This window comes from Streptomyces sp. NPDC005483, assembly GCF_040606035.1.
Lineage (GTDB): Bacteria > Actinomycetota > Actinomycetes > Streptomycetales > Streptomycetaceae > Streptomyces.
Genome location: NZ_JBEXEA010000034.1, coordinates 1 through 54544, shown reverse-complemented (window position 1 = coordinate 54544; position 54544 = coordinate 1). Strand labels below are relative to the sequence as shown.

59 protein-coding genes (1 of these 59 cut by a window edge) are annotated in these 54544 nt (G+C 71.4%); 31 read left to right on the top strand and 28 right to left on the bottom strand.

The features are described 5' to 3' along the window. From ABZT06_RS40790 to ABZT06_RS40780, 3 genes are all read left to right on the top strand, one after another. Positions 1-775, top strand: the 3' portion of a protein-coding gene (locus ABZT06_RS40790) for an FAD-dependent oxidoreductase (RefSeq protein WP_355752810.1). The gene continues 407 nt to the left of window position 1, outside the view; the window shows 775 of its 1182 coding nt (coding positions 408-1182); the start codon falls outside the window, past its left edge; its stop codon occupies positions 773-775. 31 nt (positions 776-806) lie between these two features. After that, positions 807-1721, top strand: a complete 915-nt coding sequence (locus tag ABZT06_RS40785; RefSeq protein WP_355752808.1) for an RNA polymerase sigma-70 factor — start codon at positions 807-809, stop codon at positions 1719-1721. A 144-nt stretch (positions 1722-1865) separates the two neighbouring features. Continuing rightward, positions 1866-2753, top strand: a complete 888-nt coding sequence (locus ABZT06_RS40780) for an alpha/beta hydrolase (protein WP_355752806.1) — start codon at positions 1866-1868, stop codon at positions 2751-2753. 46 nt (positions 2754-2799) lie between these two features. Here the strand turns inward: ABZT06_RS40780 and ABZT06_RS40775 are convergent, their stop codons facing one another. Further along, positions 2800-3459, bottom strand: a complete 660-nt coding sequence (locus tag ABZT06_RS40775) for a methyltransferase domain-containing protein (protein WP_355752804.1) — start codon at positions 3457-3459, stop codon at positions 2800-2802. Between the two features lie 834 nt (positions 3460-4293). On the opposite strand from ABZT06_RS40775, the gene ABZT06_RS40770 reads away from it, so the two are divergent. Continuing rightward, positions 4294-4917: a PadR family transcriptional regulator gene (locus ABZT06_RS40770; protein WP_078936149.1), complete on the top strand. Its 624-nt coding sequence runs from the start codon at positions 4294-4296 to the stop codon at positions 4915-4917. A gap of 69 nt (positions 4918-4986) precedes the next feature. Here ABZT06_RS40770 and ABZT06_RS40765 read toward each other — a convergent pair whose 3' ends face one another. Both ABZT06_RS40765 and ABZT06_RS40760 read right to left on the bottom strand, forming a co-directional pair. Beyond that, on the bottom strand, positions 4987-5415 hold the full coding sequence (locus ABZT06_RS40765; RefSeq protein ID WP_355752802.1) for an SRPBCC family protein: 429 nt from the start codon (positions 5413-5415) through the stop codon (positions 4987-4989). 99 nt (positions 5416-5514) lie between these two features. Next, complete coding sequence (locus ABZT06_RS40760; RefSeq protein ID WP_355752800.1) at positions 5515-5703, bottom strand: hypothetical protein; 189 nt, start codon at positions 5701-5703, stop codon at positions 5515-5517. A gap of 197 nt (positions 5704-5900) precedes the next feature. On the opposite strand from ABZT06_RS40760, the gene ABZT06_RS40755 reads away from it, so the two are divergent. From ABZT06_RS40755 to ABZT06_RS40745, 3 genes are all read left to right on the top strand, one after another. Continuing rightward, positions 5901-6467, top strand: a complete 567-nt coding sequence (locus ABZT06_RS40755) for a Clp protease N-terminal domain-containing protein (protein WP_355752798.1) — start codon at positions 5901-5903, stop codon at positions 6465-6467. Between the two features lie 52 nt (positions 6468-6519). After that, positions 6520-7542, top strand: a complete 1023-nt coding sequence (locus ABZT06_RS40750; protein ID WP_355752796.1) for a DMT family transporter — start codon at positions 6520-6522, stop codon at positions 7540-7542. 191 nt (positions 7543-7733) lie between these two features. Then, positions 7734-8645: a DMT family transporter gene (locus ABZT06_RS40745; RefSeq protein ID WP_355752794.1), complete on the top strand. Its 912-nt coding sequence runs from the start codon at positions 7734-7736 to the stop codon at positions 8643-8645. A 38-nt stretch (positions 8646-8683) separates the two neighbouring features. On the opposite strand, the gene ABZT06_RS40740 is transcribed toward ABZT06_RS40745, so the two are convergent. Together ABZT06_RS40740 and ABZT06_RS40735 are read right to left on the bottom strand one after the other, a co-directional pair. After that, the gene (locus ABZT06_RS40740; RefSeq protein WP_355752793.1) at positions 8684-9316 is read right to left on the bottom strand and encodes an FMN-binding negative transcriptional regulator; all 633 of its coding nucleotides are present in this window, start codon (positions 9314-9316) and stop codon (positions 8684-8686) included. Further along, entirely contained in the window at positions 9316-9999 is a 684-nt protein-coding gene (locus tag ABZT06_RS40735; protein ID WP_355752791.1) for a pyridoxamine 5'-phosphate oxidase family protein, read from the bottom strand. Before ABZT06_RS40735 ends, ABZT06_RS40740 begins: the two co-directional genes overlap by 1 nt. Before the next feature lie 35 nt (positions 10000-10034). Here ABZT06_RS40735 and ABZT06_RS40730 point away from each other — a divergent pair, with 35 nt between their 5' ends. Continuing rightward, positions 10035-11366, top strand: a complete 1332-nt coding sequence (locus ABZT06_RS40730; RefSeq protein WP_355752790.1) for an aminotransferase class I/II-fold pyridoxal phosphate-dependent enzyme — start codon at positions 10035-10037, stop codon at positions 11364-11366. 583 nt (positions 11367-11949) lie between these two features. Here the strand turns inward: ABZT06_RS40730 and ABZT06_RS40725 are convergent. Then, positions 11950-12909, bottom strand: a complete 960-nt coding sequence (locus ABZT06_RS40725) for a DMT family transporter (protein ID WP_355752789.1) — start codon at positions 12907-12909, stop codon at positions 11950-11952. 38 nt (positions 12910-12947) lie between these two features. On the opposite strand from ABZT06_RS40725, the gene ABZT06_RS40720 reads away from it, so the two are divergent. Next, positions 12948-13850 carry a LysR family transcriptional regulator gene (locus ABZT06_RS40720; protein WP_355752787.1) on the top strand — a complete coding sequence of 301 codons (903 nt, stop codon included), beginning with the start codon at positions 12948-12950 and terminating at the stop codon, positions 13848-13850. A gap of 175 nt (positions 13851-14025) precedes the next feature. Here ABZT06_RS40720 and ABZT06_RS40715 read toward each other — a convergent pair whose 3' ends face one another. Beyond that, positions 14026-14493: a pyridoxamine 5'-phosphate oxidase family protein gene (locus ABZT06_RS40715; RefSeq protein WP_355752785.1), complete on the bottom strand. Its 468-nt coding sequence runs from the start codon at positions 14491-14493 to the stop codon at positions 14026-14028. Between the two features lie 166 nt (positions 14494-14659). Between ABZT06_RS40715 and ABZT06_RS40710 the strand changes: the two genes are divergently transcribed. Beyond that, a complete protein-coding gene (locus tag ABZT06_RS40710; RefSeq protein ID WP_355752783.1) occupies positions 14660-15301 on the top strand; it encodes a cysteine hydrolase in 642 nt (213 codons plus the stop codon). Between the two features lie 4 nt (positions 15302-15305). On the opposite strand, the gene ABZT06_RS40705 is transcribed toward ABZT06_RS40710, so the two are convergent. Next, complete coding sequence (locus ABZT06_RS40705; protein WP_355752781.1) at positions 15306-15737, bottom strand: Rieske (2Fe-2S) protein; 432 nt, start codon at positions 15735-15737, stop codon at positions 15306-15308. Between the two features lie 91 nt (positions 15738-15828). On the opposite strand from ABZT06_RS40705, the gene ABZT06_RS40700 reads away from it, so the two are divergent. The 7 genes from ABZT06_RS40700 (at position 15829) to ABZT06_RS40670 (ending at position 22327) form a co-directional block, all read left to right on the top strand. Next, complete coding sequence (locus ABZT06_RS40700) at positions 15829-16593, top strand: HipA family kinase (RefSeq protein WP_355752780.1); 765 nt, start codon at positions 15829-15831, stop codon at positions 16591-16593. Further along, on the top strand, positions 16590-17039 hold the full coding sequence (locus ABZT06_RS40695; protein WP_355752778.1) for a DUF3037 domain-containing protein: 450 nt from the start codon (positions 16590-16592) through the stop codon (positions 17037-17039). Before ABZT06_RS40700 ends, ABZT06_RS40695 begins: the two co-directional genes overlap by 4 nt. Before the next feature lie 127 nt (positions 17040-17166). Beyond that, positions 17167-17928, top strand: coding sequence for a 3-oxoacyl-ACP reductase FabG (gene fabG / locus ABZT06_RS40690; protein ID WP_355752776.1), 762 nt, complete (start codon positions 17167-17169; stop codon positions 17926-17928). 12 nt (positions 17929-17940) lie between these two features. Next, a complete protein-coding gene (locus tag ABZT06_RS40685; protein ID WP_355752774.1) occupies positions 17941-18705 on the top strand; it encodes an SDR family oxidoreductase in 765 nt (254 codons plus the stop codon). A 191-nt stretch (positions 18706-18896) separates the two neighbouring features. Next, entirely contained in the window at positions 18897-20477 is a 1581-nt protein-coding gene (locus tag ABZT06_RS40680) for an ABC transporter substrate-binding protein (RefSeq protein WP_355752772.1), read from the top strand. A gap of 68 nt (positions 20478-20545) precedes the next feature. After that, positions 20546-21229, top strand: coding sequence for a uracil-DNA glycosylase (locus tag ABZT06_RS40675; protein WP_355752770.1), 684 nt, complete (start codon positions 20546-20548; stop codon positions 21227-21229). Positions 21230-21808: 579 nt separating this feature from the next. Beyond that, entirely contained in the window at positions 21809-22327 is a 519-nt protein-coding gene (locus ABZT06_RS40670) for a hypothetical protein (protein ID WP_355752768.1), read from the top strand. Positions 22328-22339: 12 nt separating this feature from the next. Here the strand turns inward: ABZT06_RS40670 and ABZT06_RS40665 are convergent, their stop codons facing one another. After that, on the bottom strand, positions 22340-22786 hold the full coding sequence (locus tag ABZT06_RS40665) for a hypothetical protein (RefSeq protein WP_355752766.1): 447 nt from the start codon (positions 22784-22786) through the stop codon (positions 22340-22342). A gap of 199 nt (positions 22787-22985) precedes the next feature. Further along, entirely contained in the window at positions 22986-23498 is a 513-nt protein-coding gene (locus ABZT06_RS40660; protein WP_355752764.1) for a DinB family protein, read from the bottom strand. A gap of 121 nt (positions 23499-23619) precedes the next feature. Between ABZT06_RS40660 and ABZT06_RS40655 the strand changes: the two genes are divergently transcribed. After that, on the top strand, positions 23620-24525 hold the full coding sequence (locus ABZT06_RS40655; protein WP_355752762.1) for a Gfo/Idh/MocA family oxidoreductase: 906 nt from the start codon (positions 23620-23622) through the stop codon (positions 24523-24525). On the opposite strand, the gene lnt is transcribed toward ABZT06_RS40655, so the two are convergent. From lnt to ABZT06_RS40625, 6 genes are all read right to left on the bottom strand, one after another. After that, positions 24449-26017, bottom strand: coding sequence for an apolipoprotein N-acyltransferase (gene lnt, locus ABZT06_RS40650; protein ID WP_355752760.1), 1569 nt, complete (start codon positions 26015-26017; stop codon positions 24449-24451). The genes ABZT06_RS40655 and lnt overlap by 77 nt on opposite strands. 64 nt (positions 26018-26081) lie before the next feature. Then, positions 26082-26564, bottom strand: a complete 483-nt coding sequence (locus tag ABZT06_RS40645) for a nuclear transport factor 2 family protein (protein ID WP_355752758.1) — start codon at positions 26562-26564, stop codon at positions 26082-26084. Positions 26565-26631: 67 nt separating this feature from the next. Next, the gene (locus tag ABZT06_RS40640) at positions 26632-27804 is read right to left on the bottom strand and encodes an FAD-dependent monooxygenase (RefSeq protein ID WP_355752757.1); all 1173 of its coding nucleotides are present in this window, start codon (positions 27802-27804) and stop codon (positions 26632-26634) included. Positions 27805-27847: 43 nt separating this feature from the next. Next, positions 27848-28027: a hypothetical protein gene (locus ABZT06_RS40635; RefSeq protein WP_355752755.1), complete on the bottom strand. Its 180-nt coding sequence runs from the start codon at positions 28025-28027 to the stop codon at positions 27848-27850. Positions 28028-28467: 440 nt separating this feature from the next. Beyond that, the gene (locus ABZT06_RS40630) at positions 28468-29343 is read right to left on the bottom strand and encodes an undecaprenyl-diphosphate phosphatase (RefSeq protein ID WP_355752753.1); all 876 of its coding nucleotides are present in this window, start codon (positions 29341-29343) and stop codon (positions 28468-28470) included. A gap of 123 nt (positions 29344-29466) precedes the next feature. Next, positions 29467-29937, bottom strand: coding sequence for a helix-turn-helix domain-containing protein (locus ABZT06_RS40625; RefSeq protein ID WP_355752751.1), 471 nt, complete (start codon positions 29935-29937; stop codon positions 29467-29469). A gap of 124 nt (positions 29938-30061) precedes the next feature. Between ABZT06_RS40625 and ABZT06_RS40620 the strand changes: the two genes are divergently transcribed. Continuing rightward, positions 30062-31231, top strand: coding sequence for a thiolase family protein (locus ABZT06_RS40620; RefSeq protein ID WP_355752749.1), 1170 nt, complete (start codon positions 30062-30064; stop codon positions 31229-31231). Between the two features lie 44 nt (positions 31232-31275). On the opposite strand, the gene ABZT06_RS40615 is transcribed toward ABZT06_RS40620, so the two are convergent. Beyond that, the gene (locus ABZT06_RS40615; protein WP_355752747.1) at positions 31276-32043 is read right to left on the bottom strand and encodes a TVP38/TMEM64 family protein; all 768 of its coding nucleotides are present in this window, start codon (positions 32041-32043) and stop codon (positions 31276-31278) included. A gap of 327 nt (positions 32044-32370) precedes the next feature. Here ABZT06_RS40615 and tuf point away from each other — a divergent pair, with 327 nt between their 5' ends. Beyond that, positions 32371-33540 carry an elongation factor Tu gene (tuf, locus tag ABZT06_RS40610; protein ID WP_355752745.1) on the top strand — a complete coding sequence of 390 codons (1170 nt, stop codon included), beginning with the start codon at positions 32371-32373 and terminating at the stop codon, positions 33538-33540. 99 nt (positions 33541-33639) lie between these two features. After that, entirely contained in the window at positions 33640-34485 is an 846-nt protein-coding gene (locus tag ABZT06_RS40605; protein WP_355752744.1) for a fused MFS/spermidine synthase, read from the top strand. Here ABZT06_RS40605 and ABZT06_RS40600 read toward each other — a convergent pair. Continuing rightward, positions 34447-35745 carry an MFS transporter gene (locus tag ABZT06_RS40600; protein ID WP_355752742.1) on the bottom strand — a complete coding sequence of 433 codons (1299 nt, stop codon included), beginning with the start codon at positions 35743-35745 and terminating at the stop codon, positions 34447-34449. The two genes, ABZT06_RS40605 and ABZT06_RS40600, sit on opposite strands and share 39 nt — an antisense overlap. A 195-nt stretch (positions 35746-35940) precedes the next feature. On the opposite strand from ABZT06_RS40600, the gene ABZT06_RS40595 reads away from it, so the two are divergent. Further along, a complete protein-coding gene (locus tag ABZT06_RS40595; RefSeq protein WP_355752858.1) occupies positions 35941-36378 on the top strand; it encodes a DUF4442 domain-containing protein in 438 nt (145 codons plus the stop codon). A 750-nt stretch (positions 36379-37128) separates the two neighbouring features. On the opposite strand, the gene galU is transcribed toward ABZT06_RS40595, so the two are convergent. Continuing rightward, entirely contained in the window at positions 37129-38085 is a 957-nt protein-coding gene (gene galU, locus ABZT06_RS40590) for a UTP--glucose-1-phosphate uridylyltransferase GalU (protein ID WP_355752740.1), read from the bottom strand. 439 nt (positions 38086-38524) lie between these two features. Between galU and ABZT06_RS40585 the strand changes: the two genes are divergently transcribed. Then, positions 38525-40285, top strand: a complete 1761-nt coding sequence (locus tag ABZT06_RS40585; RefSeq protein WP_355752856.1) for a ricin-type beta-trefoil lectin domain protein — start codon at positions 38525-38527, stop codon at positions 40283-40285. A gap of 99 nt (positions 40286-40384) precedes the next feature. Beyond that, on the top strand, positions 40385-41035 hold the full coding sequence (locus ABZT06_RS40580) for a DedA family protein (RefSeq protein ID WP_355752738.1): 651 nt from the start codon (positions 40385-40387) through the stop codon (positions 41033-41035). A gap of 11 nt (positions 41036-41046) precedes the next feature. On the opposite strand, the gene ABZT06_RS40575 is transcribed toward ABZT06_RS40580, so the two are convergent. After that, positions 41047-41580: a gamma carbonic anhydrase family protein gene (locus tag ABZT06_RS40575; protein ID WP_355752736.1), complete on the bottom strand. Its 534-nt coding sequence runs from the start codon at positions 41578-41580 to the stop codon at positions 41047-41049. Positions 41581-41685: 105 nt separating this feature from the next. Between ABZT06_RS40575 and ABZT06_RS40570 the strand changes: the two genes are divergently transcribed. Then, a complete protein-coding gene (locus ABZT06_RS40570; RefSeq protein ID WP_355752734.1) occupies positions 41686-42474 on the top strand; it encodes an acyltransferase in 789 nt (262 codons plus the stop codon). Between the two features lie 391 nt (positions 42475-42865). On the opposite strand, the gene ABZT06_RS40565 is transcribed toward ABZT06_RS40570, so the two are convergent. Further along, positions 42866-43723 (bottom strand): EamA family transporter, encoded by an 858-nt coding sequence (locus ABZT06_RS40565; RefSeq protein WP_355752732.1) that lies wholly within the window; start codon positions 43721-43723, stop codon positions 42866-42868. A 93-nt stretch (positions 43724-43816) separates the two neighbouring features. Here ABZT06_RS40565 and ABZT06_RS40560 point away from each other — a divergent pair, with 93 nt between their 5' ends. Continuing rightward, entirely contained in the window at positions 43817-44389 is a 573-nt protein-coding gene (locus tag ABZT06_RS40560) for an XRE family transcriptional regulator (protein WP_355752730.1), read from the top strand. A gap of 20 nt (positions 44390-44409) precedes the next feature. Beyond that, positions 44410-44967: a YbaK/EbsC family protein gene (locus ABZT06_RS40555; RefSeq protein WP_355752728.1), complete on the top strand. Its 558-nt coding sequence runs from the start codon at positions 44410-44412 to the stop codon at positions 44965-44967. Between the two features lie 42 nt (positions 44968-45009). Here the strand turns inward: ABZT06_RS40555 and ABZT06_RS40550 are convergent, their stop codons facing one another. After that, positions 45010-46098 carry a cation diffusion facilitator family transporter gene (locus tag ABZT06_RS40550; protein WP_355752726.1) on the bottom strand — a complete coding sequence of 363 codons (1089 nt, stop codon included), beginning with the start codon at positions 46096-46098 and terminating at the stop codon, positions 45010-45012. A gap of 9 nt (positions 46099-46107) precedes the next feature. Between ABZT06_RS40550 and ABZT06_RS40545 the strand changes: the two genes are divergently transcribed. Continuing rightward, positions 46108-46467 carry a metalloregulator ArsR/SmtB family transcription factor gene (locus ABZT06_RS40545; RefSeq protein ID WP_352387062.1) on the top strand — a complete coding sequence of 120 codons (360 nt, stop codon included), beginning with the start codon at positions 46108-46110 and terminating at the stop codon, positions 46465-46467. A 19-nt stretch (positions 46468-46486) separates the two neighbouring features. Here ABZT06_RS40545 and ABZT06_RS40540 read toward each other — a convergent pair whose 3' ends face one another. The 3 genes from ABZT06_RS40540 to ABZT06_RS40530 all read right to left on the bottom strand — a co-directional run bounded on the left by ABZT06_RS40540 (position 46487) and on the right by ABZT06_RS40530 (position 49980). Next, a complete protein-coding gene (locus tag ABZT06_RS40540) occupies positions 46487-47698 on the bottom strand; it encodes a 4-hydroxybenzoate 3-monooxygenase (protein ID WP_355752724.1) in 1212 nt (403 codons plus the stop codon). A gap of 82 nt (positions 47699-47780) precedes the next feature. After that, the gene (locus ABZT06_RS40535; protein ID WP_355752722.1) at positions 47781-49418 is read right to left on the bottom strand and encodes an APC family permease; all 1638 of its coding nucleotides are present in this window, start codon (positions 49416-49418) and stop codon (positions 47781-47783) included. 154 nt (positions 49419-49572) lie between these two features. After that, positions 49573-49980 (bottom strand): CoA-binding protein, encoded by a 408-nt coding sequence (locus ABZT06_RS40530; RefSeq protein WP_355752720.1) that lies wholly within the window; start codon positions 49978-49980, stop codon positions 49573-49575. 169 nt (positions 49981-50149) lie between these two features. Between ABZT06_RS40530 and ABZT06_RS40525 the strand changes: the two genes are divergently transcribed. The 3 genes from ABZT06_RS40525 to ABZT06_RS40515 are packed head-to-tail and all read left to right on the top strand — an operon-like array spanning position 50150 to position 52053. Further along, entirely contained in the window at positions 50150-50866 is a 717-nt protein-coding gene (locus ABZT06_RS40525; RefSeq protein ID WP_355752719.1) for a hypothetical protein, read from the top strand. Further along, positions 50863-51417: a histidine phosphatase family protein gene (locus ABZT06_RS40520; RefSeq protein ID WP_355752717.1), complete on the top strand. Its 555-nt coding sequence runs from the start codon at positions 50863-50865 to the stop codon at positions 51415-51417. Before ABZT06_RS40525 ends, ABZT06_RS40520 begins: the two co-directional genes overlap by 4 nt. Positions 51418-51426: 9 nt before the next feature. Next, the gene (locus ABZT06_RS40515; protein WP_355752716.1) at positions 51427-52053 is read left to right on the top strand and encodes a YigZ family protein; all 627 of its coding nucleotides are present in this window, start codon (positions 51427-51429) and stop codon (positions 52051-52053) included. Position 52054: 1 nt separating this feature from the next. On the opposite strand, the gene ABZT06_RS40510 is transcribed toward ABZT06_RS40515, so the two are convergent. From ABZT06_RS40510 to ABZT06_RS40500, 3 genes are all read right to left on the bottom strand, one after another. After that, the gene (locus ABZT06_RS40510) at positions 52055-53197 is read right to left on the bottom strand and encodes a hypothetical protein (RefSeq protein ID WP_355752714.1); all 1143 of its coding nucleotides are present in this window, start codon (positions 53195-53197) and stop codon (positions 52055-52057) included. 83 nt (positions 53198-53280) lie between these two features. Next, on the bottom strand, positions 53281-53742 hold the full coding sequence (locus tag ABZT06_RS40505; RefSeq protein ID WP_355752712.1) for a hypothetical protein: 462 nt from the start codon (positions 53740-53742) through the stop codon (positions 53281-53283). Beyond that, positions 53739-54443 (bottom strand): vWA domain-containing protein, encoded by a 705-nt coding sequence (locus ABZT06_RS40500; protein ID WP_355752710.1) that lies wholly within the window; start codon positions 54441-54443, stop codon positions 53739-53741. Before ABZT06_RS40500 ends, ABZT06_RS40505 begins: the two co-directional genes overlap by 4 nt. Between the last annotated feature and the right edge of the window lie 101 nt (positions 54444-54544).

Below are 54544 nucleotides of genomic sequence, written 5' to 3'. Positions count from 1 at the left end.
CTCGACGGCTCCGGTGACAGTCGTGGGAGCCGGTCCGGCCGGTATCGAGACCGCCGCCGAACTCGCGGAGGAGGGGCGCGCGGTGACCCTGGTCTGCGGTGGCGTGCTCGGCCCGTACCTGCACCCGCGGGGCCGGCGTTCGGTCGCGCGACGCCTCGCCGGGCTCGGGGTGACCGTGCTCGAAGGCCCGGGAACCAGGGTGACGGCCGTGGCCCGCGACGCCGTACGGCTCGACGACGGCCGTGAGCTGTCGAGCGAGGTGACCATCTGGACCGCCGGTTTCGGGGTGCCGGACCTGGCCGCGCGCAGCGGGCTGAGCACCGACGCCCTGGGCCGCCTGCGCACCGACGAGACCCTGACCAGCGTGGACGACGAGCACATCGTCGCCGCCGGCGACTCGGCGGCGCCGTCGGACCTGCCGTACCGGATGGGCTGCCAGTCCGCGGTACAGCTGGGCCCGCAGGCCGCGCAGACCGTGCTCAGCCGGATCGCGGGCGAGCGGCCCGCCCCGGTCGACGTCGGGTTCGCCGGCCAGTGCCTCAGCCTGGGCCGGCGCGTCGGGGTCTTCCAGTTCGCGCGCAAGGACGACAACGCGATCAGCCTCTACCTCGGGGGTTTCCTGGGGGCCAGGCTCAAGGAGATCATCTGCCGGAGCACTGTCTGGCAGCTGGGGTACGAGGCGCGCAAGCCCGGTGTCCGCACCTGGTGGTCGAAGGACGCCAAGCGCCGGCAGAAGCTGACCGAAGCGCGGGCCACCGCCACACAGGCGGCCTGAGCCACGCGCCCGACGGGGGAGGGAACCACACATGAGCGAGCACACCACCGATCCGGCGACCGAGACGTTCGTCGCCCACCGCAACCTGCTCTTCACGGTCGCCTACGAGATGCTGGGATCGGCGGCCGACGCGGAGGACGTCCTCCAGGAGACCTGGCTGCGGTGGGTCAGGGTCGACCTCGCGCAGGTGCAGGACCGCCGCGCCTACCTGGTCCGCATCACGACTCGCCAGGCACTCAACCGGCTGCGCACCATGACCCGCCGCAAGGAGGCGTACGTAGGACCCTGGCTGCCCGAGCCGCTGCTCACCGCGCCGGACGTGGCCGAGGACGTGGAGCTTTCGGAGAGCCTCTCGATGGCGCTGATGTGCGTCCTGGAGACCCTGTCACCGACCGAGCGAGCCGTGTTCGTGCTGCGGGAGGTCTTCGACGTCGACTACGACGAGATCGCGGCCGCCGTCGAGAAGACCCCCGAGGCGGTGCGCCAGATCGCCCACCGCGCCCGCCGCCACGTCGACGCCCGACGGCCCCGCAGGGCGGCCTCCGCCGGCGAGACGCGGGCGGCGGTGGAGTCGTTCCGCCGCGCGCTCGAGACCGGCGACCTCCAGGGACTGCTCGACGTGCTCGCCCCCGACGTCGTCCTGGTCAGCGACGGCGGTGGCGTCAAGCAGGCCGCGCCGCGTCCGATCGTCAGCGCCGACAAGGTGGCCCGCTTCATCAGGGGCGGTATCGCGAAGTTCACCGTCACGCTGACCGGCGAGACCACCGAGGTCAACGGCAGTCCGGCGCTCTTCCTGCGGGTGAACGGCGAGATCGACGGCGTCCTCGCGGTCCGTGTCGAGGACGGTCGTATCACCGGCCTGTACTACGTCCGCAACCCGGAGAAGCTGACCCGGGTCACCTCGGAGACTCCGCTGACCCTGCGTCCTGCGCCGACGGGGGAGTGACACTCCGCCGTTGAACGGCCGTCGAACGCCCCTTGCGCACACCCCTTGCGCATGCCCCTTGCGCACGCCCATTGCGCTCTCGACGTCGAGCATCCATTATCAGGATTCCTGTTAGTTTAACCTTGTAGCGATAGGTGCTCAGCCATGGCGTTCAGCCCCGGAATCCAGGCCAGGGGGGTCCAGCTCCTGCTCGGCCGCGTGATGTCCCGCGTCCACAAGGACCTGCGCTTCACCGACATCCCGGCGCGCACCGAGACCCTTCGGGTGGAGACCGGTGCCGGGCCCGTGACGTGCACCGTCTACCGCCCGCCGGCCACCGACGCGCCCGCCCCGGTGTACGTCAACTTCCACGGCGGCGGGTTCGTGGTCGCCCGCTCCGAGCAGGACGACCACATCTGCCGCTACATCGCCGCCAAGGCCGGCTGCGTCGTGATCAACGTCGACTACGCGGTCGCGCCGCAGCGACCGTATCCGGCACCCGTCACCCAGGCCTACGACGTCACCGCGTGGGTCGCCGAGAACGGCGCCGCCGGTGGCTGGGACGGTTCGCGACTCGCCGTCGGCGGACACAGCGCCGGGGCCAACCTGACCGCCGCGGTGTGCCGGCTGGCCAGGGAGCGCGGCACCTTCACGCCCCGGCTCCAGATCGTCGACTCGGCGCCGCTGGACCAGGTCGCCGACCCGGCCACCAAGCGGTCCCTGGTCGCCAAGCCGCTGCTCACCCCGCAGATCATGCGGATCTTCACCGCCGCCTACGTCCCCGACCCCGCCGACCGCTCCCACCCCCTCGTCTCGCCCGGACTCGCCGACGACCTCGCGGGCCTGCCGCCCGCCCTGGTCATCACCGCGGAGAACGACCGCCTGCGCGACGAGGGGGACGCCTACGCCAAGGCCTTGGAGGCGGCCGGGGTCCCGGTCACCCACCGCGTCTTCGAGGGTGTCGACCACTACTTCACCCACACGGGGCCGGTGGCGGCGGGAAGGGAGGCCATCGACCTGATGGCCACCACGCTGCGCGACGCCTTGAGCTGACGGCAGACAGGCGGCCAGGAGGTTGTTCCCCCAGGAGCGTGCGGTGTCACGGTCGTCGGGGCTTGTGCGCCAGGAACGTGGCGAACGACCTCTTGGCGCCTTCGGCAGGCTCCTGCAGCAGTCGCGCGGTGAGGACGAGTCCGGCTTGGTTCAGCAGAGTGACGATCCGGTCCGGTGGGAGTAGGTGAGACGCGTAGGACACCGGGTGGCCTCCGTAGGCATGCGTCGGGCGCAGGTGCATGTCGTCCCCCACGTGGCCGGCCACCATCAGATGGCCGCCGGGTGCGAGCGTGCGGTGGAATTCGGCGAACACGACAGGCAGCGACTCCGGCGGCGTGTGGTGGGTGGAGTAGTAGGCCAGGATGCCGCCGAGCTCGTTGTCCGGGATGGGCAGCGCGGTCATGGACCCTACGGAGAAGCTCAGGCCGGGGTGGGCTTGGCGGGCCAGCTCGATCATCTTCGGAGACAGATCGACGCCGAGTGCGGACACCCCCAGGTCCGCCAGATGCGCCGTGACTTTGCCGGGCCCGCATCCCAGGTCTGCGACCGGTCCGAGGCCGGCAGTCCGCACGACTTCGGCGAAGGAGGCCAGCATGGCGCGTGACAAGGGGTCCAGTTCCGCAGGGGCCTTGACGAGTTCCGCGTAGTCGGCGGCGACGGTGTCGTAGGACTCCCGGACCGCGGCAAGGTAGGAGGGCTCGTTCACGCGGGCGACTCTAGGGGAGGGCACCGACAGCCGGGCGGAGGGTCGCGTTGACCGATGCGTTCTCGGTAGCGGGGCCGCCTTGCGCAGGACCCTGGCGGGTTTCGCCCGCCGCGCGGACGGCCCCTGCGCCGGGCGGGCTTGAAACGAGTAAGGACGCCGGACGCGGCTGCTCGCGAACGTCTGGTCGATGTCGCGCTGCCGGCAGACCCCGGCGGCTGCTGACGGGTGACCGGGACGAGGGGTGCCGCCGACCTCCCGGATCGCGGTCTTCCCGCAGCTTGCCGCTGCGCACGCCCGTCGGTGGCAGAACCACGTCCTGGAGGAGCGTGATGCCACGCGGTGGAGTCCCTCGATCCCGACTACCGGACCTCCGCCGGAGACGCCCCGGCCATGTGAGTCGGCGGGCCGATTTCGCCGCCCACTGCAAACCTCGTGGCGATCGAGGCCGGGCCGAGGTGCCCGCATGCGGCCTTTTCGCACTCATGGTTGTGGCAGCGACGGCCGGACCGTGCTGGTCATCAGTCCGAAGCGGCGGCACGTGGCGACGGGGGAAACCATATGTACGGCCCGCTCGATGCTGACTGAGCCTGGTCCGGCGGGTGCCGACGTTCCCGTTCGCCGTGATGCCGGCCCACGACTCGAAGCGGACGTGCCGCCCGGTCGCCGCCACCCGGTGCCAGTCCAGGAAGGACGCTCGCCGCGCGAACGGCGGAACGGCGTACCGGATCGAGTGCGAGAGGGCAGCTGGGCAGGTCATGGGGCCTTGCCATGCGATCAGTTCCGATATATCGTTGAAGCATCGCGACAGATCAACGATGGAATGGAGTGATTGCGATGCGTTCCCACGGATTCGAGCGTGGACATGGTGGAGCCGGTCGTCGGGGCCGTGGTGGTCCCGAGAGCCTGCGCGGTGCCTTCGGGCCCTTCGGGCCGGGCGGTCCCGGTGGCCCCGGTTTCGGAGGGCCGGGCTTCGGCCCCGGGCCCTGGGGGCCGAGGGGGCGGGGTGGACCCAGGGGGAGGGCGCGGCGCGGCGACGTGCGCGCCTCGATCCTGGCCCTGCTCAAGGACCGGCCCATGCATGGTTACGAGATGATCCAGGAGATCGCCGAGCGCAGCGGCGGGGCGTGGAAGCCCAGTCCCGGCTCGGTGTACCCCACCCTCCAGCTGCTGGAGGACGAGGGGCTGATCGCCAGTGAGACCGAGGGCGGCAAGAAGCTGTTCGCGCTCACCGAGGCCGGCCGTACCGCGGCCGACGAGGGCCCCGACGCGCCCTGGGAGGAAGCCTCCCGCGGCATCGACTTCGAGGCACTCGGCGAGATCCGGCAGGCCGGCTTCGGTCTGATGGAGGCCTTCGGCCAGGTCTGGAAGACCGGCAGCAAGGAACAGCGCGAGAAGGCGGTGGCCGTCATCAACGAGGCCCGCAAGAAGCTGTACCTCATCCTCGCCGACGAGGACTGATCACCGGCGTACTGCGGCGAAAGGCGCCCCGGGAGGAGACTCCCGGGGCGCCTTCGTGTGCCTCGGGAGTCAGGACACCAGCCCGGCCAGCTTCCGCAGCGATTCGTTGAGGGCGGCGGTCCCCGAGTCCTTCAGCTTGCCCGCCATCAGGGAGACGGCGGCGCCCGTGAACTCGCCGTCGATACGGACCGTGGTGGCGTCGCCGTCGGGTGTCAGGGTGTAGCGCGTGGCCACGTTCACCGCCATCGGGCCCTTGCCCCGGATGGCGAACAGCCGGGCCGGCTCCACCTGGTCGATGGTCCACTCGACCTCGGCGGGGAAGCCCATGAGCTTCATGTTCTCCTGGAAGGTCCCGCCCGGTTCGAGGACCGTCGGGCCGCCCTTGGGGAAGCTGGTGTGGGTCGCGTTCCACTCCCCGTACGCGGACCAGTCGGTGAGCTGGGCCCAGACCTTCTCCGCGGGTGCCGGGATGCGTGCCTCCGCGCTGATTTCCGCCATGCGGCCACCTCTTCGTGTCGGGCTGTGGTGTCGCGGAAAGTAGCCGCAGGGGGCGCAACATTCAATACTGATGAACCGTCAGGAAGTGGGGAGAGGCGTTCAGCTCACCCCTCGTGTCTCCGCCGCGTCGATCAGGTCCCACGCGCCCGGGAACGGGCTCTCGTCGTGGCGGTGCCATGCCTCCCGGAACAGGTCGGCGAGCAGTGCCCCCTCCGGGGCGTACACCCGGTACACGTACCGCCTGCCGTCCACGGCCGGGAGTGTCACCAGCCAGCTCCAGCTCTCCACGCCTGTGTGGGACGACCGACGTCGCGTGGCGGTTGCGCTAGGGGCGCACGGCAAGGCGGCGCGCGCCCACCGGGACACCAGGGCGTGATGTCATCCGCAAGGAGGAGATTCCGGCCCCGGGCTCCGCTCTCCGTGGGACGCGAAGATGCTTCCTTTCGGGGATGTCCGGATTCGGCGGGGCTGATGAGGTGGGGGATGTGCACCCCCGTATCCCCCGGCAGTCGGCCCGCGAACAGAGCGGCCTGCCGCCGGTCGGTCAGGACGACGATGTCAGGCTCAGCGCGGAACTGACAGCGGTGGTGTCCGGTGCCCGCAGGCGCGCGCTGAGGGACGGGGACCGGCAGATCGACACCGCCCATCTGCTGCACTCGCTGCTGGACTCCGACGCCGAGGCGTACGCCGTCCTCGACGTGGAACCCCAGCTGCCGCGGCTCCTCGGGTACCTCGTGCAGCGCAGCATCGGCTACGGACTGCGCTGGCAGGGCACCGTCGAGGACTCCGGCGCGGTCCCCGTGGTGACGACGGCCGAGGGCTTCTCACCGCTCGCCGCGGGCGCGATGGAATACGCCTGCGCCCGGGCCGGGCACCGCGCCGACGGGCCCGCCCGCGGGATCGACCTGCTCGCGGCGATTTTGGTGGATCCCGGATCCCGGGCCGTCGAGGTGCTGACCCGGGCGGGGATCGACGCCCGGGCCGTCTTCGCGCGGATCGACGACCGCCTGCCCGGAGGGCTGTGGGGCGGCCCGCCCCGGTCCAGTCGCTGAGACAGGAGTCAACGAGGGTGACGCTCATGTCGTCCCCTGTCATCATGGGCCCGTGCACACGTCTGAGAGCAGCAGGGCAGCCGGTGACGGCAAGGGAGTCGGTCCCGGTGACGGCAAGGGTGTCGGGCTCGGTCTCGCGCTGGTGTCGGCGCTCGCCTTCGGCGGATCCGGGGTCGCGGCCAAGCCGTTGATCGAGGCGGGCCTCGATCCGCTCCACGTGGTGTGGCTGCGGGTGGCCGGCGCCGCCCTGGTGATGCTGCCGCTCGCCGTCCGGCACCGGGCGCTGCTGCGCAGCCGTCCCGCCCTGCTGGCCGGCTTCGGGCTGCTCGGCGTGGCGGGTGTACAGGCCTTCTACTTCGCCTCGATCTCCCGTATCCCGGTCGGCGTCGCCCTGCTCGTCGAGTACCTCGCCCCGGCCCTGGTGCTCGGCTGGGTGCGGTTCGTGCAGCGACGGCCGGTCACCCGCGCCGCCGCGTTCGGTGTGGTCCTCGCGGTGGGCGGGCTCGCCTGTGTCGTCGAGGTGTGGTCGGGACTGAGCTTCGACGCCCTCGGACTGCTCCTCGCGCTCGGCGCCGCCTGCTGCCAGGTCGGCTACTTCGTCCTGTCCGACCAGGGCAGCGACTCCGGCGCGGCCCCCGACCCGCTCGGCGTGATCGCGTACGGCCTGCTCGTGGGCACCGCCGTGCTGACCGCCGTGGCCCACCCCTGGACGATGGACTTCTCCGTCCTCACCCAGCGCGCCGACATGAACGGCACCCCGGTCGCCGCCGGACTGCTGCTCGGCTGGATCGTGCTGATCGCCACCGTCCTTGCCTACGTCACCGGAGTGGTCTCGGTACGCAGGCTCTCACCGGCGATAGCCGGGGTCGTGGCCTGCCTGGAAGCCGTCGTCGCGACCGTCCTCGCCTGGGTGTTGCTGGGCGAGCACCTTTCGGCACCGCAGATCGTGGGCGGCGCGGTCGTCCTGCTGGGCGCCTTCATCGCGCAGTCCTCGACGCCGGCCAAGGGCTCCCTGGAGCCGGTCGCCGCCGGTGGCACCGAAAGTCGGTTGTCCGCCCGGGAGAACGCCGCCTAGGCTCCCGGATCATGCACACGCGCATCCTCGTCATCGCTCCGCCGGCCGCCTGAGGCGGGCCCTCCGGAGACCACGCCCGGTCTGTCGCCGGGCTGAACGGTGCTGCCCGCAGACGAAGTCCGCGGACCCCGCCGGTGAGCGGGCGTCCTCTTCCGAACTTCCGCGCCTCGGCGCGACTGCGGAGAGAACACGTGTCGCATGCTTCCTCCGGCCTGCCCGTAGGGCGAGGCCTCATCTACCTGATCGTCGCCGGTACCACCTGGGGCACCGCCGGAGCGGTCGCCTCCCTGGTCTACCGGACCAGTGATCTGGGCCCGGTGGCCCTGTCCTTCTGGCGCTGCGCGGCCGGGCTGGCGGTGCTGCTCGCCGTCCGTCCCCTACGGCCACGCGCGCGTACGGCCGTCTCGGAACCGCTCGGCCGCAGGGCCCTGCGGGTCGGCGCGTCGGGTGTCGGCCTCGCGGTGTTCCAGACCGCCTACTTCGCCGCCGTACGATCCACCGGACTCGCCGTGGCCACCGTCGTCACCCTCGGCGCCGGGCCCGTGCTCATCGCGCTCGGGGCACGCCTCACCCTCGGGGAGCGGCTCGGGCGCGGCGGAGCCGTCGCCGTCGCCGGAGCACTGGCCGGACTCGGCGTGCTGATGCTCGGCGGTGGCGGCGCGTCGGTACGCCCCCTGGGCGTGCTGCTCGGGCTGCTCTCGGCGGCCGGCTGCTGCGTGATGACCCTGATCACCCGCGCCGCCCGGGCGGAGTCCGCCGGGACGTCCGTGGCGGTGTTCGCGGTCACCAGCCTCTGCCTGCTGCCCCTCGCACTGGCCGAGGGCCCGCTCCCGCACACGGCCCGACCTGCCCTGCTCCTGGTTCTGCTGGCCTACCTGGCGACCGTCCCGACGGCACTCGCCTACGGCCTCTACTTCGCGGCCGCCGCGGTCGTCCGCTCCACCACCGTCTCCGTGATCATGCTGCTCGAACCGGTGAGCGCGGCGGTGCTGGCCGTCGTGCTGTTCGGTGAGCGACTCACTCCGGCCGTCGTCCTCGGCACCCTGCTGATGCTGGGCGCGGTCGCGGGGCTCGCGGTGACGGAGGCACGCGTGCCCGCCTGACGGACCGAGGGGCCCTCCTCTGTGGAGGGCCCCTCGGCTCAGGAGCGTTGTCGCCGCAGCAGATGCTCGCGTGCTGCCGCGTCCCCGGGGCCGGCCCGGTCCGCCAACCTGTCCGCGATCCGGTCCCGCACCTCCGTGGTCCGGGTGCCGGCGTACTTGAACTTCGCCCGCACAGCGGTCACTTCGAGCCGCAGCCCGCGAATCCCCGACAGCATCCGCCCGTACGGCACCTCGCCCACCGCCACCCGCGCGGAGCCGCCCTCCGGCTGGAAGTGGCCGACCTGCCGGTTCAGCAGCACGGCCTTCTCGGCCGGGTCGTCCACCACGTGGGCCCGGCAGCGCAGTTGGACCGCCGCGTAGAAACTCGTGGGCGTGCCGTGCTCGGACGGGCCGTCCGGGTCTGCCTGCCAGGGGCCGGGGACGTACGCGTAGTCGTCGACGACGCTCAGCAGACAGTCCGGACTCGCCTCCAGCGCACCCCACAGCGGGTTGGGCCGCGCGAGGTGGGTGAGGACCTCGCCCCGGGCGGGGTCGTGGACGAAGTGCAGAGGCTGGACGAACGGAGGCTCGCCGGCGGGGCCGTTGACGGCGAGCTGTCCGAAGTCGTGGTCGGCGAGCCACTGTTGCCACTCGGCGTCGTCGCCGGCCGCGTCCCAGGGGTGGATCAGCATCACAGGACCGCCAGATAGTCCGGGACCTCGGTGCCGGGGACCAGGTCGGCGTCGGCGACCGGTGTGCCGTAGCCCTTGCGCAGCGGGACCACGCCGGCCCAGTGGGGGAGGGCGAGGTCCTCGGGTTCGTCGTTGACCCCGCCGGTGCGGAGCTTGGCGGAGACCTCGTCGAGGTCCAGGCGGATGACGGCGGTGGCGGCCAGTTCCTTCTTGTTCGCGGGACGGGAGTCGCCGGCCCGTCCCGGGACCACATGGTCGACCAGCGCGTCGAGGGCGAGGCGCTTCTCCTCGGGGTCCGTGACGTCGTACGCCAGTCCGTGCACCACCACGGACCGGTAGTTGATCGAGTGGTGGAAGGCCGAGCGGGCCAGGATCAGCGCGTCGACATGCGTGACCGTCAGGCACACCGGCAGCCCGGGGTCGGCCTTGCCGGTCATCCGCAGCGGGCGCGAACCGGTCGAGCCGTGGACGTAGAGCCGCTCGCCCACCCGCCCGTACAGCGTGGGCAGCACCACCGGGGCGCCGTCCCGGACGAAGCCGAGGTGGCAGACGTAGCCCTCGTCGAGTATCGAGTGGACCAGTTCCCTGTCGTACGAGGCACGGTCGGGGGAGCGCGTCGGGACGGTGCGGTCGGTCGGCGCGTAGCCGGTCGGCTCCGGCGTGGTCGCGGTGGTCCCCTGCATTGCGTTCTCCATTGCACTAGTGCATAGTCTGCTTTGTGCTAGGAGAATATCGGATCGAAGGGCGGCGCGCAGCGGAGATTGCGGCGAGCGTCGAGCGCGCGGTGGGTGCCGGGGAGCTGGAGCCAGGTCAACTTCTCCCTCCTATGAGGGAGTTGGCGACCGAGCTGGGCGTGAATCCCAATACGGTCGCGGCGGCGTACCGCACCCTGCGTGAGCGGGGGGTCATCGAGACCGCTGGGCGAAGGGGCAGCCGGGTCCGGTCGAAGCCGGCGACCACGGGGCGCGAGCACATCGGGGTGGAAGTCCCCGAGGGCGTGCGGAACGTGGCGAACGGCAACCCGGACCCCGCACTGCTGCCCCCGCTGGCGCCCGCCTTCGCGGCGGCCGCCGCACAGGGCGACCGGGAGCCGGTCCTGTACGGAGAGCCGACCGTGGACCCGGACCTGGCGCGTTCGGCGCGGAAGGCACTCGACGCGGACGGCGTCCCGGACGGCCCTCTGGCCCTGGCCTCCGGATCCCTCGACGTGATCGAGCGCATTCTGGCCGCCCACCTCAAGCCGGGCGACACCGTCGCCGTGGAGGACCCCGGCTGGGGAAGCCTCCTGGACCTGGTCCCGGCGCTGGGCCTGCGCATCGCTCCGGTGGGTGTCGACGACGAGGGGCCCCGCGCCGAAGACGTACGCCGGGCCCTGGAGGCCGGCGCTCGCGCCCTGATCGTCACCGACCGGGCCCAGAACCCGACCGGAGCCTCGGTGTCCGCCACGCGCGCGCGTGCCCTCCGTGCGGTCCTCGCGGACCACCCGGACATCCTCCTCGTCGAGGACGATCACGGCCACGGCATCGTCGACCTCCCCCTGCACCCCCTGGCCGGGGTCACCCGCCACTGGGCCTTCGTCCGCTCGGTGGCCAAGGCCTACGGCCCCGATCTGCGCCTTGCCGTTCTCACCGGCGACGAGGTCACCGTCGACCGCGTCCACGGCCGCCACCGTCTGGGCCCCGGCTGGGTCAGCCGCATCACGCAGCGGGCGGTGGTGCACCTGTGGGCGGATGGCGTCCTGGACACGGCTCAGGTGGCGGCGGCGTACCGCGAGCGCCGCGACCGGCTGATCGGCGCACTGGCGGAACGCGGGGTCGAGGCCCACGGCCGCAGTGGCCTGAACGTATGGATCCCGGTCCCGGACGAGACGGGTGCGGTGTCCCGTCTCCTGCACGCGGGCTGGGCGGTGGCCCCGGGCGCCCGCTTCAGGATGGGCGCCCCGCAGGGAATCAGGGTGACGGTGGCGACCTTGGCGGCCGAAGAGGCGTCGCTCCTGGCGGACGCGATCGCCAAGGCGCTGGGTGCGGGGTCGACCCGCAACTATGTGTGAGGGCGAGGTGAGTGTCTTCAGGCGGGCGGGGTGCGTGGGGGTTGCGGCTACGACTGCGTGGGCGTGGCCAGTGGCATCCGATCCGAAGTCGCTGGTAGCGAGGCGGCTACGGCCCTGTGACGGTGGCCAGTCGCGTCCGATCCGTAGCCGCCGCCAGCGAGTGGTTACGGCCGCGTGCGCGTGATCAGTCGGATCCGGCCCGCAGTCGCTGGTAGCGAGGTGGTTACGGCCCTGTGAGGGCGACCGGTCGCGTCCGATCCGTCGCCGCCGGCAGCGAGTCCTTAAGGCCGCGTGGGCGTGATCAGTCGGATCCGGCCCGCAGTCGCTGGTAGCGAGACGGCTACGACCGCGTGGGCGTCGCTAGTCGCATCCGGCCCGCAGTCGCTGGGAGCAGGTGGCCACGGCTCTGTGAGGGTGATCAGTCGCGTCCGATCCGTAGCCGCTGGTGGCGAGGCGGCTACGGCCCTGTGGGCATGGCCAGTGGCATCCGATCCGCAGCCGCCCACAGCGAGGCTGCTGTGGCCCACTGGGCGCGACCAGCCGCATCCGGCCCGCTGCCGCCGACCATGAGTGCCCCACCCCATCAGGCGCCCCGCCGGACCTGAGTGAGCGCAGCCCCCGCGAGGACGATCACCGCTCCCACCGGCGTCGACCAGCGCAAGGACTCCCCGAGCACCATCACCCCCGCCCCCGTGGCGATCACCGGAATGAAGTAGGTGACCATCTGCGCGGTCGTCGGACCCACCTCGGCGACGAGGCCGTACTGAAGGAGAAAGGCCACCCCGGTGCCGAGCGCGCCCAGCGCCGCGACGGCCAGCAGGGGCAGCGCGACGACATGCGTCGGCATCCCGCCGAACAGCCAGGTGACGACCGCCAGTTGCACCGTGGCCACCAGCAACTGCGCCCCCGTCAGGGATATGTGGGAGTACTCGACCCCCGCCAGCGTCCGGCGCACGTAGATCCAGCCGATCGGATAGCTGAGCGAGGCCAGCAGGGCCATCGCGGTGCCGGTGAAGTCCATCCCGCTGAACCCCTGCCACGCGCCGAGAACCGTCAGCACCCCCAGAAACCCGAGCCCGAGCCCCGCGACACGCACGCGCGTGGGCCGGTCCTCGGACAGCGCGACGAGGGACAGCAGCATCCCCCACAACGGCGACGTCGCGTTGCAGATCCCCGCCAGCGTGGACGGGATCGTCAGCTCCGCGTAGGCGAAGAGCGAGAACGGCAGCGCGTTCAACAGGAACGCGGCGACGGCCAGATGCCCCCATGTCCGTACCCCGCGAGGGAGCCGCGCCCGCTTCACGACCATCGCCGCCGCGAGCACCAGGGTCCCGCACAGCAGCCGCCCGAACGTCACCTGAAAAGGCGTGTACCCGTCGGTGCCCACCTTGATGAGCAGAAAGCTGAATCCCCAGATCAGCGAGAGCACGCCGAAGCGCAGGCGCCAGTCGAGGGCGGGGCGCGGAGAAGCCTGCACGGGCGCTGCGGTGACGGTCGCGGTGGTCATGCCGACCACGATCCAGCACATCACTTCGTAGCACAAGCGAGTATTTCAGTGCGATATCTCGTAGTATTGCTTACATGTTGAACCTGGAGCGCCTGCGCACCCTCGACGCCCTCGCCCGGCACGGCTCGGTCAGTGGCGCCGCCGAGGGCCTGCACATCACGACCTCGGCCGTCTCGCAGCAGATGTCCAAGCTGGAGCGCGAGGTCGGCCAGCAGCTCCTCGCCAAGAACGGCCGGGGGGTGCGGCTCACCGACGCCGGCCGGCTCCTCGCCGACCACGCGGCCCGCATCCTGTCCCAGGTGGAACTCGCCCAGTCCGACCTGGAGGCGCAACGCGGCCAGGTGGTCGGGGAGTTGAGGCTCGCCGCGTTCCCGACCGCCGCGCGCGGACTGTTCCCGGCCGCCATCACCGGACTGCGCTCGGCCCATCCCGGCCTGCGGATCAGCTCGCGCGAGATGGAGCCGGAACCCGCGGTTCTCGCCGTGATCCGCGGCGACCACGATCTCGCGGTCGTCCTGGACTGGTACAACAAGCCGCTGCCCATGCCCGAAGGGCTGGTGAAGGCATCGATCGTCGACGACACGGCCGACGTGGCGATGCCCGCGACACACCGCCACGCGCACCGGAGCGAGGTCGACCTGGAGGACTTCGCCGACGACGACTGGATCACCTGGGGCGAGGGCGAGTTCTGCGACGAGTGGCTGATGCACACCCTGCGCTCCAAGGGCATCGAACCGCGCGTCGCACACCGCGCGGAGGAGCACCCGACCCAACTCGCCCTGGTCGGCGCCGGACTCGGTGTGTGCGTGGCGCCCCGGCTCGGGCGCGGACCGGTCCCGGAGGGCGTGCGGACCGTGCCCGTGCGGCAGTCGGTCAGCCGGCACATCTACGCCGTGTGGCGCGCGGACGCCGACCGCCGCCCGTCGATCCGGGCGGCGGTCGAGGCACTGAAGTCGGCGGCGGAGAAGGCCGTTTGAGCCAGGGTCCGTGCGCTGCGCGGAACGCGCCCGCGTCCGCGCGGCGGACTAGGCGCTCAGCCGGCGGCGGAGAAGGCCGTTCGAGCCAGGGCCCGTGCGCTGCGGCGGAACGCGCCCGCGTCAGGGCGTCCGGCGGGCGCCGGCCCGAGCGGTCGGCGTCGTCCGCCGGACAGGCCTACGCCGAACCCAGCTTGCGGAAGTCCCAGGAGACGATCTTCTCCGGGGTCAGCCGTATCCACGCGTGCCGTCCGTCGTGCGGCATCTCCTCCAGGCGGAAGTTCTTGCGGGCGAACAGCGTCTCCGGGACGTCGAGTTCTGCGCACAGCTCGCCGGTGCGCGGAGCCTCGCCCACGAAGTCAACGGCGCCGGACAGCTCCACGCCCTGCAGTTCGTCGTACTCCTCACCCGTGTCGACCACGATCGCGACCCGCGGGTCGCGGCGCAGGTCGGTCCAGCGCTTGCTGCGCACGACCGAGTACAGCCACATCGAGGTGCCGTCCCAGGCGAACCAGAGCGTGCTCACATGCGGGGCGCCGTCGGCGGAGACCGTGGCGACCCGGCAGGTGCGCTGGCTGGTGAGGAACTCGTCCAGCTCCCCCGGCGTCATCATGATCTTCCGGCCCCTGCGCTGAGTGACGGTCATGCATCCCCCTCTGTCTCTCACGTCGTGTCAGAGGAGAGATCCTCTGACATCACGTCAGAAAAGGATGGGTCGTCTTCCGTCTCCACGCAATGGTGGCTAATGTCACCGGCTCCGGACCACCGGCTCCAGCCCACCGGCTCCGGAGCACCGGCGACGAGGGGGAACCGTGCCGTCGTACGACCGACTCAGCGAACTGCTCGATCCCGGGGCCACCGTCCTGCTCACCGTCGAGTGCCAGCAGGGCGTCGTCGGACCGGAGAGCGCCCTGCCCGAACTCGCCCGCGCGGCACGGACCTCGGGCGCTCTCGCCAACGTCGCCCGACTGGTCGCCGCCGCGCACGACAGCGGGGTCCAGGTGATCCACGCGATCGCCGAACGCCGTCCGGACGGGCGCGGCGCGAACCGCAACGCCCGCCTCTTCGGCGCCGCCGAACGCCTGCCCGTCCAACAGCTCGCCGGGACCACCGCGGTGCGGGTGGCGGCCCCGATCGAGGTGAGCGAGGAGGACTTCGTCGTACGACGGCTGCACGGCCTGTCGCCGATCCAGGGCACCGAGGTCGACGCGCTGCTGCGCAACCTCGGCTGCCGCACCCTGGTCGTGACCGGGGTCTCCGCCAACGTGGCGGTGCCCAACGCCGTCTTCGACGCGGTGAACCGCGGCTACCACGCCGTGGTGGTGACGGACGCCGTCGCCGGGGTGCCCTCCGACTACACCGCGGCGATGATCCGTCACACGCTCGCCCTCGTCGCCACCCTCGCGACCACGGACGAGGTGCTGTCCTGTCTCCAGCGCTCCCGCCGTGCCTGACCTCTCATGCGAGCGTGATGGAGTCGCCGCTGACGGTGATCTTCTCCTCGGGCAGCGGCTGGGTCGCCGGCCCCTTCTTCACGCTGCCGTCGGCCACCGAGAACTCGCTCTTGTGGCACGGACAGGTGATGACCCCGTCGGTGATGCCCGACACCGCGCATCCCTGGTGGGTGCACTTCGACGAGAACGCCTTGAACTGACCCGCCGTGGGCTGGGTGACCACCACGCCCGAGTCCTTGAAGATCTTGCCGCCGCCCTCGGGGATGTCCGAGGTCTTCGCCAGAACGCTGCCGCCGGCGGCCGTGTCCGACGACGAGGAGGGCTCGTCCTCCGACCCGCACGCGTTCAGGGTGAGGGCGAGCCCCGCCGCGCCGACCGCCGCCACGACGACCCGGCGACTGGGGGCCGATGCGGGATGAATCGATTCGCTGGCCATGCTGACGTCCCTTTCCACGGAATATTTCAAGTGCCCTGAGGTACGGCCCCGGAGTGCCTGTTGTTCAGACACCCCCCAGTAACCTGGGGCGATGCTCAAGGAAGCCATCGCGACCCGCTACATCACGCCCCTGCGTGAGGGTGGCTCGCTGCCGGGGCTCGTCGAGGCCGACGACCACGGGACGTACGTCATCAAGTTCACCGGCGCAGGTCAGGGCCGCAAGACGCTGGTCGCCGAGGTGGTGGCCGGAGAGCTCGCCCGCCGGCTCGGCTTCCGGGTGCCGCGGCTCCTGACGCTCGACCTCGACCCGGACCTGGGACTCGGCGAGCCCGACGAGCGAGTGCAGGAGCTTCTCAGGTCCAGCGGCGGCACGAACCTCGGCATGGACTTCCTCTCCGGAGCGCTCGGCTTCGACCCCCTCGCCTTCCCGGTGAGCCCCGAGGAGGCCGGCCGGATCGTCTGGTTCGACGCGCTGGTCAACAACGTCGACCGCTCCTGGCGCAACCCCAACCTGCTGTGGTGGCGGCGCGAGGTGTGGCTCATCGACCACGGCGCGACCATGATCTGGCACCACAACTGGCCCGGCGCCGAGAAGTCCGCCGCCCGTCCCTACGACGCCTCGGACCACGTCCTGAGGCCCTTCGCGCCGAATGTCGCCGCGGCCGCCGCCGAACTCGCCCCCCAGATCACCGAGGGCCTGCTGGCCGAGGTCACCGCCGAGATCCCGGACGCCTGGCTGGCGGACGAGCCCGGCTTCGACACCCCGGACGAGCTGAGAAGGGCGTATGCCCGGCCCCTGCTTCTGCGGGCCGCCGCAGTTCACGACCGCATCACGGGAATCGAGGGGGACAGGTGAGCGAGCGCCACATCCACATGGCGGGCAGCGTCGTCGAACGCCACGTCATCAGGGGTGGACGGAGCAGTGAGCGGGACGTCTTCGAGTACGTCCTGCTGCGGGTCGTCCCCCGGATCGAACGCGGCGAGGGCATCAACGCCGGCGTGCTCGTGTACTGCCGCGCCAAGGCGTACGTCGGTGTGCGCACCCACCTCGACGAGGCCCGGCTGCGGGCGCTCGACCCGGACGCGGACGTGGCCGGCGTGCGGGCGGCGCTCCAGGCCGTCGAGGTGATCTGCGCCGGGGGTGAGGGGGCCGGACCGGCTGCGCGGGACGACGCCGGCCGCCGCTTCCGGTGGCTCGTCGCCCCCCGCTCCACGGTCGTCCAGCCGGGCCCCGTGCACACCGGACTCACCCTGGATCCGGCGGCCGAACCGGAGCGCCTGCTCGACCTGCTGGTGAGGTAATGGATCACACCGGTCCCGTGGGACGTTGACACCGCGTGCCAGGGCTTCTAGCGTCACGTCTGCCGAAGGTACTAAGCGGTCGCTCACCAACCCGGCCGAACATTCTCAAGGGCGAGGAGAACCAGCAATGTCCACCACTGAGCAGCGGGTAGCCGTGGTCACGGGTGCCGCACGCGGCATCGGCGCCGCCACCGCCGTACGACTGGCGGCCGAGGGCCGCGCGGTCGCCGTGATCGACCTCGACGAGGCGGCCTGCAAGGACACCGTGGAGAAGATCACCGCGGCCGGCGGCCGGGCGATCGCGGTCGGCGCGGACGTCTCCGACGAGGCCCAGGTGCAGGCCGCCATCGCGCGCGTGGCCGAGGAGCTGGGCGCGCCGACGATCCTCGTGAACAACGCGGGCGTGCTCCGCGACAACCTGCTGTTCAAGATGAGCGTCGCCGACTGGGACACCGTCCTGAACGTGCACCTCAAGGGCTCGTTCCTGGTGACCAAGGCCGTTCAGAAGCACATGGTCGACGCGGGCTTCGGCCGAATCGTCAACCTGTCCTCCTCCTCGGCGCTCGGCAACCGCGGCCAGGCCAACTACTCCGCCGCCAAGGCCGGTCTCCAGGGCTTCACCAAGACCCTCGCCATCGAGCTCGGCAAGTTCGGCATCACCGCCAACGCCGTCGCCCCCGGCTTCATCGCCACCGATATGACCGCCGCCACCGCCGAGCGCGTCGGCATGGGCTTCGAGGAGTTCAAGGCCGCGGCCGCCACCCAGATCCCGGTCGCGCGCGTGGGCGAGGCCGAGGACATCGCCAACGCCATCGCCTTCTTCACGGGCGAGGCGGCCGGTTTTGTCTCCGGCCAGGTGCTGTACGTCGCCGGCGGACCGCTCGACTAGGGAAACGGGACCATGACTTCGCAACTCCCCGAGCCTTCGGGCAAGGTCGCGCTCATCACGGGCGCCAGCCGCGGTATCGGCTACGGCGTCGCAGAGGCGCTCGTCGCGCGCGGCGACCGGGTGGTCATCACCGGCCGCACCGAGGACGCGCTCAAGGAGGCCGTCGAGCAGCTCGGCTCCGAACGCGCCGTCTATGTCGCCGGCAAGGCGCACGACGAGGAGCACCAGCGGGTCGCCGTCGAGCGCGCCATGGACGCCTTCGGCCGTGTCGACTACCTGATCAACAACGCCGGTACCAACCCGGTGTTCGGGCCCATCGCCGACCTGGACCTGAACGTGGCCCGCAAGGTCTTCGAGACCAACGTGATCTCCGCGCTCGGCTTCGCGCAGAGGACCTGGCACGCCTGGCAGAAGGACAACGGCGGCGCCATCGTCAACATCGCCTCCGTCGCGGGCATCGCGCCCTCGCCCTTCATCGCCGCCTACGGGGTCAGCAAGGCCGCGATGATCAACCTCACCCAGCAACTCGCGCACGAGTTCGCGCCCAAGGTGCGGGTCAACGCGATCGCGCCTGCCGTCGTGAAGACCAAGTTCGCGCAGGCCCTGTACGAGGGCCGGGAGGAGGAGGCGGCCGCGTCCTACCCGCTGGCCCGGCTCGGGGTGCCCTCCGACATCGGCGGCGCCGCGGCCTTCCTCACCTCGGCGCAGTCCGACTGGGTCACCGGCCAGACGCTCGTCGTCGACGGCGGCATCTTCCTCAACGCCGGCGTGGGCTGACCTGCGTCGCCTCGGCACGGGCGCCCGTTGACACCGACGGCGCCCGTGTCGATGCACAAAAGCCTCACAGGGGCTATACAGGGTCATCACCGATGTGACGATCAAAGCGCCTGTGACGGAACCGGTTGAGTGTGCGGGGCACTGCGGTATGTTTTGCCGACTCTCGGCACGGCATCTCGAGGAGCAAGCGCGTGTTCAAGCGGAACCGATACCTGCCGCCTCTCGCGGCACTCGTGTCCATATCCACGGTGGCCGGATGTGGCGTGTTCTCCTCGGACTCCTCCGACAGCGGGAAGCCGATCGTCGTGGGGACCACCAGCGCCCCGGCCACGCTGGACCCGGCCGCCTCCTGGGACAACTCCTGGGAGCTGTTCCGCAACGTCTATCAGACGCTCCTGAACTATTCCCCCGGTGTGTCCGACCCCGAACCCGACGCCGCCGAGCACTGTGAGTTCACGGACTCGTCGAGCACCGTGTACAGCTGCACGCTGCGGGAGGGGCTGAAGTTCTCCAACGGCCACACCCTGGACGCCAAGGCCGTCAAGTACTCGTTCGACCGGATCAAGAAGATCAACGTCAACGGCGGCCCCGCGGGCCTGCTGGGAACGCTCTCCCGGGTGCAGGCGAAGGGCGATCGCGAGGTCGTCTTCCACCTCAGCCAGCCCGACGCCACCTTCCCCCTGGTGCTCACCACGCCGGCCATGTCGATCGTGGACCCCGAGGAGTACTCCGCGACCGCGATCCGCAAGGACGGGAAGATCAGTGGCTCGGGGCCCTACAGCCTCGACTCCTACCAGGAAGGCGAGAAGGCCGAGCTCGTCCGCAACGACAACTACAAGGGCATCGCGGACCGCAAGAACAAGGCCGTCACCATCCGCTACTTCAAGCAGTCCGACGAGCTGGTCAAGGCCCTCAAGGACAAGGAGATCTCGGTCGTCTACCGCGGACTGGGCGCCTCCGACACCGTGGACATCGAGGTCAACCAGCAGAAGGAGGGGCTCCAGCTCATCGAGAACCCCACCACCGAGATCAGCTACCTGGTGTTCAACCCCCGCGACCCGTGGTCCGCGAAGCCCGCGGTCCGCAAGGCCGTCGCCCAGATCGTCGACCGCCCGGCGCTCGTGCACTACGTCTACAAGGACACCGTCGAGCCGCTGTACTCCATGGTCCCCGCCGGACTCACCGGCCACACCACGAGCTTCTTCGACGACTTCGGGGACCCCAGCGTCGCCAAGGCCAAGAAGCTCCTCACGGAAGCGGGCATCACCGAGCGGGTCCCGCTGACCCTCTGGTACACCAGCGACCGCTACGGCTCGACGACCAAGCCCGCCTTCCAGGAGCTGAAGAAGCAGCTGGAGGCCTCCGGTCTGTTCACGATCACCCTCAAGAGCCGCCCGTGGAAGACCTACGTCGAGGGTTACCAGAAGGGCGAGTACCCGGTGTTCGGGCGCGGCTGGTTCCCCGACTTCCACGACGCCGACAACTTCATCGCTCCCTTCGTGGGCAAGCAGAACGCCCTCGGCACCCCGTACGACGCCCCCGAGATCACCGGCAAACTGCTGCCGGAGTCGCGCGCGGAGAGCGACCGCGGAGCCGTGGGGCCCCAGATCGAGGAGGCCCAGCAGGTCTTCGTGGACGACGCGCGGCTGGTGCCGCTGTGGCAGGGCAAGCAGTACGTGGCCGCGAGCGAGGAGATCGCCGGCCTCGAGAAGGTCATCGACCCGGCGACCATGATGACCATGTGGGAGCTGTACTGGAAGACCAGCTGGTAGCGGCGACTGTCAGTGCGCGCCTGTAGGTTCTGGAGTCTGCAAGTGACCGCACATCGTGAGGAATTGACGTGACCGACACCGCCATGCTGCCCGAGTCCTGGCGCGGGGTTCTGGGCGACGAACTGCAGCAGCCGTACTTCAAGGAGCTGACGGAGTTCGTCGAGGACGAGCGGGCGCAGGGTCCGGTCTACCCGCCCCGCGAGGAGGTCTTCGCCGCCCTCGACGCGACGCCGTACGACAAGGTGAAGGTCCTGATCCTCGGCCAGGACCCGTACCACGGCGAGGGCCAGGGACACGGCCTGTGCTTCTCGGTCCGCCCGGGTGTCAGGACCCCGCCCTCCCTCCGGAACATCTACAAGGAGATGAAGGAGGAGCTCGGTCTGGAGATCCCGGACAACGGCTACCTCATGCCGTGGGCCCAGCAGGGCGTCCTGCTGCTCAACGCGGTGCTCACGGTCCGCTCCGGGGAGGCCAACTCGCACAAGGGCAAGGGCTGGGAGAAGTTCACCGACGCGGTGATCCGCGCGGTGGCCGAGCGGCCCGACCCGGCGGTCTTCGTTCTGTGGGGCAACTACGCGCAGAAGAAGCTCCCCCTGATCGACGAGAGCCGGCACGTGGTGGTCAAGGGCGCGCACCCCTCCCCCCTGTCGGCGAAGAAGTTCTTCGGCTCCCACCCGTTCACGCAGATCAACGAGGCGGTCGCCCAGCAAGGCCACGACCCCATCGACTGGACCATCCCGAACCTCGGCTGAGCCTTCCACCGGGCCGATGCCATGCCGGGCATCGGCCCAGTCTCACGCTGATCCGCGACGGAGACCCGTCGGCGAGCGCCAGGACCGGTTCCGGGAGTGGTTTCCCGCTAGCGGAGTGAATGTGGTCCGACGGTGACGCGGACCCGTCGGGACGGGGAGCGTCATGGGGAGGGGCTGGTCGGCTCGGGTGGCGCGTGCCGATTCCGGGATTGGTTTCCGGTCCGGGAGGTTGAGTGTGGCCTGGTGGGGGAGTCGCTGGGCGGAGATGGTGGTGACGCGGACCTGTCGGGACGGGGGGTGTCTTGGGGAGGGGCTGGTCGGCTCGGGTGGCGCGTGCCGATTCCGGGAGCGGTTTCCGGTCCGGGAGGCCGAGGAGGACCCGGTGGGGCAGCCGCAGGAGGGAGAACGCGGTGACGTGGGCGGAGCCGCCCCGTGAACACCCACAGCGTGCTGGAGGCGGCACCCGACGACGGCGCCGCAGATGGGCGTACCCCGCCACGCGCCGCCGACATGATCCGCCGGACAGGCCCTAGCGTCGGGGGGACAGCGACGACAGCCGACCAAGGCCCGGAGGACGATTTGACGGAGCGACAGGAGCAGACGGCGCCGGATGCCGTGATGACACGCATCGGGCAGGTCGTCATGCTGTGTCACGCGGGGGACCGCGAGGAGGCCCGCCACCGCTTCCTGGCCCTGTGGGCGGAGATCGGCGAGGACGGCGACCCCTTGCACCGCTGCACCCTGGCGCACTACATGGCCGACGCCCAGGACGACCCCTGCGACGAACTCGCCTGGGACCTCAGGGCGTTGACAGCCGCCGAAGAACTCACCGAGGACCGGCCGGCCCGACACGAGCACGCCCTCGCCGTGCGCGCCCTGTATCCCTCGCTGCACCTCAATCTGGCCGCCGACTACGCACGGCTGGCCCGCGCGGATGCCGCCCGCACCCACCTGCGCCGGGCCCGCAGGGCGGCAAACGCCCTGGGGGAGGACAGCTACAGCGACGGTGTGCGGGCGGCGATCAGCAGACTGGAGCTGCGGCTCGGCGAGGGGGGATCCGGTGACGGACGGTGGGGGCCGCCGCCGCAGCGGCCCTGAGACCCGGGCGCCTCAACGCCCGTAGGTCTGGTCGCAGATGACCGACTGAGGGCTGCCCTCCTGCCAGCGGCCGTACTTCCTGCCCAGCGCGCACACGTCCTTCGGGCCCTTGGGAACCGACTTGGGGACCGATTTGGCCACGTCCGGGATCTCGACCCGCGGCTGCCGGTGGTGCGGCGCGTCCGGATGCCACGGTCGCGGATGCGCCGGGTGCGCGGGGCGCTCCGGGTGCGCCGGATGCGCGGGTGCCGGCTGTCGGTCTTGCGGCTGCGGGGAGCCCGCCGCCGTCCCCCGGTCACGGGGCGAAGTTCCGCCCGGCTTCGAGGACGGGGACGGGTCGATCATGGACAGGGCCTCCTGGGCCGGGGCCTGCACGATCTGCGGCTTCGCCTGACCGTCCGGACGGGCGTCCCCCGGTCCCGGAAGCTGCGACGGTGCCGTCGCCGGCGGCCCGGACACGGGTGGACGCTGGACCGTCACACATCCGGTGAGGGCCGAGACAGCCACGGTGACCAGGAGCGTTGCGGTAGTCGTGGTTCGATGCACCCGCGTCACTCTGCTGGGTCGGGCGGCCTCGGCGACAGCGGACGAGCGGAGGTTGCCCCGCACGGGTGATCTCCGTCCCCGTACGGCGTGCTCATGCCTCCCGGTGCTGACGTCAGTCGCCGGTGGCCCCGTCGATGCGCTCGCGGATCAAGTCCGCGTGGCCGTTGTGACGGGCGTACTCCTCGATCATGTGGGTGTAGAGCCAGCGCAGGTTGAACCGCTCTCCGGTGCGGCGGTGCTTGCCCACGGTGACGTCGTCCAGGCCGAAGCGGGCGGCGTTCTCCCGGCTCTTCTCGATCTCGGCCTGCCAGGTGCCGTACGCCTCCTGCCAGGTGTCGGCCTCGGTGAGGCGGAACTCGCCGTCCGGGTCGGCCTCGCTGTAGTAGATCGGCCCCGCGTCCTCGTCGGCCAGGACCCGGCGGAACCAACTGCGCTCCACCTCCGCCATGTGCCGCACCAGACCCATCAAGGAGAGCGTGGACGGCTCCACCGAGGCGGTCCTGAGCTGGGCGTCGGTCAGGCCCTCGCATTTCAGGGCCAGGGTCTGCCGGTGGTAGTCCAGCCAGCCCTCCAGCATGCTGCGTTCGTCGGCGGTGGTCGCGGGTTCGGCGCGCTGAGTCGTCATGCTCGCATCCTGACCCACCCCACCCCTCACCACCAGCGGTTTCCCGGTCACCGGCCGGGGTCCGTCGCGGCCGCCGTATGCTTCCGGCAGGGCCCTGCCCCGACAACCCTGAGGAGTCCACGTGAAGGTCGGCTGCATCGGACTCGGTGACATCGCGCAGAAGGCGTATCTGCCGGTGCTCGGCGGCCTGCCCGACGTGGAACTGCACGTGCAGACGCGGACGCCCGCCACGCTGGCCCGGGTCGCCGACGGGCTCCGCCTGCCCGAGGGACAACGGCACCGGGACCTCGACTCGCTGCTCGCCCAGGACCTCGACGCCGCCTTCGTGCACGCGCCCACGGTCGTGCACCCCGAGATCGTCGCGCGGCTCCTGGAGGCGGGCGTACCGACGTACGTCGACAAGCCGCTCGCCTACGAACTCGCCGACTCCGAACGGCTGGTGGCGCTCGCCGAGCAGCGGAACGTGAGTCTGGCCGTCGGCTTCAACCGGCGGTTCGCCCCCGGGTACGCGCAGTGCGCCGAGCACCCGCGCGAGCTGATCATCATGCAGAAGAACCGGATCGGGCTCCCGGAGGAGCCGCGCGCGATGATCCTCGACGACTTCATCCACGTCGTCGACACCCTGCGGTTCCTGGTGCCGGGGCCGGTCGACGACGTGACCGTACGCGCGCGCGTGGAGGACGGCCTGATCCACCACGTCGTGCTCCAGCTCGCCGGGGACGGCTTCACCGCGCTCGGGGTGATGAACCGGCTCAGCGGTTCGGCCGAGGAGATCCTGGAGGTGTCCGGGCAGGACACCAAGCGGCAGGTGCTCAACCTCGCCGAGGTGATCGACCACAAGGGCCAGCCGACCGTGCGGAGGCGCGGGGACTGGGTGCCGGTGGCCCGGCAGCGCGGCATCGAGCAGGCGGTGCTCTCCTTCCTCGACGCCGTGCGCGCGGGGAAGGTGCTCAGCGCCCGGGACGCGTTGGCGACCCATGAGCTGTGCGAGCGGGTGGTACGAGCGGTCCAGGAGCGGTCCGCCTGAACCGCCGGCCCAGCCGGCCGGCGCACCACACGGCGAGGACCAGCAGGGCCGCGTGCAGCGGCCAGTCGCCGAAGCGGACGTACGGCGTCGTCCCGGTCGCCAGCGGTACGTCGTACACGCGGGAGGTGCTGGCGTCGGTGCCGACCCACTCGCCGACGCGCTGTCCGCTCGCGTCGTAGACGGCGGAGACGCCGGTCAGGGTCGAGTGCACCATCGGACGGCCCGACTCGGCCGCGCGCAGGGCGGCGAGCGAGGCGTGCTGTTCGGGGGCCCAGCTGTTCTGGAAGGACGAGGTCGCCGACTGGGCGATCAGCACCTGGGCGCCGTCCTGGGCGAGATGGCGGCTCATGTCGGGGAAGGCCGACTCGAAGCACACCATCGGGCCGACCTTCAGCCCGTGGCCGACGTTCATCACGACCTGCTCGGAGCCGTGCCTGCGGTTCTCGGCCGCCGCCTTGCCGACCGAGGTGGCCCAGCCGAGCAGCGAGCGGGCCGGGATGTACTCGCCGAAGGGGACGAGGCGCATCTTGTCGTAGCGGTCGCCGGTGAGTCCGTCGGGGCCGACCAGGACCGAGCTCTTGTAGATGCCGGGCTTGTCGGAGCGGCGGGCGTCCACGTTGACGAGGATGTCGGCGCCGGTCTCCGCGGAGAGCGCCGTGATCCGCTTCGCCAGGTCGGGCCGGTCGTCGAGGTCGAAGCCGACACTGCTCTCGCCCCAGACGATCAGGTCGACGTCCTGCCCGGCGAGATCGCGGGTCAGCTGCTCCTCGCGCGCGAAACGCCGGTCGGGGCCGTCGATGACCCCGGGCTGGACGACGGCGATCCGGGTGCTGCCCCCGGACTCGGGGCGCGGTGACCACATCCAGGCCGCCGAGGTCACGGCGGCCGTGGCGACGAGGCCCGCCACCGCGGGGACCCGGGACTCGCGGACCGTCACCAGCACGGCGACGGCCACGTTGACCGCCACGATCAGGAAGCTGATCAGCCACACCCCGCCGACCGAGGCCAGCCGCAGCGCCGGTTCGACCTCCCACTGGCTGGAGCCGAGCACGCCCCACGGGCCGCCGAGCCCCTGCCAGGAACGGACGAGCTCGATGCCGAGCCAGCCCGAGGGCAGTACGGCGAGGGCGGCGGCGATCCGGCCGCGCGAGGGTGTGCCGGCCGTTCCGGCCAGGAAGTGCCGTACCAGCGCGCCCCACGGGGCCCACAGCGCGCCGAGCAGGGCGCCGATGACGAAGATGAACACGCTCAGGCTCGGTAGCAGCCAGTGGTGCATCCCCACCATGAAACCGAAGCCGCCCGCCCAGCCGTCGTACGCCGCCCGTTTCGCCGTGGGAGCCGAGCGGATCAGCGCGATCCAGGGGACGAGGGCGACATAGGCGAACCACCACAGGGACGGTGCGGGGAACGCGAGGACGGGGAGGGCGCCTGCCAGCACCGCGACGGTCGAGCGCCGCCACGGGGAGGCAAGCCAGTGGCCGAACGTGTTCATACGGCGCCTCCTACCCCGTGTGGGTCTCCGGTGTGCGTGTGGTTGACCACCCGAGGACGTCGGCTCAGTTGATCACAGGTGCGGGCCGGGGGTCCGGCAGACGCCGCCACTTCTCCCGCACGACGACCGCGCGCAGCCGCCAGCCGTCTTCCGTGCGCCGCAGGGTGAACGCGTAGCGGCCGCCGCAGACGAAGTCGGGGGCGGTGGAGGGGGAGTCGTCGGTGAGGCGCATGGGGTTGATGTAGTCGGCCTGGACGCGGGCCGTGTCGCCGGTGTCCTGGGCCAGGGTGTCGAACCGGACGCGGCGGTTGACGATGAGGTGTTGCCGCATGGAGAACAGCGTCAGGCTCTCCGCGAGCCATGCGGCGACCTGCCGCGCGTCCCCCTCGATCCCGCCCGCCGAGCGGTAGTCGGCTCGCCCGTCCGAGGTGAACAGTCCTCGGTACGCCTCCCAGTCGCCGTCGTCCACGGCCACGGCGTAGTCGGTGACGAGTGCGTCCACGGACAGCCGGTCCATCACGGTCGCGAGCTCCACACGCTGCGTCATCGGCTCAGTGTTGGGCATGGGGCGGGCCGAGCCAAGAGGCGTGCGGTGACATTCGGAGGGCGGGAGGTCAGCCGTCGGCCAGGACGTCGACCGGCCAGGCGGCCGAGTGCGGGCCGAACCTGTTCCGGGCTGCGAGGGCGACAAGGCGGGCGTTGCGCTCCTCGGCCTCCGGGCCGTCGGGCAGGTGGTAGTCGTGGCCCGCGCGCGCGGAACCGGCCTGCACGGCCGTGGCGGCGGGGGCCCGCCTGCGGACGTACCGGTCCAGTGCGTCGGGCACCTCGTCCGGTGCCGTGCCGGTGAGGCAGTCGCCGAGGACGGCCGCGTCCATGATGGCCTGGGCCGCGCCCTGGGCCTGGAAGGGCACCATCGCGTGGGCGCTGTCCCCGAGCAGCGTGACCCGGCCGACGTTCCAGCGGGGGAGCGGGGCGCGCGTGTGGATGCCGTAGCGGAAGACCTGGCCCGCGCGGTCGAGGACGGTCCGCAGCCGGGGGTCCCAGCCGGCGAAGGTGCGCAGCTGCTCGCCGGGTTCCGCCTGCGCCGTCCACGACTCCTGGGCCGCGTGGTCCGTCACGAACACGGCCACGACGTTGAGGAGTTCACCCCGGCGCAGCCAGTAGTGGACGACGTGGCGGCCCGGGCCGAGCCAGCCGGCGTACTCCGGGAGGTCCAGGTCGGCGACCTCGGCGGCGGGGAGCAGGGCCCGGTAGGCGGCGGTGCGCGAGAACACCGCGTCGTCCGCGCCGAAGAGCCACTGGCGGGCGGCGGAGCGGATACCGTCGGCGGCCACGACGAGGTCTGCGGCCAGGCGTTCACCGCTCGCCGTGGTCACGTGGGCCGCCTTGTCGTCCTGGTCGATCCCCACGACGGGGGTGGCCAGGCGCAGCGCATCGCGCGGTACGGCGGCGGCCAGGGCCTGTTGGAGATCGGCCCGGTGGAGCTGGAGGTACGGCGCCCCGAACTCCTTCTCGGCCTCACGGCCGATGACATAGCGACAGATCTCGGAGCCGTCGGACCAGGTGCGGAAGGTGATGTGGGCCGGGCGTGTGGCCTGTTCCGCGACGGCGTCGAGCAGATCCAGACGGCCCAGTACGCGGGTGGCGTTGGGGGCGAGCTGGATGCCGGCGCCGATCTCGGTGAGCCGCCGGGACCGCTCGACGAGGGTCACGTCATGGCCGGCTCGGAGCAGGCTCAGCGTCGCGGTCAGTCCTCCGATGCCCGCGCCCACGACGATCGCTCTCATGGCATGACCTCACTTCGAGGGGCGCGCCGTTTCGGGGCCGGGCTCAGGCCGCCTCGATGACGGCACTGCGGATCGCGGCCGCCCATTCGACCACCAGCAGTTCGTACTCCGCGCGCTCCTGTGACGACAGCGTGCCGCCGGTGCGCATCCAGAGCGCCCGGATCTGCTCGTTCACCTCGGCAGCAGACCGCACGGAACCAGGGGTCACGGAATCGGGGGACATGCGGACAAGCGTAGGCGCAAGCACTGACAGTCCGCTACCGGACGGCTACGCACAACGTATGTGATTGGTCACGGGTTTCGGGGTGAGCGACCTGTGAAGGCGGTGCGGTCGGTCGATCCAGACGACTACGGACTGGGTTTCACCAGGTGGACGCGCACGGCACTGTCAAAACCCGCTCCGAAGCTGCAGGTGACGTCGGCGACGGCGTCGGGAGCGAGCAGTCGCGGCGGGTTCCCGAACCCGTCCTAGACCTCGTCGTGGTCGAGGAAGCCGAGATCACCGTCCGGGTGGCCGGCAGGGCCGCCGTGCCGGGGTCGGTGGTTTTCGGCCGGCGGGTTCCAGTCCGGTGCCACGCCCGGCGAGTCCAGGGTCGCCGTGCGGCGGCGTTCCAGGTACCCCGGCGCGACCCGCGCGAAGTGCGGGTCAGGGGCATGCGGGTGTCAGCCCGCCGACTCCGCCGCGTGCGGGCTCAGGGCGCCCATCGAGACCAGGGCGATGATGACGATGCCCAGGGCGATGCGGTACCAGACGAAGGGCATGAAGCTCTTGGTCGAGATGAACTTCATGAACCATGCGATGACGGCGTAACCGACGACGAAGGCGATCACCGTGGCGAAGATCGTGGGTCCCCACGACACGTGGTCGCTCTCCAGGGCGTCCTTCAACTCGAAGAGACCGGAGGCCAGTACGGCCGGGACGGCGAGGAGGAAGGAGTAGCGGGCCGCCGACTCGCGCTTGTAGCCCATGAAGAGGCCGCCGCTGATGGTGGCGCCGGAGCGGGAGACGCCGGGGACGAGGGCCATGGACTGGCACAGGCCGAAGATCAGACCGTCCTTGACGCCGAGGTCCTCAAGTCCCTTGCGCTGCTTGGGCGCGCGATGACGCCCGCCGGTCTCGTCGCGTGCCGCGAGACGGTCGGCGACGCCGATGACGATGCCGACGACGATCAACATCGTGGCGGTGACGCGCAGATCGCGGAACGGCCCCTCGATCTGGTCCTTGAACAGCAGCCCCAGCACACCGATCGGGATGGACCCGACGATCACCAGCCAGCCCATCTGGGCGTCGTGATCGCGGCGCAGTTCCTTGTTGCCGAGAGAACGGCTCCACGTCGATACGATCCGCCCGATGTCCTTGCGGAAGTAGATCAGCACGGCGGCCTCGGTGCCGATCTGGGTGATCGCGGTGAAGGCCGCCCCAGGGTCCTTCCAGCCCGAGAAGGCCGCCGTCAGGCGCAGATGCGCGCTGGAGGAGACGGGAAGGAACTCGGTCAGCCCCTGGACGAGTCCGAGGATGAGTGATTCGAACCAAGACATGAAGTTACGGCGTCCAAGTGCTGGTCGTGTGACGGGAGTCGGGCGCGCCGCATCACCGGGCGCGGTGATCGGGGTGCGAGGGCAGCGTAACGCCCCGCGGTGACGGCGCGGCCACAGGGGCGGTCAGGCCGCCGTCGGTCCGGTCACCGTCCACCCGGGGGCCTGGGGGTGAGCCCTCAGGTCCTCGTGGCGGAGCGTGCCCCCACAGGCGGCGCAGGCGACCACGGGCAGCAGCTCGTTGCCGCAGCTGTGCTCGACGACCATGGGCCGGTCGTCGTCCTCGCGCAGGTGCCGGTCGCCCCACGCCATGAGCGTCATCAGCACCGGCTCCAGTTCGAGGCCTGCCTGTGTGGGCCGGTACTCGAAGCGCTGCGGCCGCTCGCTGTAGACCCGCTTGGTCAGGATCCCGGCGTCGACGAGCCGGCGCAGCCGGGTGGCCAGGATGTCCCGCGGGGCGCCGATGTTGCGCACGAGCTGGTCGAACCGGCCGTTCCCCATGCAGACCTCCCGCAGCACGAGCAGGGAGTACTTCTCGCCGACGAGCGCCAGGGCGTCGGCGATGGAGCAGGGGCGCGGGTCTCGGGTGGCGGCCATGATCCCCAGTCTAGGTGAGGGTTTGATTCTCCAACTTGAGGGTTTGATTTTCCAACCCGCAAGGCTATGGTGAGTTTGGATTTCCTACTCACCAGTAGTCGCCGCATTGATGGAGGCCCGGACCATGCGTGACGCAGTCATCGTCGAAGCCGTACGCACCCCCATAGGCAAGGGCAAGCCGAACGGCGCCCTCGCGCATGTGCACCCCGTCGAACTCCTCGCCCACACCCTGCGCACCCTCGTGGAGCGCTCGGGTGTCGATCCGGCGCTCATCGACGACGTCATCGGCGGCACCGTCGACCAGGTCGGCGAGCAGGCCATGAACACCACCCGCTACGCGGCCCTGTCGGCCGGCTTCCCGGAGACGGTCCCGGCGACCACGGTGGACCGCCAGTGCGGTTCGTCCCAGCAGGCCGTGCACTTCGCCGCGCAGGGCGTGATCGCGGGCGCGTACGACATCGTCGTAGCGTGCGGGGTCGAGTCGATGAGCCGTGTGCCGATGTGGTCCAACGTCCCCGAGGGCAAGGACCCCTTCGGCCCCGGGGTCGCCGCCCGCTACAAGGAGGGCCTGGTCCCGCAGGGCATCAGCGCCGAGCTCATCGCCGCCAAGTGGTCGGTCGGCCGCGAGCAGATGGACGCGTTCGCCGTCTCCTCGCACCAGAAGGCGGCGGCGGCCTGGGAGAAGGGCCTCTTCGACGCCGAGGTCGCGCCCCTGGAGGGGGTCTCCCGCGACGAGTGCGTACGCCCGGGCAGCACCGTCGAGACCCTCGCCGGCCTCAAGCCCGCCTACTACGACCCGAACTTCGCCGAACGCTTCCCGCAGGTGGAGTGGAACGTCACGGCGGGCAACGCCAGCCCGATCAACGACGGCGCCTCGGCCGTCCTCATCATGTCGAGCGAGACAGCGGAACGCCTGGGCCTGCGCCCCCTGGCCCGCCTGCACAGCTTCGCCGTCACCGGCTCCGACCCCGTCCTCATGCTCACCGGAGTCATCCCGGCCACGGAACAGGTCCTGCGCCGGGCCCGTCTCACCCTCGACGACATCGACCTCTTCGAGGTCAACGAGGCGTTCTCCAGCGTGGTCCTGGCCTGGCAGCAGGAGACGGGCGCGGACCTGTCCAAGGTCAACGTCCACGGCGGCGCGATAGCGATAGGGCACCCCCTGGGCGCGAGCGGCACCCGCCTGACGACGACCTTGGTGCACGCGATGAGGGAACGCGGGGCCCGGTACGCCCTGCAGACCATGTGCGAGGCGGGAGGACTGGCCAACGCGATGATCCTGGAAAGGGTGTGACGAGTGGGCGTCCGGGGCGCGCCCGGCCCCACCCGATCAGGCGCTCAACGGCCTCGCAGGTGATGCCGCTTGCGCCATGCCACCACCGCTCCGGCCAGTCCCGGCAGGGCGATCGCGGCCATGGCGATCAGGAACGCCGGCGACGTGGGCGCTGAAGCGCGCGCCCCTGCGACCACGTACGCGGCGGTGTTCGGGATCGAACCGAGCGCCGTCGCGACGAGGAACGGCACATATCCCATACGGGAGACCGCGGCGCAGTAGTTCGCCGCCCAGAACGGCACCCCGGGGAACAAGCGGGCCGCCAGCATCGAGCGGAACCCGTGCCGGCTCAACTGCCCGTCAGCCGCCTTCAGCCACCGGCCCCGCAGCAACGGCCGCAGCGCTTCCTGCCCGAGCACCCGGCCCAGGCCGAAGGCGATCCCCGCCCCGAGCACCGTGCCGGCGAGGGCGGAGGCGAGCCCGAGCTGCGACCCGAAGAGCGCGCCGGCGGCGAGATTCAGCAGCGGCCGGGGCACGAAGGCCACCGTGCACAGCCCGTACGCCACCCCGAACACGACCGCGGCCGCGAACCCGCCGAGCTGGGGCGGCCAGCCGTCCGAGAGCAGTCTCTGTGGCTCGAAGAGCAGAACCGTGGACGCGGCGCCCGCGAGCAGCGCGACGAGCAGGGCGAGCCGGGACCACGGCGACAGCAGCACTCTCGTGCAACGGGCGGTGAGGCGCACCGGAGCGGGGACGGGGAGAGCGAACTCCGTGGCGATGGCCGGGGGAGTGGCCGTGGCGGTGCCCCCAGAGCGGGTGGTGGCATCGAGCATCCAGTGACGGTAACCGACATGAAGGTGTGATCGCCGTATGGATGCCGTCGGTCGTGCGGACGGGCGGCTGCGGGCGGCCACAAAAACCGTTCGACGTGGGACGACACGTCGGACATGATCTGCGTCATGTTCCGGTACGCCTTCGCTCTCGCAGCATCCGCAGTCGCGGATGCGCCGAAGGCTGCCGTTCCCGTGTTCCTGGCCGCCGCAGACGGCGCCCGAAGCTGACCCTTCCCGGATCGTCCGGCGGACCCCGCAGGGGGAGGGTCGGCGAGTCCTCGGGGTCCCCGTACTTCCACGAACACGAAGAAGCTTCGAGGTTCAGCCATGTCCAAGACCGCTTACGTGCGCACCAAGCCGCACCTGAACATCGGCACGATGGGTCACGTCGACCACGGCAAGACCACCCTGACCGCCGCCATCACCAAGGTCCTCGCCGAGCGTGGCAGCGGCACGTTCGTGCCGTTCGACCGCATCGACCGCGCCCCGGAGGAGGCCGCGCGCGGGATCACCATCAACATCGCGCACGTCGAGTACGAGACCGACACCCGGCACTACGCGCACGTGGACATGCCGGGCCACGCTGACTACGTGAAGAACATGGTCACCGGGGCCGCGCAGCTCGACGGGGCGATCCTCGTCGTCTCCGCGCTCGACGGGATCATGCCGCAGACCGCCGAACACGTGCTGCTCGCGCGGCAGGTGGGCGTCGACCACGTGGTGGTCGCCCTCAACAAGGCGGACGCGGCCGACGAGGAACTGCTCGAGCTCGTCGAGCTGGAGGTCCGTGAGCTGCTCACCGCGCACGGCTACGGCGGCGACGCCGTGCCCGTCGTACGGGTCTCCGGGCTCAAGGCCCTGGAGGGGGACCCGCGGTGGACGGCGTCGATCGAGGCGCTGCTCGACGCGGTGGACACGTACGTGCCCATCCCCGAGCGGTATCTGGACGCGCCGTTCCTGATGCCTGTCGAGAACGTGCTGACCATCACCGGTCGCGGAACCGTCGTGACCGGCGCGGTCGAGCGGGGCACCGTGCGGGTCGGCGACCGGGTCGAGGTGCTCGGGGCCGCCGTGGAGACGGTGGTGACCGGCGTCGAGACCTTCGGCAAGCCGATGGAGGAGGCGCAGGCCGGGGACAACGTGGCGTTGCTGCTGCGGGGCGTCCCCCGGGACGCGGTCCGGCGGGGACATGTCGTGGCCGCGCCGGGCAGTGTGGTGCCGAGCCGTCGCTTCACCGCGCAGGTGTACGTGCTGTCGGCGCGGGAGGGCGGGCGTACGACGCCCGTCGCCACCGGGTACCGGCCGCAGTTCTACATCCGTACGGCGGATGTCGTCGGGGACGTCGACCTCGGTGAGGTCGCCGTCGCGCGGCCGGGGGAGAAGGTCGTCATGACCGTGGAGCTGGGTCGGGACGTGCCTCTCGAGGCCGGGCTCGGGTTCGCCATCCGTGAGGGTGGGCGGACCGTGGGTGCGGGGACCGTGACGGCCGTCGTGTAGGCGTGGTTGACGGGCGTGGGGGACTGCGGGCCAGTTGTGGCTGGTCGCGCAGTTCCCCGCGCCCCTGAAGGGGCGCTCCCGCACAGGCACAATGGCGGGATGACCGAGTCCCGTCCCGTCGCCCGTGCCGTTGATCACGGGTTCGCCAAGCTGATGCCCGATGTCGATCGGGAGCGGGCCTGGTTGCTGACCGTGGACGGGGCTCCGCAGTCGTACGTCGATCTGGACGAGCCGACACATCTGGAGTTCGAGTACGCGCGGCGGCTCGGGCATGTCCTGGACGGCATCGGGGAGGCGGGGCGGGCGCTGGACGTCGTACATCTCGGCGGGGGCGCGCTGACGCTGCCGCGGTATCTGGCCGCCACCCGGCCCGGGTCACGGCAGGACGTCGTCGAGGCCGACCGGGCTCTGCTGGAGCTGGTCGTCGAGCAACTGCCGCTTCCGGAGGGGGCCGGGGTCGCGTTGCACGCGGCCGATGCACGGAAGTGGCTGGAAAGCGCCCCGGCGGACTCCGCCGACGTGCTCGTGGCCGACGTCTTCGGCGGATCGCGGGTCCCGGCGCATCTGACGTCCTTGGAGTACGCCCGCGAGGCCGCTCGGGTGCTCCGCACCGACGGGGTCTATCTCGCGAACCTCGCCGACGCGGCGCCCTTCGACTTCCTGCGGTCCCAACTCGCCAACTTCGCCGAGCTGTTCGAGGAGCTTGTACTGATCGCCGAGCCCGGGGTCCTGCGCGGGCGGCGGTTCGGGAACGCCGTGCTCGTCGCCGCGCGTCAGCCTCTCGACACGGCGGTCCTGGCCCGGCGTACGGCGGCTGACGCCTTCCCCGCGCGGGTCGAACACGGCGCCGGGCTGCGGAAGTTCATCGGTGCGGCGCGGCCGGTGCGGGACACGGACGCGGTGGCGTCACCCGAGCCCCCCGACGGGGCGTTCGGCCTTGGCTGAGTCCTTTGCGGTGACCCGGGCGACCTGCTTGGTGCCCCGGCGCAGGTTGCGGACGTCCGGTACGCACAGGACGCCCGCCGTGACCGCCACGATCAGGCCCGAGCAGCCCCACAGGGCCGCGGCGCGCCCGAACGCCGACTCCGCCGGGCCCGCCAGCGCCGCCGCGAGCGGTACGAGGGCCACCGAGCCGAACCAGTCGTAGGCTGAGACCCGGGAGAGCTTGTCCTCCGGTATCTCCTGGTGCAGGGCGGTCATCCAGGAGACGCCGAACACCTCGACGGTCGCGCCGGCCACGAACATCGCCGTGCACAGGAGAGGCACCGAGACGGGCACGGCCAGCGCGGCGGACGGCAGCGCCATCGGGAACACGCAGAGGATGCCGACGAACAGCAGGCGGCGCGGCTTCCAGCGGGTCATGAGGAGGGCGCCGACGACCGTGCCGGCGCCGAAGAAGCCGAGGGCCACGCCCCAGGGGCCCGCTCCGCCCAGGTCGTCGCGGGCGACGAGCGGGCCGTAGACCGCGTCCGCGGCGCCCAGGACCGCGTTGGCGACGGAGAACTGGACGACGATGCCCCACAGCCACGGCCTGCCCGCCACCTCCCGCCAGCCGTCGCGGAGGTCGGCGAGCACGCCGGCACCCGGTTCGCGGGCCGGGATGTGACTCACGTCCAGGAAGGAGCGCAGCGAACCGGCGACCGCGAACGCCACGGCGTCCCCCGCGAGCACCCAGCCCGGTCCCACCGCGGCGACCATCGCACCGCCGAGCGCTGCACCGCCCAGCGCCGCACCCTGCATCGCCATCCGGAACACGGCGAAGGCCCGGCCGGCCTGTTCGCCGCTCACCGAGGAGAGCAGCATGCCCTCGGCGGCCGGGCTGAAGAACGCGTGGCCTGTTCCGCCGAGCGCGGTCAGCAGCATCATCTGCCACAGCCGGGGTTCGCCGGTCAGGACAAGGACGGCGAAGGCGGCCTGGGAGAGGCAGTTGAGGGTGTTGGCCGCGACCATCACGCGGTGCCGGGGCAGGCGGTCCGCCACGGCACCGCCGATCAGCAGGAACACCACCAGGGGGAGGGTGCGGGCGGCGGCCACGAGACCCACGTCTCCGCCGTCGCCGCCCGCCTCCAGCACGGCGAACGCGGCGGCGATGAGGGCGCCGTTGCTGCCGAGGTTGGTCACGAACGCGGCGGTGGTCAGCAGGCCGTAGTTGCGGCTCGCCCAGGCGGGTCTGCGGGCGCGGGTGAAGTCGGCGGAGGGGGTCACCGGGCGACTATGGCCGCCGGGGTGCCGCCTTGCCAAACGGTTTGCAGGCCGGATCGGGAGTGCGCTCGCGGCTGCGTCTGGGGCGGGGGCCGGGTCTGGGCTCGGCTCTGCGTCAAGGAGACGCCGATCACTGGTGCCGGGCCTGGTCAGCGCGATCTACTCGTGGGTAACCTCCCGGGTATGAGCGCAGACCAGATGTCCGTCGGCGAGATGCTCGCCGCCACCGTGCCCATGGTTCGGACCCTGAACCTCGAGTTCCTGGAGACCGGACCGGAGAAGGTCGTGATCGCCCTGCCCGACCAGGGCGAGTTCCACAACCACGTGGGCGGACCGCACGCCGGGGCGATGTTCACGCTCGGCGAGTCGGCCAGTGGCGCGGTCGTCCTGGCCGCGTTCGGCGACCAGCTCTCCCGCGCGGTACCGCTCGCCGTCAACGCCGAGATCGCCTACCGCAAGCTCGCGATGGGCCCGGTGACCGCCACGGCGACCCTGGGCCGCCCGGCCTCCGAGGTCGTCGCCCAGCTCGACGCCGGGGAACGCCCCGAGTTCCCGGTCACGATCGAGATCCGCCGCGCGGACGGGGCGGTCACGGGCGAGATGACGGTGGTGTGGACCCTGCGGCCGAACGGCTGAGCGGGGGCGAGGCGCTGGCTGGGGCGGCGGGGCGTGCACTCCGGGCGGACGGGGTTCTGGCCTCGGGCGGACGGCGTGGGCGTGTTCATCTACCACTCGGGTCGCCAACGGCCGCCCCTCCGGCGGCTGTGGCTAAGGTCGGCAACCGCGCCTCCGGCCGGCCTCGTTCGGACTGCCGGCCGATTGCCTTAGGCCGATGTGGTCCGGGTCGTCAATCGGGCCTTCGCTGGGGTAGTTCGGGCTGCTGACGGAATGCCGGCGACCGTGGTGGGTGGGGTCGCCGACCGAATGCTTTCGGCGGGTGTGGTTGGGGCCGGTGATCGGGCGTTCGGCTGCTGACGGAATGCCGGCGACCGCGGTGGGTGGGGCCGTCTGCTGAACGCCTTCGGCCGCCATGGCTGGGGCCGCCCGTCGCGCCTTCGGCCGGTTTGGTTCGGGTCGGCAACCGGGCCTGCGGACGGCGTCGTTCAGACCGCCGAGCGTACGCCTCCGGTCGCCGCGGCTCGGGTCGCTATTCATGCCCCGGTTGCCGTCCTCCAGGCCGCAACTGTTGCCGCTGACCGCCAGGGCCGCCGTCCTCCAGACCGCAACCGCCGCCTTCGGCCGCCGGGCTCGGGTCGTCAGCGGCCGTCGCTGGGCCCCGTCGCCCGGGTGTCAGCCGCCCCCTGGCCCGTCGCTCAGGTAGCCGACCGTCGCCCTCCGGGGCCCCTTCGCTCAGGTAGCCAAGCGCCGCCCCCTGGGCCCCGTCGCTCAGGCAGCCAGCCGCCGGCGCCCCCCTCCGTCCCCCTCGCCGCTCTCCAGCTCCGCCACGAACCCCTTGAGCCAGGCGGTGAACTCCGGGCCCAGGTCGGGGCGGGCGCAGGCCAGGCGGACCACCGTGCGGAGGTAGTCCGCCTTGTCGCCGGTGTCGTAGCGGAGGCCGTCGAAGACCACCCCATGGACCGTTCCGCGCGACGCCAGGTCCTGGAGCGCGTCGGTGAGCTGGATCTCGCCGCCGCGGCCGGGCGGGGTGCGGTCCAGGACGTCGAAGACCGCGGGGTCGAGGACGTAGCGGCCGATGACGGCGTAGGCGCTGGGCGCGTTCTCGGGGGAGGGCTTCTCCACGAGGCCGGTCACCTGGACGACGCCCTTCTCCTGCGTCGGTTCCACCGCCGCGCAGCCGTAGAGGTGGATCTGCTCGCGAGGCACCTCCATGAGGGCGACCACGCTCCCGGCGTACCGGTCGCGGACGTCGAGCATCGTGCTGAGCAGGGTCTCGCGCGGGTCGATCAGGTCGTCGCCGAGGAGGACGGCGAAGGGCTGGTCGCCGACGTGGCGGCGGGCGCAGAGCACCGCGTGGCCGAGGCCGAGCGGCTCGCCCTGGCGGATGTGGTGGATTTTGGCCAGGCGTGCGGGATCGCGCACGGCGTCGAGCCGTACCGCGTCGCCCTTGGCCGCGAGGGCCTGCTCCAGCTCGAAGGCGTGGTCGAAGTGGTCCTCGATGGCCCGCTTGTGGCGGCCGGTGACCATCAGGACGTCGTCGAGCCCGGCCGCCGCGGCCTCCTCGACGACGTACTGGATGGCCGGCTTGTCGACGACCGGGAGCATCTCCTTCGGCGTCGCCTTGGTCGCCGGCAGGAACCGGGTGCCGAGCCCGGCGGCCGGGACGACCGCCTTGCGGACCGTGCGGGCGGGGACAGTGGTGTCGGTCGCGTGGGGGACGATCATGCGGATCATGCTGCGTCACCGGGTTGAGAGCGCGCCGGGAGGAGCCTGGGAGCCCGCTGTGGACCTGGCCGGCGGGGGAGTCAATTTCGAATACCGGTGCGGATACCGGCGGTAACATTTCTGAACTCATCTCTTTTTGAACATGAGTCACTCCATCTTCTTGTTTGCTGTACATCAATTGTGCGAAGGTGATCGCCCCCCCGACAGCCGGGTCGCTTCTGGCGCGGCATAGGTATGCACCAATCAGGCGCCTGCTTTCCGAGGACGCGCATATTCCATGCGGCCCTGCGGCTTGGAAGGAATTGGTCCCGTGCAATCCGCTTACCCCCCACGACCGCCTTACCCGCCACGCCCCGGATCGAGTCCGGCGGAGTCCGACCGTAATCTCCTGGCCCGACTGGGAGAGAACAGCGTGGACGGCCATGCCGTCGCCCTGCTGATGGCGCGACACTGGCAGGCGACCTACGAATACTCGGTCATCTGTCTCGCCTCCTGGTCCGGTTCGGCTTCGATGGCGGCCGTGGCGGCTTTTCACCGCGTGCTCGGCCGGGCGGATGACGGCGCACTGCGTCCACAACTTCTTGTTGCGGTGAGGGAGTTCGTCAAGGGGTGGGCCGCGGACGATGAAATCTCCGCCGTGCTGCCGGAACTCCGCAAGACGATCGGCGGCCGTGGTCTACGCGCGGCGAGGTCCGTCACCCCCGAAAGGCGGCTGCTCGCCGAGCGCGCATTCCGTACCCTTCCCGGGGCTTCCCAATGCTTGCTGTGGCATGCCGAGGTCGAAGCCGAACCCATATCCGTACCGGCCGGTCTGCTGGGTGTGGACACCACCCGTGCCGCGGCCGCCCTGGAGCAGGCGCGCGAGCAATTCCGTACCGGCTGTGTCCGCGCCCACCGGGAACTCGCGCCCACCAGCGAATGCCGTTTCTATAATCGCCTCCTGGATGTCCCGATTCGTCGGGGCGGGGGCCTTCTGCCCGATGTCCGCAAACATCTGACGGAATGCCGGTACTGCCGTCACGCCGCCGAACAGCTCAGCCATTTCGAGGGCGGTCTCGAGGTGCTGCTCGCCGAGACGGTCCTCGGCTGGGGCGCCCACCGTTATCTCGACTCGCGGCCCGCGCGGGCCGCCGAACGTCCGGCCCCGGCCCGGCCCGGCGCTGCCCGCACGAAGCCCGGCGGGCGCCACCGCCCGGTTCCTGCGGGCTTCCTCGCCCAGCCGCGCAAGAGCGCCCGGGCCGTGTTGGTGGGCGCCGGTCTGACCTCCCTGGCCCTGCTCGCCACGGTGCTGGTCACCAAGGGCTGGTCCGAAGACGGCGGGGTTCCCACGCCGGGCGCCACCTGGGGCGCGGTGAGCGGCAACACCGTACGGCCGAGCTCGTCGGAGGTCTCCCAGGACGCGGGGTCGCCGTCCAGGGCCTCCATGAGCAAGGCCGTCGAGGTCGGCCACGGCAGGCTCCACAGCGCCGACGCCGGCCTGTGTCTCGACACCCAGGACGCGCGGACCGTGAACGGTACGAGGGCCGTGCTGGCGAAGTGCTCCTCGGCCGGGTCCCAGCAGTGGACGTACCAGGAGGACGGTCTGCTGCGCAGCGCGGCCGACCCCGGTCTCTGCCTCGACTCGGACACCGAGAAGCTGTCGGTGGTGGTCGCCGACTGTCTGACCGGCGCGGGAGAGGTCCGCTACGACCTCACGGTGCGCGGCGAACTGCTGCTGCGCCGCGGCAAGGGGCTCCTGGTCGCGCCCGGCAAGGGCGAGAACGTCGTCGTCGCCGAGCGCAACGGTTCGAAGGGGCAACGCTGGCTGCTGGAGTCCGCCGAGGAGAGCACGCCGGCCGAGCAGGGCACGCAGTCACCCCAGGACACGCAGCCGGGCCGGCCCTCCGGGGGGCCGGGCGAGGATCCGCTCACTCCCGATCTCGCGCCGGCCCCGCCCGCCGGTCCCGACACCCGCCCCGACCAGAGCCCCGGTCAACCCTCGGACCAGCAGGGAACCCCGCCCGAGCAGTACGGGACACGGGTGGCCCAGGTCGACCACAGCGACGCGGAGCCGGTGACTCCAGCCCTCCCGGCCGCGCCGGTCGAGCAGGCCGGGGCGGCGGTGGGCGCGGTCGTGGACACCGCGACCTCGGTGACGGCGCTCGGCACCTCCGCCCTTGACGTACTCGGCGCCGGTGCGAGGCGGGGCGTCGGCGGCTGAGCCGGTGCTCCGGACGCCGGTTCCCGCGACCCGGTAGGCTGCCACGGCGTGCGTCGGTGGTTGGCGCGCGCCGGGAAAGCGACTTGGGAGGAACCGGCGTTGCACGTCCAGGAATGGCTCGACACCGTGCCCCCGGCCGCCGTCTATGCCCTGGTGGGCCTGGTCATCGGCTTGGAGAGCCTGGGCATCCCGTTGCCCGGTGAGATCATCCTGGTGTCGGCCGCGCTGTTGTCCTCGCAGCACGCGGGGATCAACCCCGTGGTCCTCGGCGCGTGTGCCAGCGTCGGTGCGGTCGTCGGTGACTCCATCGGCTATGCGATCGGGCGCAAGGGCGGTCGGCCGCTGCTCACCTGGCTCGGCGACAAGTTCCCCAGACACTTCAGCGAAGGCCATGTCGCCACGGCGGAGCGGTCTTTCGAGAAGTGGGGCATGTGGGCGGTGTTCTTCGGCCGCTTCGTCGCGCTGCTGCGGATCTTCGCCGGGCCGCTCGCCGGGGTGCTGCGGATGCCGTACTGGAAGTTCCTGATCGCCAACGTGCTGGGCGGGATCATCTGGGCGGGCGGTACGACGGCGGTCATCTACTACGTCGGGATCGTCGCGGAGTCCTGGCTGAAGAGGTTCTCGTGGCTCGGGCTCGTGCTGGCCGTGCTGATCGGCCTGACCTCGATGCTCGTGCTGAAGCGCAAGGCGAAGAAGGCGACGGCGCAGATGCAGGCGGCCGAACCGGAGACCGTCCCGGCCGCCGACTGAGCCTCACCGACTCACGGCTTCTCGTGGACCTCGTGGTGGGCCTTGGCCAGATCCGCGTAGAGCGTTCCGTTCAGGGTGACTCCTTGACGCTCCTCCTCCATCAGCTCCCGCCGCACCTTCGCCGGCACGCCCGCCACCAGGGAACCGGGCGGGATCTGCATGCCCTGCGGTACCAGCGCCTGGGCCGCCACCAGGGAACCCGCCCCGATCACCGCGCCGTTCAGCACCGTCGCGCCCATGCCGATCAGGCAGTCGTCCTCGACCGTCGCTCCGTGCACGACCGCGTTGTGCCCCACGGACACCCGCTCGCCGATCGTCACCGGGAAGCCGGGGTCGGCGTGGAGCGTGCAATTGTCCTGGATATTGCTGTGGGCGCCGACTGAGATGCGTTCTACGTCGCCGCGGGCCACCGCGCCGTACCAGAGACTCGCCCCCGCCTGAAGCGTCACGTCTCCGATCACCGACGCGTTGGGCGCCACGAAGGCCTCCCCGTCGATCTTCGGTTCCCTTCCGCCGATGCCCGTGATCAATGCCTCGTGCGCCATTTCGCCTCCTGGTTCGCGATATCCCGAACCGTACGCCACCCGGTGGGGCGAAGATCACAAGCCCGTCGTCTCATCTGTGCGGCGTGCGCTCAGTACGGTGAGGTCGTGCCGAAGAGCAAGAACACGTTCTCATCCTGGCGGGGCCGCCTCGTCCAGCGTGCCGTGCACGCCGGCTGGGCCTGGGTGCAGCGCACGGGCTCCGTCTCCGCCGAGCGCCCGGGGCGCTTCCGCTTCGGCGCGCTGGGGGCGCACACCCGGCTGGCCTTCCCGCTCGGCACGGTCTTCGGTGAGCCGTGGATCCACGTGGGCTCCCACTGCATCGTCGCCGAGCAGGTCACCCTCACCGCGGGCCTGATGCCCGACCTGGACCTCGGCCCGGAGCCGATCCTGCGCATCGGTGACGGGGTGGTGCTGGGCCGTGGCAGCCATGTCATCGCCGACACCACGGTCACCATCGGCAGCGACTGCTACTTCGGGCCGTACGTCTATGTCACCTCCACCAACCACTCCTACGACGATCCCCACGAGCCCATCGGCAAGCAGTGGCCGCGGATGGAGCCGGTGGAGATCGGGCCGGGGTGCTGGATCGGGACCGGGGCGGTGATCCTGCCGGGGGCACGGATCGGACGGAACGTCGTGGTCGCGGCCGGGGCGGTGGTCCGGGGCGTGGTGCCGGACCACGCCGTGGTGGCGGGGGCTCCGGCCCGGGTCGTACGCCGCTGGACCGCCGAGGACGGCTGGCAGCCACCGCTCAGGACCCCGGCACCGGTACCGATACCCGAAGGAGCCACGGCGGAACAGCTCAACGCGCTGGCCGGCCTGGACGAGGAGACGGTGGCGAAACTCGCCGAACTGGACGAGGACGCGACGACGCGGCTTGCCGGACTGGACTGAGGGGCGCTGCGCGGCTGGGGACGAGGGTGGGTGGGGTCGGGCGTCGTGTGGGGAGCGGGACGGGGGCCGGTTCGTCGAGAGGCGGGCGAGTGTCTGGACCCAGGATGTCGAGTCGGCTGGGCCGAGGGGCGGGTCGGTTCTTTGAGAGGTGTACCGAGCCGTCCTGCCTCAGCAGCCGAGTGCTTGACGAGCCGACCGGCAGGGGGAGAGGGGCGCCGGACCCGACGTGAGGGCTGAGGTGGGCCGGTGTGGCTGGGGGCCCAAGCGCGGGGAGTCCCCTCGAGCCGGCCAGGGTGGTCGGCGCTGGTGGCGAGTTGGGCGGGGGACGACGCGGGGCAGGCTGCCGCGGGCCGGTCGTCCGCACCGTAGGGCCGACAAGGGGGCGCAGTGGTCAGCCCGTTGCCAGGAGCACGGTGCCGACCAGGGCCAGGCCCGCGCCCGCCGCCTGGAGTGCGCGCAGGCGTTCGCTGAGGAAGCCGCGGGCGGCCAGGGCCGTGACCACCGGGTAGAGCGAGGCGAGGACGGCGGCCACCGTGACCGGGCCGTGCTGGGCGGCCACCGAGTACGTGCCGTTCGCCGCCACGTCCGCCAGGCCCACGAAGGCGAGAGCGGGGAGGGAGGCCCAGGGGAAGCCGGTCGTCGGGAGCGCGGGCGCGCCCCGTTTCACCGAGACGTACAGGGCCGCGCCGCCGACCGCCACGTTCACCAGGCGCTGCACGAACAGGGCGAGGAACAGGCCGGTGACGGTCGTGGACGCCTCCGCGATCAGGACGAACACCGTGCCGAAACCGAGAGCCGCGATCAGGGTGAGGGCGATCGCCTGGCGTTGCACCGGGGCGCCGCGCAACTGGGGTCCGCCCGCCAGGACCACTCCGGTGACGGCCACCGCGATGCCCGCGACCTGCACCAGCCCTGGACGCTCGCCGAGGAGGAGGCCGACGCCGACCGGGACCGCGACGCTGAGCGTGCCCAGCGGGGAGACGAGTCCCATCGGGCCCAGCGCGAGCGCTTTGTAGAAGCAGATCAGGGCGACCGGTCCGGCCAGCCCCGCGGCGAACGCGAACCACAGCCGGGGATCCGCCTCGCTCCAGCCGCCCGTCGCCACCACGACCGCGCCGAGCACGGCCGCCGCGATCGCCTGCGAGACCACGACCACCGTGAGCACCGGGAGCCGCCGGGTCAGCACCCCGCCGCCGAAGTCGGCCAGGCCCCACAACAGGCTGGTGGCCAGGGCGAAGAATGCTGTCACGGCGTGCCTCGCAGTACAGTTCGGTGAACGATCGGGTGCACCCCACCGTAGTTCATTCAGTTGCACTGTGTCATACAGAATATTGGACGTGACGTGTCGGACCTCGACCTGTTGACCCAGTCCCTGGCGCGCAACGTCAAGCGCTGGCGGACCGAGCGCGGCTTCACCCTGGACGCGCTCGCCGCCCGAGCCGGGGTCAGCCGCGGCATGCTGATCCAGATCGAGCAGGCCCGCACCAACCCCAGCCTCGGCACCGTCGTGAAGATCGGCGACGCCCTCGGGATCAGCATCACCACGCTCCTCGACTACGAACAGGGACCGAAGGTCCGGATCGTCCCGCCCGAGCAGGTGGTGCGGCTGTGGGGCACGGAGGCGGGCAGCTGGAGCCGACTGCTCGCGGGCGCGGAGGCCCCCGGACCGCTGGAGATGTGGGAGTGGCGGATGATGCCGGGCGAGAGCAGCCGGTCGGATCCGCACCCCGCCGGGACCGTCGAGATCCTGCACGTCACGGAGGGCGAGATGACCCTGACCGTCGACGGCGTCGAGCACCGGGTCGCCGCCGGGGCGAGCGTCACCTTCGAGGCCAACGCCGAGCACGTGTACGCCAATCAGGGCGACGTCCCCGCCCGGTGGATGCTGGCGGTCTCGGTACCGGCCGTGCCGTGAGCTGCTGTTAGCGTGCCGTCATGGACGCACCCATCGGGCACTTCGACCACGCCGTTCCCGCCCCCGCCGCCCTCGACGAGCTGACCCGTCCGGTCGCCGACGCCGTACGCCACTGGAGCGGCAGCGTCCCCGCCGAGCAGATCGTGTACGTCGACACCGACCCGCGATGGGCCGACACCGCGGTCTTCGTCGAGCACTACGGACAGGAGCTCCTGGAGCGGTCGGCGAACTGCGTGGTGGTGGCCGGCAAGCGGGGCGGCGAGACCACCCTCGCCGCGTGCGTCGTCCTGTCCACCACCCGGGTCGACGTCAACGGGGCCGTCCGCCGGCAACTCGGCGCCCGGAAGGCATCGTTCGCCTCCATGGACACGGCGACCGGGGAAAGCGGCATGGAGTACGGCGGCATCACCCCGATCGGACTCCCCGCCGACTGGCCGCTGTTGGTCGACTCGGCCGTGGTCGACCTGCCGTACGTCCTGGTCGGCAGCGGACGGCGACGGGGGAAACTGCTGGTGCCGGGCAAGGCGTTCGCGGAACTGCCGGGCGCGGTGGTGCTGGAGGGGCTCGGCGTGGCCTGACCGGGCGGCAGAGTCCTGACCTCGGGCCGCGGTGTCCTCACCTCACACCGGCATGTGGTGGGCAAGGGCGTGATGCGGGTCCGCCTCGCCCGGCACCGGGGCCGGATCGGCGTGCACCAGGGCTGCCGTGAGACGGGGCACCGCGTGCAGCAGGGCGTGCTCGGCCTCGACGGCCACCGCGTGTGACTGACGTACCGTCATCTCGCCGTCCACCACGACCGCCACCTCCGCGCGCAGCCGGTGCCCGATCCAGCGCAGCCTCAACTCGCCCACCCCGCGCACCCCTTCGACCTCGCGCAGCGCGCCCTCGGCCCGGTCCACCAGGTCCGGGTCGACGGCGTCCAGCACCCGCCGGAACACCTCGCGCGCCGCGTCCCGCAGGACCAGCGTGATCGCGGCCGTGATCGCCAACCCCACGATCGGGTCGGCGAGTTGCCAGCCCAGGGCCGAACCGCCGGCGCCGATGAGCACGGCCAGTGACGTGAACCCGTCGGTGCGGGCGTGCAGTCCGTCCGCCACCAGTGCGGCCGAACCGATGTCCCGGCCCACCCGGATGCGGTACCGGGCCACCCACTCGTTGCCCGCGAAGCCCACCAGCGCGGCCGCGGCGACCGCCGGGACGTACGCCACGGGACGCGGATCGAGCAGCCGGTCGATCGCCGCCCACCCCGCGAAGGCCGCGCTCGCCGCGATCGTCAGCACGATCACGATGCCCGCGAGATCCTCGGCGCGGCCGTAGCCGTACGTGAAACGCCGGGTGGCCGCGCGCCGCCCCAGCACGAAGGCGATGCCCAGCGGTACGGCGGTCAGCGCGTCCGCCGCGTTGTGCACCGTGTCGCCGAGCAGGGCGACGGACCCGGACACGGCCACGACGACCGCCTGCGTCAGGGCTGTGACACCCAGCACCGCCAGCGAGACCCACAGGGCGCGCATGCCGCGGGCGGAGGACTCCAGGGCGGAGTCGAGCTTGTCGGCGGTCTCGTGGGAGTGCGGGGTGAGGAGGTGGGCGAGGCGGTGGCGCAGGCGGTGGCTCCGGTGCTCGTGCGGGTGAGGGTGTTCGTGGTGGTGGTTGCTCACGTGGTGCCCCTTCCGATGCGCGCGATGGTGGACGTACCGCGACCACGGAGCCATTATGTGCGTATGAGCGCACGCATGCACCTATCAACTGCGCACGATGCGCACCCGCGCACGCCCGGCGAGGAACAGTTCGCCCTCGCCGCCGAGATCCTCGCCCTGCTCGGTGACCGCACCCGCCTCACCCTGCTCCACGCCCTGACCGGGGGAGAGGCCGATGTCACGACCCTCACGGAGGCGTGCGGGGCGGCCCGGCCGGCGGTCAGCCAGCACCTGGCGCGGCTCCGGCTGGCCGGGCTGGTGAACACCCGGAAGGAGGGGCGCCGGGTGATCTACACACTGCGCGACGGCCACCTGCGCCGGCTCGTCGACGAGGCCCTGAACGTGGCCGACCACCGGCTCAGCGACCGGCCGGTGCACGACTGAGGGGCCGGTGCGTGAGAGATCAGTACGCGGTCGCCGTACCGAGGTACTGCTCCGCGAAGGCCGCGGAGGCGGCCGGTGAGGTGAACAGGCGGCGGAGGCGGGCGAACGTGGTGCCCGCGCGGTACTCGTCGCCCGACGAGGTGCCGTGGTAGACCTCGGAGAGCCACTGGGAGAACTCCTGGTAGTCCCACACGCGCCGCAGACAGGCCTCCGAGTAGCCGTCCAGGCCGCTGCCCTCGCCCTTGCCGAGGTAGGCGACGAGCGAGTCGCCGAGCAGGAAGGCGTCGTGCAGGGCGAGGTTCATGCCCTTCGCCGCTATGGGGGCGGTCAGGTGGGCGGAGTCCCCCGCGAGGAACAGGCGGCCGAACGTCATGGGCTCGACCACGTAGTTGTGCATGTCGAGGACGCGCTTCTCGATCAGCCGGCCCTCGGTGAGCGGCGGTGCGTCGTCCGCGCCCAGGCGCTGCTGGAGTTCGGCCCAGACGCGGTCGTGGGACCAGCTCTCGGGGTCGTCGCCGGGAGGGCACTCCAGGTAGTAGCGGGTGACCTCGGGGCTGCGGGCCATATGCCCGGCGAAACCGTTCGGATGGATGCCGAACAGCACGCAGTCGGAGGACGGCGGTGCCTCGGCGAGCAGCGCCAGCCAGCCGATGCCGTAGTCGTGCCGGGCGATGGTCGTGGTTTCCGGGAGCACGGTGCGGGTCACCCCGCGGGCCCCGTCGCAGCCGGCCACGAACTCGCACCGCACCAGCTGCCGTTCACCCGTGTCGGCATCGGTGTACGACACGGACGGCTCGGACGTCTCCAGGTCGTGCAGCCGGACGTCCCGGACGCCGAAGCGGATCTCGCCGCCCCTCGCGTCGGCGTACTCGCGGACCAGGTCCGTGACCAACAGGGGCTGGGGGTAGACGAAGTGGTGCTGTCCCGTCAGCTCGCCGTAGGCGAAACGGAAGCGGTCGCCGGCGAAGCGGAACTCGCACTCGGTGTGCAACTGGGCGCGCTCCAGCAGGGTGTCGGCGAGACCGCGCTGCTGCAGACCCCGTACGGCCCACTCCTCGATGACGCCCGCGCGCGGCCGCTGCTCGATGAACGCGCGGGTCTCCGCCTCGAGGACGAGACAGTCCACGCCCGCGGCCCGCAGGATGTTGCCGATCGTCAGCCCCGCGGGTCCGGCACCGACGATGACGACCGGAAAGCGTTGGGGCGCAAGGGAGTTGGAGTGGGAGGTCACCCGGACATTATGTCGGCGCCCCGGCCAGGCCGGGGAGGGGCGCCGGGTACCTCCCCACGCGGAGGCACCCGGGCCGTCTGTCTCAGTGCGCGGGCGCGTCGGTGACGACGACCTCGTCGATGCTGCGCTCGATCTCCGCGGCCGGGGACGCGGTGGCCCTCGCCCAGTAGTAGATCGCGAGGGAGAAGACGGCGATGAGCGCGATGTCCCACCACAGGGCGATCCGGCCCGAGCCGCCGAAGCCGCCCTGCCAGGAGATCAGGCCCATGCCCACCAGATACACCGGCAGCCACTGGGCGGCCTTCCAGTCCAGGCGGGGCGCGTCGGGCAGGTTCTTGGCGATGGCGTAGCGCGCGTAACCACCGAGGAGGACATAGCCGAGGAGGATCGCCACGCCGAGCCGCCACAGGGTGTGCCACCCCGCCCAGTAGATGATGAGGTTGGCCACCACGAAGGACAGCGGGGACAGGACCGAGCCCGCGGGCAGCCGGTAGGGGCGCTCGAGGTGGGGCAGCCGGTCGGCGAAGACGCCGTAGGCCAGCGGGGCGCCGGCGTACATCAGGACGCTCGCCGAGGTGATGAAGCTGACCAGCTGCTGCCAGCTCGGGAAGGGCAGGAAGCAGATCACGCCGGTCACGAAGGAGATGGCGAGACCGAACCAGGGCACGCCCCTGGGGTCGGTCCGCTCGAACAGCCTGGGCGCGTAACCGTTCTTGGCCAGGCCGTAGGAGACGCGGGAGGTGGCGGTGGTGTAGATGAGCCCGGTGCCGCCCGGTGAGATCACCGCGTCGAGGTACAGCACCCAGCTCAGCCAGCCCAGGCCGACGAGGGTCGCGAGACCGGCCCAGGGGCCCGCGATCCCGGGGTAGTCGAGATGCGCCCAGCCGTGCGCGAAGGTGCTGTGCGGCAGCGCGCCGATGAACACGATCTGGAGCAGCACGTAGATGACCGCGCCGATGGTGACCGACCCGATGGTCGCGCGCGGCAGGTCACGCCTGGGGTTGCGGCTCTCGCCCGCCAGTTGGATCGCCTGCTCGAAGCCCAGCAGGGCGAAGATGATACCGCTGGTGCTGATCGCGCTCAGTACGCCCTTGGCGCCGAACGGCGCGAAGCTCTCGGAGTGGAAGTTGCCCGGGTGGAAGTTGCCGATCGCGATGATGAAGATGGCGGCCAGCGGCACCGCGATCTTCCACCAGGTGGCGGCGCTGTTGGTGTGCGCGAGCACCCGTACGCCGAGGAAGTTGACGACCACGAAAACGGCCATGAGGAGTATGGCGACAAGGAGCCCGCTCGTGGTGAGCGTTTTATCCGCGTGCTGGAACCCCCGAGCCCACGACCAGTGACCGGCGTAACCGATCATCGCCTCGACCTCGATCGGCGCCACGGTCGCTGCCTGCAGCCAGGAGAACCAGCCGAAGGACATTCCGGCGAGGCCGCCGAATGCGTAGTGCGGATATCGGGCGGTGCCGCCCGCCACCGGGAACATACCGCCGAGTTCCGCGTGGACGAGGGCGAGCAGCACAATGGCCACCGCGCCGATGATCCACGAGATCACCGCGGCGGGCCCGGCCACGACGACCGCTTCCTGGGCGCCGTACAGCCAGCCCGAGCCGATGATGGAACCGACCGAGGCCCACATGAGCCCGATCAGCCCCACGTCCCGCCGCAGGCCGCCGCCCGGCATCCCCTTTGTCCCAGGTACTGAATCGACGCTTACCATAAATTAAGGGGCCTCTCACGAAATGCATACTTTCGATGTACAAGAGGCCCCAAGATTAGGGATCGACCGTATTTGAGTTGAAGATGTCCGTCGGTTATTTGACTTTCCTGCGGGGGATTCCTTGCAAGCGTTTCAGGAATTCCGGGGCGGGACGTCAGACGAGGCGGGGGATCTCGATAGCGGGGCACTTGTCCATCACCATGTCGAGGCCGGCGGCGCGCGTGCGGTCGTAGGCCGCCTCGTCGATGACGCCGAGCTGGTACCAGACGGCCTTGGCACCGATGGCGATCGCTTCGTCGGCGACCGCTCCCGCGAGGTCGCTGTTCACGAACACGTCGACCACGTCCACGTCGAAGGGAATGTCCGCGAGGGAGGCGTACCCCTTCTCGCCGTGCACGGTCTCCGCCTTGGGGTGGACCGGCACGATTCGCTTGCCGTGGCGCTGGAGCACCTCGGCGACCCGATAGGCCGCGCGCCCCTGGTTCGACGACAGGCCCACGATCGCCCAGGTGTCGCCGAGTTCGGTGAGGATCCTGCGGACAGTTGCTGAGTCGCCGTACACGCTCGGCTCCTTGCTCTGGGGGTGGGGGTGTCGTGATCGGGAACAGCGGGGAGGCGCGGTTGATTCCGCCCGGAAGGGGGAGCCGAGCAAGTTGGTTGAATCCCGTAACCGTGTCCGAAATACCGGTCAGTCACCTGCGCGCGGCCTTTCGCCCGCCTACGCTCGCCCCGTGCTGCGCATCACCGACGCCCGAACCGGCGAGACCGTCGACGCCGTCCCCGCCCTGAGGGGCCTGACCCGAGTCGAAGCCCACGTGCCGGGCTACGACACCTCCGCCCTCCGCATCCTGCTCGTCGCCGACCTCCTCGTCAGGGCGCTGGAGATCGGCGGCACGCCCGTGTGGGCGCTGCTCACCGGCGCCCGCGAACAGGCGGAGCTGCACGCGGGCGCCGCCGCCCTGGGCATGCGGCCCTTCGAGGACCGCCGGGACGTGGGCCCGGGGTGGGGCGAGTCCCAGGCCGTCCACGTGGTGGCAGAGGGCGGCGCGGCCCCGGACGGGCTCCGGGTCGCCGTCGCGCCCGTCGGGACGCCGGACCTCCCGGAGGGCGCCGACCCCGCCGAGGTCCGCCTCGCCCTGCTCACCCCGCCCCGGAGCACGCCGGCCCGGCTGGACGAGGCTGCCCTGGCCGAGGCCCACGAGACCCTCGTACGCTGGCGCCGGGCCGTCGCCGCGTGGGCTCGGCATCCGTCACGGCCCGTCCCCGAGAAGGTGCGCGGACGGCTCCGTACCGCCTGGGAGGACGACCTGGACGTACCCGAGGTGCTGCGCGTGCTGCGGTGGGTCGAGGAGTCGGAGCTGCCGGAGGGCGCCCGCTTCGAGACGTACGCCTACGCCGACCGGCTGCTCGGCCTCGAGCTCACCCGCGACCTGGGATCCCCGGCATGATCGCGCGCGCCGGAACGGGCCCGCTGCGCCGCCTGGTCGTCCTGAGACACGCCAAGTCCGCCTGGCCCGAGGGCGTCGCCGACCATGAACGCCCCCTCGGGCCCCGCGGCCGCCGGGACGCTCCGGAGGCGGGCCGCGTCCTCGCCGCTTCCGATCTGCTCCCCGACCTCGCCCTGTGCTCCACGGCCGTACGCGCCCGGCAGACCTGGGAGCTGGCGTCCGCCCAGTGGGGCACCCCGCCGCCGGTACGCCTCGACCCCGGGCTGTACGGAGCCGACGTGCCGGAGCTGCTGGCCGCCGTGCACGAGACACCTCCCGAGGCCGTGACACTGCTCCTCGTCGGACACAACCCCGGCCTGGAGGAGCTGGTCCTCACCCTGGCCGGCGACGGCCTCGACGACGCGCTGGACGAGGTCCGGGTGAAGTTCCCGACCTCGGCGATCGCCGTGCTGGCCTGGCACGGCACCTCCTGGCGGGCCCTGGAACCGGGGACGGCGCTGCTCACGTCCGTGCTGGTGCCGCGGGGGAGGAGGCAGTCCACCACGGACTAGGCTGACCGGATGCCGGACGAGTACCGCACAGTGGCCCGCGCGGGCGTGCACGAGACCGAGGTCAACCGCTCCCGCTTCCTGTGCGCCCTCGCCCCGGTGGCCACCGAGCGGGAGGCCCAGGACTTCGTCGCCGCCGTCCGCAAGGAGCACGCCGACGCCACCCACAACTGCTACGCGTACGTCATCGGCGCCGACGCCGCGATCCAGAAGGCGAGCGACGACGGCGAACCCGGCGGCACGGCCGGCGTCCCCATGCTCCAGATGCTGCTGCGCCGCGACATGCGGTACGTCGTCGCCGTCGTCACCCGCTACTACGGCGGCGTCAAGCTCGGCGCGGGCGGCCTCATCAGGGCGTACGGCGGCGCGGTCGGCGAGGCCCTGGACGCTGTCGGCACCCTCACGCGCCGCCGGTTCCGCCTCGCCACGGTGACCGTCGACCACCAGCGCGCGGGCAAGGTGGAGAACGACCTGCGGTCGACCGGACGCGAGGTGCGGGACGTCCGCTACGGCGAGACGGTCGCGATCGAGATCGGCCTGCCTGAAGCGGACGTGGCGGCGTTCCGGGGATGGCTCGCCGACGCCACCGCGGGGACGGCCGGGTTCGAACTGGGCGGCGAGGCCTACGGGGACGCCTGAGTCAGGTGGGCGAGGGCTCCGGTGTCAGATCCTCCTCGCCGATCTGCCTGCCCGACTGGAAGATAGTCACGACCTTGCCGTGTATCTCGTACCGGTATGGGCCGTTGCGGGCCTCGTAGCCCTCGCTCGTCTGCTCTGCCTCCATGGCGATGCCCGCCTCCCGGCCGTCGCTGAACTCGCCGTAGTAGTACAGGGTTCCGGACGTCGTGCGGCACAGGGTGATCTGCTTGTTCGACGTGCGGAACGCCTCGACGAGTTCGGCGCCGTCGCCGTTGGGGAGTTCGGCGGCGATGCGGGCCGGGCAGGTCCCGGCCACCGTGGTGCCGTCCGTGCCGCCCGAGTCCGAGGAGTCGAACGCGCTGCCGCAGCCCTTCGCGAACAGGCCCAGCAGGAAGAGCAGCACGAGGAATCCGACGCAGCCGCTCACGCAGCCCCTGTCCTTCGACTTGGGCGGCGGCGTGTGGACCGGCCGGGGAGGCGGCGCGTAGACAGGTGCCGGGCGCGGCGGCGGGACGGGGGTCGTGGTCGGGGTGGTCGGACGGTAGCCCGTGCTGGGGGAGGACGGGAAGAAGACGCCTTCCTCGGTGCGCGGCCGGGTGCCGCTCGATGCGGTACCGGTGCGCCGGGTCGATGTACCGGTCGAGCCGGGGCGCGGGGACGCCGGCCTCGGTCCGGATGCCGAGGTGGCCCCGGTGCTTCCGGCGCCGGTGCGGGGCGAGGGTTTCTTGGCCGGTGGCTTGCGGGGGGCCGTCTTCTTCGCGGTGGTGTCTCCGGAGGACGACGCCTTCGGCGACTTCGGGGACTTGGGGGTCTTGGGGGTGCCCTTCTTCGCCGCCGCCTTCCAGGAGGTGCCGCAGGTGAGGCAGGACACGTCCGTGCGCGCGTTGAACGTGTCGCACTCCGAACAGCGCCAGTCGGCGGTCGGGCGCGCGGCGCTCCCGGGCCGCTTCGCCGGCGGCCGGGGGGCGCCCGTCTTCTTGGCGGCGGGCTTGGCCGCCGCGGGCGCCCTGGCCGCCCCTGCTGCCTTGGGTGCCGCACCCGCCGCGGAGTCCCGACGGTCCTCGCCGCAGACCGTGCAGGACGTCTCCGCGGGCGCGTTGAACGTGTCGCAGTCCGCGCAGCGCCAGTTGGCCGATGCCACCACCTCCTGCTGACCTCCTCATTCGTCACTCTCACTCGTCTCCGCCGGGGTCCATGGGCCTCGGACCACGGTTCAGCCCCGTACCGTCACCCCGTGTCAGCCTCGATGCGGGCCGAGACGGCCGCGAACAACTCCTCCGACGCCGGTCCCGCGGGGGCGGCGATCCATTCCGGCGAGTCCACCGGCACCCGTTGCCACCCGGCCTCCTCAGCGGCGTCGGGCGCCTGCTCCGGGATGCCGAAGCGCCGGCGCAGCAGGTCGGTGTACTGCTCCGCCTCCTCCAGCCGGTCCGCCGCGACATCCACCCGGATCACCAGGAGCCCGGGTGTCGGGCCTTCGGGGAAGCGCAGATGGAAGACCCACTGGGACAGTCCGTCAGGGCCCTGCGGAAGCAGCCGTACCTGGGAGCAGCGCCGCACGTGCGACTCGACGGAGCCGTTGCGGTGCCAGTGGAAGGTCAGATAGCCGTCGCTGTGGCACTCCAGCCGGAACTCCGGCCAGTCGAGCGCCACGGGCTGGTCGGGCCGCACGTGCCGGTCGGACGTCACAGGCTGTTCGCGATCGTCTCGATGATCTCGTCCATCTCGAACTCCTCCAGTCCCTGACCGGCCTTGGAGGCGAAGTGCAGGGTGAGGTCCCACTCCTCGGCGATCGGGTCGGACCAGGGCGCCTGGTCCGGCGCGAACAGCACGAGCCGCTTCGCCGACTGCTCCATCACCGAGGTCTGGCTGCGGGCGTACCCCCACTGCTCGAACAGGTCGTCGAGGCTGCTGGGAATGGCCGCCGGGTACGAGGGAACGGAGGCGTGCGTGCCCAACGGGTGGGCCGGGGCGTCGGTGAACATCACGATGACATGGCGCCTGCGGTCCAGGCCGGTCTCCCAGGGCGAGTTGATCGCCAGGGCGAGCGCCTCCAGACCCGATTCGGGATAGTCACCGCCCCCACCGGCGTCGATGCCGCGGACGAAGTTCTCGAAGTCCCCGGACTGCGTGGGAAGTTGCAGGAAGCCGGTCTCCTCGATGGCGTTCGAGGGATCGTCGCCGAAGTCCCGGAAGGCGATGACCTTGAGGCGCAGCTGGCTGATCGCCTTGCCCTTCTTGGCCATCACGTCGTTGAGCCGGTCATGGAACTGGAGCGCGCTCGACTTCACGTTGTCGAGCACCGGGTACATGCTGCCCGTCGCGTCGATGCACAGCACGATGTCGACGGCGTACTGCAGATTCCCCTGGTACTGCTCACTGTTGCTCATACGGAGTCCCTAAGAATGTTGGCGGTCCGGGAGGACCGGGTGTGGCTGATGCGGAGTTGCCGTTGATGGCTCAAGGAGAATGGCCGCCCGGTCCTCCGGGA

Bases quoted from the DNA above. Each gene is read 5' to 3' on its own strand.
- ABZT06_RS40785 (WP_355752808.1), top strand. From the start codon at position 807: ATGAGCGAGCACACCACCGATCCGGCGACCGAGACGTTCGTCGCCCAC.
- ABZT06_RS40780 (WP_355752806.1), top strand. From the start codon at position 1,866: ATGGCGTTCAGCCCCGGAATCCAGGCCAGGGGGGTCCAGCTCCTGCTC.
- ABZT06_RS40770 (WP_078936149.1), top strand. From the start codon at position 4,294: ATGCGTTCCCACGGATTCGAGCGTGGACATGGTGGAGCCGGTCGTCGG.
- ABZT06_RS40765 (WP_355752802.1), bottom strand. From the start codon at position 5,415: ATGGCGGAAATCAGCGCGGAGGCACGCATCCCGGCACCCGCGGAGAAG.
- ABZT06_RS40740 (WP_355752793.1), bottom strand. From the start codon at position 9,316: ATGCTGATCCACCCCTGGGACGCGGCCGGCGACGACGCCGAGTGGCAA.
- ABZT06_RS40735 (WP_355752791.1), bottom strand. From the start codon at position 9,999: ATGCAGGGGACCACCGCGACCACGCCGGAGCCGACCGGCTACGCGCCG.
- ABZT06_RS40720 (WP_355752787.1), top strand. From the start codon at position 12,948: ATGTTGAACCTGGAGCGCCTGCGCACCCTCGACGCCCTCGCCCGGCAC.
- ABZT06_RS40715 (WP_355752785.1), bottom strand. From the start codon at position 14,493: ATGACCGTCACTCAGCGCAGGGGCCGGAAGATCATGATGACGCCGGGG.
- ABZT06_RS40705 (WP_355752781.1), bottom strand. From the start codon at position 15,737: ATGGCCAGCGAATCGATTCATCCCGCATCGGCCCCCAGTCGCCGGGTC.
- ABZT06_RS40700 (WP_355752780.1), top strand. From the start codon at position 15,829: ATGCTCAAGGAAGCCATCGCGACCCGCTACATCACGCCCCTGCGTGAG.
- fabG (WP_355752776.1), top strand. From the start codon at position 17,167: ATGTCCACCACTGAGCAGCGGGTAGCCGTGGTCACGGGTGCCGCACGC.
- ABZT06_RS40685 (WP_355752774.1), top strand. From the start codon at position 17,941: ATGACTTCGCAACTCCCCGAGCCTTCGGGCAAGGTCGCGCTCATCACG.
- ABZT06_RS40660 (WP_355752764.1), bottom strand. From the start codon at position 23,498: ATGACGACTCAGCGCGCCGAACCCGCGACCACCGCCGACGAACGCAGC.
- lnt (WP_355752760.1), bottom strand. From the start codon at position 26,017: ATGAACACGTTCGGCCACTGGCTTGCCTCCCCGTGGCGGCGCTCGACC.
- ABZT06_RS40645 (WP_355752758.1), bottom strand. From the start codon at position 26,564: ATGACGCAGCGTGTGGAGCTCGCGACCGTGATGGACCGGCTGTCCGTG.
- ABZT06_RS40640 (WP_355752757.1), bottom strand. From the start codon at position 27,804: ATGAGAGCGATCGTCGTGGGCGCGGGCATCGGAGGACTGACCGCGACG.
- ABZT06_RS40635 (WP_355752755.1), bottom strand. From the start codon at position 28,027: ATGTCCCCCGATTCCGTGACCCCTGGTTCCGTGCGGTCTGCTGCCGAG.
- ABZT06_RS40630 (WP_355752753.1), bottom strand. From the start codon at position 29,343: ATGTCTTGGTTCGAATCACTCATCCTCGGACTCGTCCAGGGGCTGACC.
- ABZT06_RS40625 (WP_355752751.1), bottom strand. From the start codon at position 29,937: ATGGCCGCCACCCGAGACCCGCGCCCCTGCTCCATCGCCGACGCCCTG.
- ABZT06_RS40620 (WP_355752749.1), top strand. From the start codon at position 30,062: ATGCGTGACGCAGTCATCGTCGAAGCCGTACGCACCCCCATAGGCAAG.
- ABZT06_RS40615 (WP_355752747.1), bottom strand. From the start codon at position 32,043: ATGCTCGATGCCACCACCCGCTCTGGGGGCACCGCCACGGCCACTCCC.
- tuf (WP_355752745.1), top strand. From the start codon at position 32,371: ATGTCCAAGACCGCTTACGTGCGCACCAAGCCGCACCTGAACATCGGC.
- ABZT06_RS40605 (WP_355752744.1), top strand. From the start codon at position 33,640: ATGACCGAGTCCCGTCCCGTCGCCCGTGCCGTTGATCACGGGTTCGCC.
- ABZT06_RS40595 (WP_355752858.1), top strand. From the start codon at position 35,941: ATGTCCGTCGGCGAGATGCTCGCCGCCACCGTGCCCATGGTTCGGACC.
- galU (WP_355752740.1), bottom strand. From the start codon at position 38,085: ATGATCGTCCCCCACGCGACCGACACCACTGTCCCCGCCCGCACGGTC.
- ABZT06_RS40585 (WP_355752856.1), top strand. From the start codon at position 38,525: ATGGCGCGACACTGGCAGGCGACCTACGAATACTCGGTCATCTGTCTC.
- ABZT06_RS40575 (WP_355752736.1), bottom strand. From the start codon at position 41,580: ATGGCGCACGAGGCATTGATCACGGGCATCGGCGGAAGGGAACCGAAG.
- ABZT06_RS40555 (WP_355752728.1), top strand. From the start codon at position 44,410: ATGGACGCACCCATCGGGCACTTCGACCACGCCGTTCCCGCCCCCGCC.
- ABZT06_RS40550 (WP_355752726.1), bottom strand. From the start codon at position 46,098: ATGGCTCCGTGGTCGCGGTACGTCCACCATCGCGCGCATCGGAAGGGG.
- ABZT06_RS40545 (WP_352387062.1), top strand. From the start codon at position 46,108: ATGAGCGCACGCATGCACCTATCAACTGCGCACGATGCGCACCCGCGC.
- ABZT06_RS40535 (WP_355752722.1), bottom strand. From the start codon at position 49,418: ATGGTAAGCGTCGATTCAGTACCTGGGACAAAGGGGATGCCGGGCGGC.
- ABZT06_RS40520 (WP_355752717.1), top strand. From the start codon at position 50,863: ATGATCGCGCGCGCCGGAACGGGCCCGCTGCGCCGCCTGGTCGTCCTG.
- ABZT06_RS40515 (WP_355752716.1), top strand. From the start codon at position 51,427: ATGCCGGACGAGTACCGCACAGTGGCCCGCGCGGGCGTGCACGAGACC.
- ABZT06_RS40500 (WP_355752710.1), bottom strand. From the start codon at position 54,443: ATGAGCAACAGTGAGCAGTACCAGGGGAATCTGCAGTACGCCGTCGAC.